The sequence below is a fragment of the Flavobacterium sp. CHNK8 genome (assembly GCF_019774515.1).
Taxonomy (GTDB): Bacteria; Bacteroidota; Bacteroidia; order Flavobacteriales; family Flavobacteriaceae; genus Flavobacterium; species Flavobacterium tiangeerense.
This window is the reverse complement of the sequence record NZ_CP081492.1, coordinates 1,557,128-1,614,798: the sequence shown is the minus strand read 5'-3', so window position 1 is coordinate 1,614,798 and position 57,671 is coordinate 1,557,128. Positions and strand designations below refer to the sequence as shown.

The window sequence follows — 57,671 nt, the reverse complement described above, 5'->3', positions numbered from 1 at the left end:
TGGAATCGTTTTGGCTGGTACTGAGATTAAATCAATTCGTTTAGGCAAAGCCAATATTACAGAAAGTTTTTGTGAATTCAGTAATCTAGAATTGTTTGCCATAAACACCTACATTGAGGAATACTCTTTTGGGAATCAATTCAACCACAAAGCCCGTAGCGAACGTAAATTACTCTTAAATAAAAAAGAACTTAAAAGCTTATCTAAAAGTGTTCAGGCTAAAGGCTTAACAATAGTTCCTCTTAAATTATTTACAAATGAAAAAGGAATGGCCAAACTTCAAATAGGCCTTTGTAAAGGAAAGAAAACTTATGACAAACGAGAATCTTTAAAAGAACAGGATACAAAACGAGACTTAGAACGCATAAAAAAATCATTTTAAATTAAAATGATTTTTTTTGTTTTAGAGTAAAGCTATTTTGATGAAAAATTACGATAGCTAACCAGAGTAAAATATCTTATTTTTATTCCAAATAATTTAAGAAAATTCATTTTTGGGCTAAGCCAAAAAAAATCATCTACAACTCTTTTTTCATAAAGCGCTGAAGATGATTTTTTTTTTTAATTTTTATCTTCTAATAAAGGAACAAATCTAAATTCTCCAAATTCGTGCTTTTCAAATTGAGTTTCATTAATTCGAATCAGCAAGGTCATAATTTGCACGTCTTCACCAAGTGGAATTACTAGCCTTCCTCCTATTTTTAATTGCGCCATCAACGGTTTAGGAATAATTGGCGCACCAGCCGTAACAATAATGCTGTCAAATGGTGCGTAATTAGGCAACCCTTTGTATCCATCACCAAAAGAAGTATGTTTAGGACGAATATTAAGTTTAGGAAATAAGTTTGTGGTTTTTTTAAACAATTCATTTTGGCGTTCTACACTATACACTTTAGCGCCCATGGTACATAAAACTGCCGTTTGGTATCCAGAACCAGTACCGATTTCTAATATTTTATCTTCCTTTTTTACTTCTAATAATTGGGATTGAAAAGCAACGGTGTACGGTTGTGAAATAGTTTGCCCAGCACCAATAGGAAAAGCCTTATCTTGATAAGCATAATTTTCAAAGCTTGAATCCAAAAATAGGTGACGTGGTATCTTTTTTATGGCTTCCAAAACATTTTTATCCGTAATCCCTTTTTGCTCTAAAACGCTTACTAATTGATTCCGAAGTCCTTGATGTTTGGCTGTATCTTTCAAAATTTATTTTTTTATTTCTGTAAAAATAGAAAAGAAAAACTGAAATCAAATATTGGTTTTTAAATAATAATTTAGCGCACAATTTGTCTTAATTCAACAATAGATTAATCATTTAATTGCTATTTTTGTAAAAAATACACCCTTATGCTAAAAATTGGAGTATTAGGTGCTGGTCACCTAGGAAAAATACATTTGCGTTTATTACAACAATCTGACAAATATGAATTGGTAGGGTTTTATGACCCAAATCAAGAGAATGCTGAAAAGATATCAAAAGAGTTTGGATACAAACATTTTAGTACTATTGCAACTCTTATTCATGCTGTTGATGTAATTGATATTGTTACCCCAACACTTTCACATTACAAATGTGCAAAAGTAGCTATCAAATCAGGGAAACATGTTTTTATTGAAAAACCGATTTCAAACACAGTGGAGGAAGCTGAAGAAATCATCGCTCTTGCCAATGAATATAATGTTAAAGGGCAAGTAGGTCACGTTGAACGATTTAATCCTGCTTTCATAGCAACAAAAAACATGATTGAAAATCCCATGTTTATTGAAGCACACCGTTTGGCTGAATTTAATCCGCGTGGAACTGATGTCCCAGTGGTTCTAGATTTAATGATTCATGACATTGATGCTATTTTAAGTGTGGTTAGATCAAAAGTGAAGAATATTAGCGCCAGCGGCGTTTCGGTGATAAGTGACACCCCTGATATTGCAAATGCTAGAATTGAATTCGAAAATGGTTGTGTTGCCAACTTGACAGCAAGCCGAATTTCGATGAAAAATATGCGGAAATCTCGTTTCTTTCAAAAGGACGCTTACATCTCTGTTGATTTCTTAGAGAAAAAATGTGAAGTGGTAAAAATGAAAGACGCTCCAGAGGTTCCAGGTGATTTTGATATGATTTTACAAAATGCCGAGGGTATCAAAAAACAAATCTACTTCTCCAATCCAGATGTTGAACAAAACAACGCCATTCTGGATGAGTTAGAATCGTTTGCAGATTCAATCAACAACAATACAACTCCAGTAGTGACTTTAGACCAAGCAACTGAAGCATTACGAGTTGCCTATCAAATTATTGATTGTTTTAAGAAATAAATAAAATTACTTTAAAGTTTAAGGTTTTCAGTTACTCAAAATAACTTTAAGCTTTAAACTTTTAAACTTTAAACTCAAAATATGAAAACAATAGCCGTAATCGGAGCAGGAACAATGGGTAATGGAATAGCTCATACCTTTGCACAAAGTGGTTTTACCGTAAAATTAATAGATGTTTCAGAACAATCTCTGGATAAAGGAATGGCAACTATTGCCGCTAATTTAGACCGAATGATTGCTAAAGGTACTATTAACGAAGAAGATAAAACAAAAACAATAACTAACATTATTACTTATAATGATATCGAAGATGGTGTTGTAGGTGTTGATTTAGTTGTTGAAGCTGCCACCGAAAATGTAGCTCTAAAATTGAGCATTTTTGAAAAATTGAACAAACTTTGTTCTCACGATACCATCTTGGCTACCAATACATCGTCAATTTCTATCACTCAAATAGGTGCGGTTGTTACACACCCAGAGCGTGTCATAGGCATGCACTTTATGAATCCGGTGCCTATTATGAAATTAGTAGAGATTATCCGCGGTTACAACACCTCAGATGAAGTTACAAAAACCATCATGAGTCTTTCTGAAAAACTAGGAAAAACACCTGTTGAAGTGAATGATTATCCAGGTTTTGTAGCCAACAGAATTTTAATGCCAATGATTAATGAAGCTATTGAGACTTTGTACAATAAAGTTGCTGGTGTATACGAAATTGACACGGTGATGAAATTAGGAATGGGCCAACCCATGGGACCACTGCAACTTGCTGATTTTATTGGTCTTGATGTGTGTTTGGCTATACTAAATGTAATGTATGATGGTTTCAAAAATCCGAAATATGCTCCTTGTCCTTTATTAGTAAATATGGTTCGAGCAGGAAAAATGGGAGTAAAATCTGGTGAAGGTTTCTACGATTATTCCGAAAGTAAAAAAGCAGAAAAGATTTCTAAACAATTTATTTAATGTCATAAAGTTTGAAAGTCAAAAGTCTTAAAGTCTTCCTCTTTAAACTTTTGACTTTTGACTCTTGACTTTTGACTTTTGACTTAATTATGGCTAAAATAGTTCCTTTTAAAGCAGTAAGACCTACCCGAGACAAAGTATGTCTTGTAACCTGTAGATCTTATGAAGAATATGTAAATGCTGAACTTGCAGCTCAACTGGATTTTAATCCTTTGTCTTTTTTGCACATATTAAAACCCGCTTATACCAATCAAGAAACTGTTTCATTTGAAAAAAGATACAAGCAAGTTCATCAAAAATACGAAGAGTTCAAAAACGAAATCATTCTTGTAAAAGATAAAAAACCAGCAATTTATATTCATAAAATTGTTACTAAAACACAATCGTTTATTGGGATCATCGCGGGTACAAGTGTTGCTGATTATTGTAATGAAATCATCAAAAAACACGAAGATATCATAGCATTTAGAGTTCGGTTACTCAAAGAATACATGAAATATTCTGAGTTTAATACAGAACCCGTTTTGATGACTTATCCTGACAACAAAACCATAGAAGACTGGATTTTTAATTGCACTCAAAAATTAGCCGATTTTGAATTTTCGACTACAAAAAAAGAAATTCATTATTTATGGAAGATAGAAGATCCCCTTGAAATCAATTGGATTCAAAATATTTTTGAAAAAACAGAGAGCCTTTATATCGCAGATGGACATCATCGTACCGAAGCTTTAAAATTATTATCTGAGGAAAATACCGATGCTCAAAACACCTCAAAGAATCATATATTAAGCTACTTAATATCTGAAAATAACGTTAAAATTTATGAATTTAATCGTCTTGTAAAAGATTTAAATGGCTTGACAAAGGAAGAGTTTATGATTGCGTTGCAAAAGAATTTCAGTATTGAAAATAAATTACAACAACCTTTTCAACCCTCTCAAAAACATCACTTTGGAATGTATCTTGATAATGAATTTTATAGTTTAGTACTTCGTAAAGAAAAGGAAGTATTCCATTCTGCTTTAGACAGTTTAGATACTCAAATTTTATACAAAGAAGTTTTATTACCCATTTTAGGTATTGAAGATTTACGAAATGACGAACGAATTGAATACCTTTCTGGAAAACAATCCGTATTAGAAGTAAAAAATAAAATAGATCAAGGCGAATTTGAAATCGGATTTATATTATTTCCTTCAAACATAGGGGAAATTAAAGCATTGGCCGATGCTAATTTAATCATGCCTCCAAAAAGTACGTACATAGAACCTAAATTCAGAAGTGGATTAGTAGTTTATGAACTTTAATATATATAAATCAGGAATTCAACATGTCAATAGCTACAAATTTACTTGGAATTAAAACGTCATTACCTGAGCATGTAACTTTAGTTGCAGTTTCAAAAACCAAACCGGTTTCGGATTTGATGGAAGCTTATGAAGCTGGACAACGCATTTTTGGAGAAAACAAAATCCAAGAAATGGCCGATAAATGGGAACAAATGCCCAAAGACATTCAGTGGCACATGATAGGTCATGTTCAAACGAATAAAGTAAAGTTTATGGCACCTTTTGTAAGTTTGATTCATGGTGTAGACAGTCTTAAACTATTACAAGAAATCAACAAACAAGCGTTGAAAAACAACCGTATTATTGATTGTTTATTACAAATTTACATTGCCGAGGAAGAAACAAAATTTGGTCTTGATCAGGATGAACTTGCTTCCCTCCTAGCATCAAATGAGTTTGAAGAATTGAAAAACATTCAAATCGTTGGATTAATGGGAATGGCTACTTTCACTGATAATAAAGATCAAATCAAGAAAGAATTCACGCAATTGAAAACAATTTTTGAAAAAACAAAAAAACTGAAAAGTGAAAACTGCCAAATCGACATCCTCTCAATGGGAATGTCCGGTGACTATCAACTCGCAATTGAATGTGGCAGTACTATGGTTAGAATAGGAAGTAGTATCTTTGGGGGAAGAAATTAATTTCAATTTCAAAGTCGATAAAAATGCTTGTAAACGAACCTAATTTAGAAAAAATATACAATTTTGAAGACCGTTTAGTTAGATTTGCGGGAGAATGTATTTTCTTTGTTAGAAAACTAGAAAAATCTTATGAAATTGATTATTATAAAAATCAACTCATACGCTCCTCTGGAAGTGCAGCATTAAATTATGGTGAAGCTCAAGGGACTATTACAAACAAAGATTTTATTTTTAAAGTTTCTCTTTCTGTTAAGGAACTTAAAGAGTCGAGAAATTCATTAAAAGTTTTACATTACATAAAAGCAGGAGAGTTAGAAGAAAGAAAATGGCTTTTGACAGAAGTTGAAGAATTAATCGCTATAGCTTCTAAAATGATAAACAACAAAAAATAATTCAATAACAATTACAATGTGTTTTCAATGGCAATAGAAATGGGAATTACAATTTTCAATTTTTAAGAATTTCCATTGATTTAAGATATTTATTTAGAAATTGCTATTGATTTTTGAAATTGATATTGAAAATGTACGCAATACTCGACATAGAAACCACAGGAGGACAATTTAACGAAGAAGGAATCACTGAAATTGCCATCTATAAATTTGATGGACATGAAATAGTAGATCAATTCATCAGCTTGGTAAATCCTGAAATTCCCATTCAGCCGTTTGTAGTAAAACTTACCGGTATCAATAATGCCATGCTGACATCAGCTCCCAAATTTTTTGAGGTTGCTAAACGCATCATTGAAATTACGGAAGGTTGCGTGATTGTGGCGCACAATGCATCTTTTGATTACAGAATCTTGAGAACTGAGTTTCGCAGATTAGGCTATGATTTTGAAGCTAAAACACTTTGTACAGTTGCCCTTTCACAGAAATTATTACCAGAACAACCATCACATAGTTTAGGGAAATTAGTGCGTGCACTTGGTATTCCTATGGCCGACAGGCATCGTGCCAGCGGAGACGCATTGGCTACCGTTAAACTGTTTAAAATCCTTTTAGAAAAAGATTTAGAAAAAGAAATTGTTAAAGATTTCATCAAACTAGAAGTACAAAAAGGTATTGCTCCTAAACTCTTAGACATTGTTTCAAGTTTACCATCAAAAACCGGTGTTTACTACATTCATAATGAGAAAGGAAATCTTATTTACATAGGTAAAAGCCGAAACATAAAAAAAAGAATCAACCAGCATTTTACAGGTACTACCAATAAATGCAAAAAAATTCAAGCCGAAGTTTATACCGTAACTTATGATGAAACGGGTAGTGAACTAATCGCTCTGTTAAAAGAAAGCGAAGAAATCAAAATCAACAAACCCATATACAACAGGGCACAACGCAAAAGTATTTTTCAACTCGCTTTGTATGCAGAAAAAGATGAAAAAGGATATTTGAACTTAAAACTTCAAAAAGCCGATGGTCGTAAAAAGGAAATCACATCCTTCACTTCTATCCAAGAAGGAAAAAATGCTTTGTTCAGAATCACATCTCATTACAATTTATGCCAAAAACTAACGGGCTTGTACGCTAGTAAAACAAACTGCTTTCAATACACCATAAAAGAATGTGATGGCGCTTGCGTAGGAGAAGTGTCGCCAGAGGATTACAACTCAAGAGTACAAGCTTTTATTGACAAGAACAGTTTTGACAATCAAAACATGATTTTAATTGATAAAGGCCGAACAATTAGCGAACGCTCAGCGGTATTAATTGAAAACGGAATTTACAAAGGATATGCTTTTTATGATTTAAATTATCAAATAACCAATGTTGAAATCCTAAGAAACATCATTATCCCAATGCAGAATAATCGCGATGTGAAGAATATTATTCAAGGACACATCCGAAAAAACAAAACGTTAAAAATAGTTCATCTATAGGCTGAATATTAATTGTGATCCTATAAATCAATTATCTTAAACTAGATTTATGAAACTAATAATCAAATTTAATTTCACATAGTGTTTTGATCATGAATCCGAATCTTAATTTATTAACCTTGAAGCCAATCCAGCTGTACACTTCAACTCCTCGTGACTTCAGTTGTTTTTCTAAGGCATAAAAGGAGCTTCCTGCGGTCGCTCTTTTACACCAAGAAAAACAAACTTCAATCACTGCGGGGTTTACGTTGCCATCTGGGCTAAAAAATATGAAATACTTAATCACTATCGTCGGTCCTACAGCTATAGGGAAAACTTCCTTGAGCATTGTTTTGGCAAACCACTTCAATTGCGAAATTGTTTCATGTGATAGCCGACAATTTTTTAAAGAGATGACCATTGGCACCGCCGTTCCCAGCCTAGCTGAATTGGCAGCAGCCAAACACCATTTTATTCAAAATAAGTCTATTTTTGAAAATTATACCGTCGGCGATTTTGAAAAAGAGGCTATTTCTAAACTTAACGAACTATTTCAAGATAATGACTCCGCCATTCTAGTTGGCGGTTCTGGTTTATATGTTGATGCCATTCTAAAAGGCTTTGATGAATTTCCTGAAATTGATTCAAAAGTTCGTCAAGAAATAACTGCCAATTATGAAAAACTTGGAATTGGATATTTGCAACAAAAACTAGAAGTTTTAGATCCGGCTTATTACAAAACAGTAACCGCAGAAAATCCCCAAACCTTGCAAAACCCGCAGCGCATGATGCGTTTTGTAGAAGTATGTTTGGGAACTGGAAAACCGTATTCCTCTTTCTTGAACCAGAAAAAAAACAATCGTGACTTCACTCCTATTTTAATCGGTTTGGAAGCTGATCGAAAAATAATCTATAACAGAATCAACCAACGTGTAGATATCATGATGAATGAAGGTTTACTAAAAGAAGCCAAAACTTTATATCCAAACAAAGAATTAAACGCTTTACAAACGGTAGGATATAGAGAATTATTTAGTTTTTTTGACAAAGAATTTTCATTAGAATTTGCCATCGAAGAAATAAAGAAAAATACAAGACGTTTTTCTAAACGTCAATTGACCTGGTTTAAAAGAAATGAAAAGACCAAATGGTTTGATTTCGAAACTCCATACACCACTATAATAGAATACATTAAGCACTATAAATAATACTTTAAATCATAATTCATACTTAAATACATGCCTATATCCCCTAAATTTACCTCTATTTTAAGCAAAGATTGGGAAATCAATTTTACGCAATGTGCGCCCAACGGATATTTAAAATACACTGATTTATGTAATATTTTGCAATTAACTGCTGCGGCTCATTCTGAAGTAGGTGGTATCAGTTTTACTGACATGCAAGAGTTTAATCAAGCATGGGTATTGAGCCGGATGCGTGTTGAAATAAGCAAATTACCAAAATGGGGCGATACAGTAACCGTAAAAACATGGATCAATTCATTAGAAAACTCTCGATCAGTACGAGCTCTTGAAATGTATATTAATGGAGAAAAAATAGTAGGATCTGAAACTTTTTGGGCCGTTTTTAATACCGAAAAACGACGTCCAGAAGCCTTAGCTCTTCCATACGAACACTTTGAGTTATACCCAGAGAAAAAGCCAACAATTGAACGATTTTCTAAAATAAATTTCACTAATGAGAAAGAAATAGTGTTTGAAAAAACCGTTTTTTTATCAGATTTGGATATTGTAAATCATGTAAACAATGTCAAATATCTAGAATGGTGTCTAGATGTTGTTGACGAAAAATTGTTATTAAAACAAAAGGTAGCCAGCATAGAAATGAATTTTTTAAAGGAATTATCATTAAAGGATACGGTTCAAATTCATGAAAGTATTCAGAAAGATGAAACCATATTTAGCATTACGAAAGATGATAAAACATGCTTTGCCTTGCAATTAAACTGGAAATGACATAAAAAAAGCCTCAAAAATTAATTTGAGGCTTTTTGTATTTATGCAACTTTGTTTTTTATAACTAATCTAAATCCTTCTCCATGGATGTTTAATATTTCTACATCCTCATCTGGTTTTAAATATTTTCTCAATTTAGCAATATAAACGTCCATACTTCTTGAGGTAAAGTAATTATCATCTCTCCATATTTTTGTCAAGGCTAATTCTCTTGGCATTAAATCATTTTCATGCAGAATTAGCATTTTCAACAATTCATTTTCTTTTGGTGACAACTTTATTGGCTCCTCTTCTTTAAAAGTTAAGAAACGTAATTTAGAATTCAAATGAAATTTACCAATATTAAATTCAAATTGCACATGCTCAGCCTTAGTATCTGAAGCTTTTCTTTGAATAATTGCCTTAATTTTCATTAATAAAACTTCAGAGTCAAATGGTTTATTCAAATAATCATCTGCTCCAGCTTTATATCCTTTTAAAACATCCTCTTTCATAGATTTTGCTGTTAAAAAGATAATTGGCACTTCATTATTTTTTTCTCTAATCTCTTTGGCTAGTGTATATCCATCTTTGTATGGCATCATCACATCAAGGATGCACAAATCGTAGGTATCTTTTTTAAATTTTTCAAAACCTTCCATACCATTTTTAGCTAAAGTCACATCAAAGTCATTTAACATTAAATAGTCTTTAAGGACTGCTCCAAAATTAAGATCATCTTCAACTAATAGTATTTTTTTATTTGTATTTTCCATATTTTAATTTATTAATGGTAATTTTATTATGAAGGTACTTCCTTTTCCCTTTTCACTTTCTACATAAACGTGACCGTTATGATCATCTACAATTCTCTTTACATACGCCAGACCTAAACCATGACCTTTTACGTTGTGTATATCTCCCGTGTGCTCACGGTAAAACTTTTCAAAAATTCTTTTTTGAGCAATTTTGCTCATTCCTAATCCTTTGTCTTTTACTTTTATAATCACCATATCCTTGATATTTTCGGTGAAAATTTCAATTTCTGGAGTGTTAGGTGAATATTTAACTGCATTTTCAAGTATGTTTACAATTACATTTGTAAAATGAACATCATTGATTAATACTGTAGTTCTTACAGCTTTAAAATCACACTTTATTGTACCTTGTCTATCTTCAATTATTAAATTAACATGATCTATAGCGTCTTCAATTATTTCGTGAATATTATTAGAATCTTTTGAAATATCTAACTCTTTCTTTTCTAATTTCGATATTCTCAATACATTTTCAACCTGCGCATGCATCCGCTTATTCTCATCCTTAATCATTTGTAGGTATCTCAAAACCTTTTCTTTATCATCAATAATTTTAGGATTCCTAATAGCATCAAGAGCTAAATTTATGGTCGCAATAGGAGTTTTAAACTCATGCGTCATATTATTTATAAAATCATTTTTGATTTCAGATATCTGACGTTGTCTTATTAATTGATTCAACGCACTTGAATAAGCAATAATTATAATAAGAGTAAACACTATTGAAAGTATCGTAATACTAACCAACTCTGATAATAAAAATTTCTTTTTATGAGGAAACGTCACTAACAATTGATACTTACTATTCCCCTCATTATCTGTAAAAATTGGAATAGAATATGTAGCTTCTTTATTATACTTAAAATCTCCAGACTTCACATTAGTTGCTAGATTATTATTGTACACACTGAACTCAAATTTAGTATCTACTCCAGATTCCATCAATTCTTTGCGAATCATTTTATTTAAGGTCTCCTTAGTAACGCGCTCTTGTATTGGTAATACCGATGCGAAATCTTTATAAAATATTTCAAAAGATGCATTATCAAGAACATTCAAATTTCCTGATTTCTCAATTTTTATATCTGGAATCAAACTTTGATTTCCACCAATTTTATCAATAGATTTATCGCTATAAACTTCTGTAACTCTCTTAGCGCTAAAAGTTTTAAATTTTTCGCTATCAAATTTTTTATCAAAGAACGTAGGTGAAATATTATAATCTTCTGAAATTATACTATTTGAATAAATAATAGTTTTATTCGTTTTTGGATTTTTTTGAACGTAATAAAATTCTAATAAATCATCTTTTTTCGGAATTTTTCCAGTACTGTCTTTAATACGATTAATTTTATCATAAAAATTGTACGCTTCTTGCTTTTGAATTTTTTCTGAAACGTTACCTAGCACTTGGTTTACATGAAATTTGAATTGCTCATCGTTATTTTCAAACGATGTATTAAACCAATATACTTGCACCAAAATTATCCCGATAAGAGACAAACTCATCAGTAAGACTAGTAATCTAAAAAAAAGTTTATTCATCAATACAAATTTAGTATTTTAACAATATATTAAACGATAGATTAACCAAACATTAACACCTAGGCTTGTTTTTGTTTAATCTTTAAAATTTTAAGAATTTTATCAACTTCCTGCTTTGATGATTCTAAACTGATATTTTCAATCACAAAATCACTTTTTTCTACACGCTGTGCATCAGTCCATTGTGCATTTATACGTTTCAAAACAAGATCTCTCGTTGTAGCATCACGCTCAAGAACCCTATTAATCCTAGTTTCTAGTGGCGCTACAACCGATACTATTACATCACAATCTTTGTACTTATTACTTTCAAACAAAATAGCAGCCTCATAAATCACGTATTGGGCTTTATCATTTTGCTTTAACCATAACTCAAAATCTTGTTTGATGGCAGGATGAACAATTTTGTTCAATATTTGCAACTTTTCTGGATCACTAAATACAATTTTGGCAAGTTCGGCTCTATCAAGCATTCCATCGTTAAAGACTATATTACCAAAAACCTCTTTTATACTGTTCAAAACCAATGCGTCTTGCATTACTTTTTTTCCAGCATCATCTGCAATATAAATAGGAATTCCTGCTGCCTTAAAAAAACCAGCAATTGTTGTTTTTCCGCTGCCTATACCTCCTGTTAACCCAATAATTTTTGTCATATTACACTTTGAAAAACATTTCAGGAAATGCTGTTTGAGGATCTTTTTTCAAAACAATAATCTGAATATACGATTTTAAAAAACCTGTTCCGTACCCATAAAACTGTTTCCAGACAGCTATCAGGGACAAATACCCAATTTTTATACTTTTATTTTTAATTGACGCTACAATAAAGAGTATAGCAAAATATAAGAAATAGAGCTGCAAAAGGATATCAAAATTAAAGAACAAGACCGCTAAAAAAGCAACAAGTATTCCGAAAATAAAAACCGTAGGAAAGAAAAAAGTAAGTTTATTGTGTTTAGGATACCAACTGTTTAAAATAGGTCTTGCTTTTCCAAATTTATGAACTTGAACTGAAAATTTTTCCCAATCAATACGTCTCTTATGATATACGTATGCTTTTGGAAAAAGTTTTGTTTCAAAACCTAAATTCCACAAACGAATGGATAAATCAGGATCTTCACCAGGATGAATGTTTCCAAAACCCTTAGATGCCATAAAAGCTTTTCTAGACAATCCCATATTAAAACTTCGGGGTTGAAATTTATCTATTTTTTCTGAGCCTCCTCTTATTCCTCCTGTGGTAAGAAATGAAGTCATGGCAAAGTTAATTGCTTTTTGAATATCAGTAAAACTATCTAATGCGCTATCAGGACCCCCAAAACAGTCCACATAATTCTTTTGCAAAGCCAATTCGACTTCAGATAAATAATTTTCTGGAATTATACAATCTGAATCAAATATGATAAAATAATCTCCTCTAGCTTTACTCATACCATAATTTCTAGAATCACCAGGACCCGAGTTTTCTTTGTAATAATAAGCTATATCTAATCTATTACCATATTTACTAGCAACATCTTGACACCGAACAGTAGAACCATCTTCTATTAACACAATTTCAAAAATTTCTTTGTATGTTGTACGTGATAAACTTTCTAAAAGTTCATCAACCTCGTCTGGCCTATTGTATACGGGAATAATTAAGGAAAACATCATCTTATTAAAAGTGGTATTTAGGGTATTTTTTATAAATCAAAAATTTTAACAAAGATAATCTTTATCCATAAAAAAACCATCAACTATTAATTGATGGTTTTAAAATATTATTTAAGGAAAGCTTACTACATTATACTTTCAATAGCTACAACTTCATTAGCATCTGCTGCATAATCAACTCCAGCTACATCAAATCCAAATAAGTTATAAAAATCTTTTCTATATCCTTCTAAATCTGATATTTCCTGTAAATTTTCAGTAACTGCTTCGTTCCATAAAAAAGCAACTTTCTCTTGAACGTCAGATCTCATTTCAAGATCGTCAATTCTAATCCTCCCTTTTTCATCTACCGGAATTTCACCTCCAGTGTACAAACGCTCTTGGTACAAACGCTGAATTTGCTCTATACACCCTTCATGAATTCCTTCTTCTTTCATGATTTTGTACAACAACGAGATATACAATGGAATAACCGGAATTGCAGAACTAGCTTGTGTCACCAATGCTTTATTAACCGATACAAATGCTTTTCCATCGATGCTTTTTAATGCATCTGTAATAGCAAATGCGGTTGCTTCAAGATGATCTTTTGCACGACCAATTGTTCCTTTTCTGTATACAGCCTCTGTTAATGATGGACCAATATAAGAATAAGCAACAGTAGCAACTCCTGGTGCCAATAGATTTTCAGCTTTTAAAGCATCTATCCACATAGCCCAATCTTCACCACCCATAACCGCTACAGTATTTTCAATATCGTCACCACTGCAAGGAGCTATCGAAATTTCAGAAACTTTACCTGAGTGAAAATCAACAGTTTTATTTGTAAATACATCACCGATAGGCTTTAATACTGATCTGTGTAAAACACCTGTAACAGGATGCATACGCACTGGCGAAGCTAAACTGTAAATTATAAGATCAATTTGTCCTAAATCAGCTTTGATAAGATCAATAGTTTGTTGTTTTATTTCGTTCGAAAAAGCATCACCGTTGATACTTTTAGCATATAAACCAGCTTTATGTGCTTCATTTTCAAAGGCTGCTGAATTATACCAACCCGGTGAGGCTGTTTTTCCTTCACTAGGCGCTTTCTCAAAGAAAACACCAATAGTTGCAGCTTCAGAACCAAAGGCACTTGTAATACGAGAAGCTAAACCAAATCCTGTTGATGCGCCTATTACTAAAACTCTTTTGGCTCCATCAATAGTTTCTTTAGCTTTAACATATTCTATTTGATTTTTTACATTTTGCTCACATCCTACTGGGTGCGATGTCGTGCAAATAAATCCTCTCATTCTTGGTTCTATAATCATATTTTTGGGTATTATTTTTATAAATAAATGTTTTTAGTTTTAAGATTGTGATGAAAAACGAACAAATATAATAGAAAAAATTAGTTCAACAAGGCTTTAGCATGATTAAGGGCAGAGTCTGTAACGGCAGTTCCCGATAACATTTGGGCAATTTCAACTATTCTTTCATCAGTGGTTAACAACTTCAATTCTGATTGTGTATCATCGTCAATTGTAGATTTAAACACTTTAAAATGAGCATCTCCTTTGGCAGCAATTTGAGGTAAATGGGTAATAGCAAAAATTTGCATTGATTGACTCATTTGTTTCATGATTTCTCCCATTCGTATTGCAATTTCACCCGAAACTCCCGTATCAATTTCATCAAAAATTAAAGTTGGTAATTTTGAATATTGTGCTAAAATAGCCTTCACAGCCAGCATGATACGAGACATCTCTCCTCCCGATGCTACCTTTTTCAATATCCCAAAATCAGTTCCTTTATTAGCAGAAAACAAGAATTGAAGCTCGTCTTTACCATTTGCAAAAAATGATTCTGATGTTGATAAAACAATATTAAAACGCACATTAGGCATTCCTAACGTACTTAAAATTTGAATTAATTGTTCTGATAAAACAGGTATAGCAACAGATCTATTATTGCTTATATCTAATGCTAATTTGTTGAGATCATTCTTTTTTTGTTCTATGGAAACCGTTAAATTTCCAATTTCATCTTCCATACTGCCAAGTTCTAAAACAGAATTTTCAAGTTGAGATTGAATTACTAATAATTCTTCAACAGTTGCAACTTGGTGCTTTTTTTGAAGGTTAAAAATAAGTTGTAATTTTTGACTTATTAGGTTAAGTTGCTCGGGATCATTAATTAATCTATCCGAAAGACGAACCATCTCCTCTGTAACATCATCAAACTCTATCGTAATACTTGTAATTCGGTCAAGCAAAGATTGGTAATCAATTGAAAATGAGGCGATTTTTTGAACCGAATTTTTGATTTCGTTAAGATTGTATAATACGCCTATTTGTTCTTCATTGGCTATAGCCAAAGATTTACTCATAGATTCTTTAATAATCTCTACATTATTTAGCTTCTCAAAATCAGATTCTAAAATTTCTTGTTCACCAGATTTTAATTTAGCCTCAACAAGTTCATTCAGCAAAAAGGTATTATATTCTTGCTCTTTCTTAGCTTCACTTTGTTTTTTCAACAAAGCATTTAACTTTGATGTATCCGATTTGTACCCTTTTAAAAACAATTGATATTTAGTAATAATCTCCTTATTACCTGCTATTGCATCTATAATATCAAATTGAACATTCTCATCTGAAAGTTCTTGAGTTTGTTGTTGTGAATGTATATCGAGTAAAAAAACACTCAAATCTTGTAACTCCTGAAGATTTACTGGACTGTCATTTATAAAAGCTCTAGATTTCCCCGAAGGAAGTATTTCTCGTCTGATAATGGTATCGTTCTCAAAATCCAAGTCATTAGATTCAAAGAAAGAATTTAAATTGTATTTTGAAATATCAAAATGTACTTCAATTACACATTTTTCTTCTTTATTTTTTAATGAAGTTAAATCGGCTCTTTTTCCTAAAACAAGACCTAGAGCACCTAAAATTATAGATTTACCTGCTCCTGTTTCTCCTGTTATAATAGAAAAACCGCTAGAAAAATCAATAGTTAATTTCTCTATCAAAGCATAGTTTTTTATAGAAAGTGACGTTATCATGTAATTGTTATTTGGAAATAGGTGTACAAATATAGTAAACCCTAGAATTTAATAGAAGACCATTTACTTGAATTCAATGGTGACGTTTTGTTGAGACCATCAACTAAATCTGAAATAGGGATGCTAGGACCTCCTGAAAATATGGAAACAATTTCATCTGATTTGGCGTCAAAAAAGACGCGGGTTAAAAATGCATTTGGTCGTGACCCACTAAGTTTAGACAAACCAGCTAGTGCAAGTTTTACTTTTTCTTTTCCAAGTTTCAAATCCTGACTCATTATATCTAGACCCAAATGATAATCCAGCATTGTCTCTCTAATTTGTTTAAAAGGAGGTGCTAATAAATCGTTTATTAAAAAAAAGCGGTTTTGATTCCCATCAGCTTGACTCCAACCTCGAGCACCACTTTGTTGTGCTACGTTACAAATATTTTGAGCAATCTCTAAATTTGGATTACCTGATTCTAACACAAACGTATCTGCATCCAAACCTAAAATTAAATAGCTGTAAAAAGACACAACCGACACCAAGTTTGAATCAAATGAAGCTGGATTGAAAAATAGATTTTCAAACTCTATATATCTAAAATTAAAATCCTTATCGTTAAAATTGAAAACTGGTGACGCATATGTAGAATTAAAAGTAGGCCTAGAAGACTGGACTTGTATGCTTGCTGTAAACTGATCTGCACTATTAGAAAGAATAGTAATATACATAGAGCAGTTTATTTTTTCAACTTGCTTCATGGGTTGTCCTGTCCAATCAGTTTTGTTTACAAATTCATTTAATGAGGTTTGTAGTGTTTTGAAAACTTGTTGATTGGTGGCACTCAATCTTTGTGAATCAACCGTAACTGTACAGTTTAACTGTTGTGAATGAACAATTCCACAAATAAAAAATAACAAAAAAGGGATTATTTTATTCATCTTCAAATTTCTGTTATACGATTATGTTTTGATTAAATTGAATTGAAAAATAGAATTATATCTTTATTTCAAAATGTTGACATACTTTATCCATAATATCATCTGCAACTTTTTCTTTGGATTTTAAATCCATTGGAGATACTTGGAATGATTGATCTATAAAAGTTACTTTATTCGTTAGCTTTCCAAAACCTGCACCTTTATCTTGTAGCGAATTAAGAACAATCAAATCTAAGTTTTTTTTCTTGATTTTCAACTTTGCATTTTCAATTTCATTTTCAGTCTCTAATGCAAAACCTATTAAAAACTGATTTTTTTTCTTTTCTCCCATGGAAGCAAGAATATCTTTAGTTTTTTCTAGTTCAATTGTAAAGCTTTCTTCTGTTTTTTTAATTTTTTGTTCAGCAATATTTTTTGGTCTATAATCAGCAACTGCTGCGGCTGCAATGGCAACATCAACTGAATCATATATATTATGACAGGCCTGATACATATCCTCTGCAGATACTACTGGTATCACTTGTATCAAACTATTACTAACTTTAAAATGTGTAGGCCCTGTGACTAAGTAAACTGTTGCTCCTCTATTTGCAGCACTAATAGCAATATCAAAACCCATTTTACCAGATGAATGATTCCCAATAAAACGAACTGGATCTATCGCTTCATAAGTTGGACCCGCAGTAATTAAAATTCTTTTTCCCCGAAGTGGTAACTTACTATTTAAATCATTTTCAATAAACGCAATAATATTTTCAGGCTCAGCCATTCGTCCTTCACCAGATAATCCGCTAGCCAACTCACCTGTTTCAGCAGGGATTAAAATATTACCATAACGAATTAAGGATTCAAAACTTTGTAACGTAGAAGCATGTTTATACATGTCTAGATCCATTGCTGGTGCAAAGTATACCGGACATTTTGCTGATAGATAGGTAGCAATTACAAGATTATCACAGGTTCCATTAGTCATCTTAGACAATGTATTTGCAGTTGCCGGAGCAATTATCATTAAATCAGCCCAAAGTGCCAATTCAACATGATTGTTCCACTGCTCATTATCATTTTCTTGATCATAAAAATTAGAATGAACTGGATTTTTAGATAAAGTAGATAACGTAAGTGGAGTGACAAAATCCTTAGAAGCAGGTGTCATTATCACTTGGACATGTGCACCTGCTTTAATAAAAAGTCGTACTAATGTAGCTGTTTTATAGGCTGCAATTCCACCAGAAATTCCAAGTAGAATTTTCTTACCTTGTAAAACTGACATAGTACTAATTATTTATTTGAATCTCTATGATATATTTTACCATCTAACCATTCTTGAACTGCTAACGCATGTGGCTTAGGTAATTTTTCATAAAATTTAGAAACTTCAATTTGCTCTTTATTTTCAAAGACTTCTTCAAGACTATCATTATAAGTAGCAAACTCTTCTAATTTCTCTGTCAATTCTTTTTTAATTTCAGAGTTAATTTGATTTGCTCTTTTAGCCATAATCGTTATTGCTTCATATACGTTACCCGTTGGTTCTTCAATTACCGTTTTGTTGTAAGTAATTGTGTTTACAGGAGCATTCGTCTTTTTTAAATCCATGACTTTATTTATTTAGTAAAATTTTGTAACTCTTTTTCTATTCTCACTAACATGTCGTTAGCTTCTTTCTTGTATTTTGATTCTGGGTTAAATTTCACCAAGTTAGCTTGAGCAACTTTAGCAACATTCAACCTCTCTTGCATTTTTGAAGGAATACTATTAATAGCTAGTTGATAGGCTGAATCCAATTTATAATACAAAGCGTCTTCTTTGTATTTCGTACCTGGATAATCAACTATAAAGTTCTCAAGCGCAACTATTGCTGATTTAAAATCAGAAATGGTGTGATACCCCTTTGCGTTTTCATATACTTTTTTCTCGATTTTTTCACTCAAATCCTTTACTACTAAATTAGCATCCTTTGCATATTGAGAATTTGGATATGCATCTATAAAGTTTTGAAGCTTATCTAATGCCTTGTTAGTATCGGTTTGATCCAAACTATAAACAGGAGATAACATCGAATAACTTTTTGCTCCTAAATAAGCTGCTTCTTCCAGTTTTTCGCTTTTTGGATAACCAGAAACAAAACTATCAAACTGATATCCTGCTAAGTAATATTGTTTTGTTTTGTAATAGGACTGAGAAAACATAAAAAATAATTTTTCAGCTTGTGGTTTTCCTCTGTATGCAGGTGCAATTTGTTCAAAAATCTTTAAAGCTTTAGAGTATTTACCAGCATCATATAACTTGGTTCCCATTTCAAATTTCACAGCAACATCCTCAGATTTTAATGCTTTTTGATATTCATTACAAGAGCTGAGTAAGGCAACAGTTAAAACGAGATATATTATTTTTTTCATTTTCATATTTTATAATGATTTGCAAGCTAAAAAAACCTACCTATCATTCCGAAGTTTCGGTGGCAAATTTAGGTATTAATTCAGCGAATACAAAATATATTTTTTTTGTTAAAAAAATCGATTTCAAAAACCTATCCGTTGATTTTTTTTACAAATGTATCAATTCTTTTTTCTAGTGATTCATCCACGGTTACTAATGGTAATCTTACCGTATTAGAACCAATGCCTAAGGATTGAAAGATTTGCTTAATTCCTGCAGGATTTCCTTGTTCAAAAATCATATCAATACTATCAGCAAGTAGATATTGGGTTTTAAAAGCTTCGTCAACTTTACGTTCTAAACCAAGTCGAATCATATTTGAAAACTCCCTTGGAAAACCTTGACCAATCACAGATATTACACCTGCTCCTCCAGCCAAAACCATTGGTAAAGCAATCATATCATCTCCAGAAATTACTAAAAATTCCGATGGTTTATTCTGTATCAATTGCATGGCTTGCACTAAATCACCAGCTGCCTCTTTTATAGCTACTACATTTTTAAATTCATGTGCTAAACGCAGTACAGTGCTTGGTAACATATTACTTGCCGTTCTTCCTGGAACATTATATAAAATTACAGGTATCGGAGAAGCCTCTGCAACTGCTTTAAAATGCTGATAAATTCCTTCTTGAGTTGGTTTATTATAATATGGTGATACAGATAAAATTGCCGTAAATGCTGATAAATCTCTAGTCTCTAACTCTGCAACAACCTTAGCAGTATTGTTTCCTCCTACCCCTAAAACAAGTGGCAATGCACCATTATTTGCTTCAATGACAGTTGCAATAACTAGTTCTTTTTCCTCTTGTGATAAGGTAGCATTCTCTGCAGTAGTACCTAATACTACAAGATATTCTATTCCACCTTCAATGGAATAATTGACTATTCTTTTTAAAGCATCAACATCTATTGAAAAATCGCTTTTAAAAGGAGTTACAAGAGCAACACCTGTACCTATTAATGATTGCATATTGAATTATATTTTATTTAGTAATTTTAAAATTTTAAAAAACTCTTTTACAAAAACCACATGATTTTCAAGAAAAGTTTGGATGGTAAAATGATGTAATCGAGTATCAACTGATGCAAAACCTACTTTAAAACCAGCCTTTGTTGAATGTGTAAGTTGCATTAAAATTGCCTCTTCTAGATCATAATAACTTATTAACACATCATACTTTTTACTCAAAAACTCTTTTGGAGCAACACCACTAAATCCTCCGTTCCATTGTAAATGAGCGTGTTCCAAATTCGGAAACTCATCTTTAATTTGATTGACCGAATCTTTGTTAAACTGAAGTATGGCTATATTTTCAGGAAGAATTCCTCCCAACACAAGTTCATTAACCAAAAGTTTTGTTTTTGTAAAACCGATTCCATCAACTAGAACTCCAATAGTTTTTACCGATGAAGGTACCACCAAAAGAGATGAACTTTGTAATTTTTTATTTAATGTTTTTTTTACCCAAAAATTTTTAATGTGATTCAAAAACATATTACTTTTACCTGATTACAAAATTAATTAATAAAGTCGCATTTAAAATGGTAAATCTAAAAAAGTATAACGATGTTTCTAAACTTTTTGTTATATTCTTAACATTTTTTTTTATTGCATCCTGCAGTAAACAAAGTTACACTGTTACTAAAATTGAAGGAAAAAGAGTTACAGTAACTGATAAACAAGGAACAAACCTTGAAATAGAAAATTTTGTCAAACCTTATAGAGAACATATCAACAAAGATCTTGACAGTGTACTTGCCTATTGTACAGAAACATTAGATAAAAGCAACGGAAAATGGCAAACAAAAATTGGAAATCTTATGGCTGATGTGACTTTGTTACGCGGAAATATTGTTTTTCAAGCCAGAGAAAAAAAGAAAATTGATATTTGCATTTTAAATAGCGGCGGAATAAGGTCTATATTACCCAAAGGGAATGTGACAGCAAGAACTGCATTTGAAATCATGCCTTTTGAAAACAGTTTAGTTGTTATTGCCTTAAAAGGAGAACAAATACTTGAGATGGTTACTTTTTTTATTGCTGAAAAAAAACCACATCCATTAGCTGGAATAACTTTTACTATTGATGCTAATAACAATCCTAAAAACATAATGGTTCAAGGAAATCCTTTAGATGCAAACACCACTTATTATGTAGGAACCAATGATTATCTTGCTAATGGTGGTGATAACATGAACTTTTTTAAGAAAGGAATTCAAAAGTTTGATTTAGAATACAAACTTCGTAATATTCTAATTGATTATTTTAAAGAAGTAGATACCATACCTGTGATTGATGATGTTAGAATTACCGAAGAAAAGTAATATCTAATTTTATTAATGATTTTAAAATAGATAATAATATCTTTTAAAAAAAAACTCACCTGCGTTTACAGCAAAAAAAATAAAAAGAAATCCTAATTCATTTTCAAGAAAATCAATTAGAAAAAATATACACGATGAAAAGAAGAGAATTTATAGAAAAAACTGCTGCTGGATCAGCATTATTGAGTTTAGGTTTATCCCTAAGTAGTTTTGATACAACCACAGCAAAACAGCTTACCATTTTACATACTAATGATGTTCATAGTTATATAGATCCATTTCCTGCTGATCATCCGCGTAATGCAAACATGGGCGGAGTAGCACGAAGAGCTGCTCTTATTGAAAGCATTAGAAAAGAAAATCCGAATGTACTTCTACTAGATGCTGGTGATATTTTTCAAGGCACACCCTATTTCAATTACTACGGTGGTGAACTGGAATTTAAATTAATGAGTATGATGCAGTATGACGCCTCTACCATAGGTAATCATGATTTTGACAATGGCGTTGATGGACTGCGCGCTCAAATGCATCACGCAAAATTTGAATTTCTTTCGGCCAATTATGATTTTAAAAATACAGTTATGGATGGATTTGTAAAACCATTCAAAATTTTTAATAAAAACGGCATTAAAGTTGGAGTTTTTGGACTAGGAATTGAACTTGCAGGACTTGTAGATAAAGGCATGTATAAAGAAACTGTTTATAATGATCCTCTAGAAATAGCTCAAGACATGGTTCGAGTTTTAAAACAAGAAAACAAATGCGATATTGTGATTTGTTTGTCTCATTTAGGTTATAAATACAAAGACGAAACAAACAAAATTTGTGATTTGAAACTTGCCGAACTTACTCAAGATATTGACTTGATTATAGGCGGACACACCCATACATTTTTAGACAAACCTTCGGTGGTAAAAAACAAACTAGGAAAAGATGTATTAGTGAATCAAGTTGGATGCTACGGAATCAATTTAGGTAGAATTGATTTTTATGTAGACAATGACAAAATAAAAGCTTTTGAAGGAAAATCAATAATAGTTTAACTTTACTTTTAATTTCAAAAATGACTAACTATTGCACTCTATCTTTATGAATATTTTCTGTATCAATTACAAATCTGTAAAATGCATAATAACTACTAACATATAGTACCATTCCTAGCGGTCTAAAAAAAGTGGGTGGAAAAGTTGACAAAAAACATTTTTCAATAAAAACTGTGAAATACAATGCCGTAAAGAGGAGTCCATAAATATACAACCAAGGTGAATCGTTGTTATCATTCATAAAATAATTTGATATTACCAGCCCTGCCATAATTGATATTACAATGTTTTGAATCACTATTCCATAAAAACTTGATGTATTAATTTCATCTGCAATAGAAAGTAGGTAAGAAAAAATAAATAAAGTGGGGATAATTGCTATTACCACTGGGATAAAATCTTTCACTTTATTTATTTTTATAATGTAAGTAATGAGTAATGACCTATGTATAATATAACCCGCTAGCGCTGCAAGGGAAAAATAAGATGAATTAGGTATTAACAAAACACTCACAATAAATAAAAAAACACTAGCTAAAATAAAAAGTGTATTTCTAACTTTTGAAGTAATTAAATATAAGATTAAAATCAAAAGGGCTATCAAAGGTTTAAATGCAAAAAGTATCGGTTCAAATGAGGACAATTCTGCAATAACCTCAATTAATGCAATAACAAACATAAAAGCTATTAATGCCTTTTCGATCAAACTACTTTTAACATTATAAATTTTCATTTTATGGTTTTAAAAGGTTCAAAAAATCCTCTTCAGAAATAATAGAAACGTTTAACTTTGTGGCCTTATCCAGTTTTGCCGGGCCCATATTATCTCCCGCAACAACATAATCTGTTTTGGCTGAAATAGAACTACCTACTTTTCCTCCATTGTCTTCTATCGCTTTTTTTAATTCATCTCTTGAGAATTTTTCAAAAACACCCGAAACAACAAATATCTTTCCTGAGAAAATTGTGGTTGCATTTGGATTCACATTTTGAATCACTTCAAATTGAACACCAACATTTTTTAACTTATCTATTATAGCAATATTATTTTCATTTTCAAAAAAAGAAACAACACTTTGTGCAATACGCTCCCCGATTTCATCAACTTGTATTAAATCTGATATTGTTGCAATTTGCAAAGCCTCTATGTTCTTATAGTGAAGTGCTAATTTTTTGGCTACAGTTTCTCCGACATACCGTATCCCTAATGCATACAGAACTCGTTCAAAAGGTATGTTTTTTGAATTCAACACACCATTTACTAGATTTTCTGCAGATTTTTGAGCCATTCGCTCCAAGGGTACAATTTGTTCCACCTTTAGATCATAAAGATCAGCATAATTTTGAACCAAATTATTATTGAAAAGTAGCGCAACCGTCTCACCTCCTAACCCCTCAATATCCATTGCCTTTCTGGAAATAAAATGCTGTATTCTACCAATAATTTGAGGAGGACAACCATAAAAATTAGGACAGTAATGATTGGCTTCTCCTTCATTTTTTATTAACTCGGTTTTGCATTCAGGACAGTGCGTGATATAAATTGTTGGTATTGTATTTTCAGGTCTAAAACTCAAATCAACTGCAATAATCTTTGGAATAATCTCTCCACCCTTTTCAACAAATACGGTATCTCCAACTCGAATGTCTAATTTTTCCATTTGATCGGCATTGTGCAAGGAAGCTCTTTTAACCACTGTTCCTGCCAGTTGTACAGGAGACAAATTTGCAACTGGAGTTATAGATCCAGTTCTACCAACTTGGTACGAAATCGAGTTTAATTTAGTAGAAACCTGCTCTGATTTGAATTTATACGCCATTGCCCATCGCGGAGATTTGGCTGTATACCCTAATTCTTCTTGGAAATAAAATGAATTAACTTTTATAACAACGCCGTCAGTTTCATACGGTAAATCATGACGGTGTACGTCCCAATACGTTATAAAATCAAAAATCTCTTCTAGATTGTTTGCTAATTGAGCTTCTTTGGGCACTTTGAAACCCCAATCTCTTGCCACATTTAAACTATTAAATTGCGAATCGAAAGGCAAATCACTACCTATTATAAAATACAACAAACAATCTAAAGGACGTTTAGCAACTAGGGAGCTATCTTGCAATTTTAAACTCCCTGAGGCAGTATTTCTTGGGTTTGAATATGGAGTTTCTCCAATTTCAATCAAATCTTGGTTCATTTTTTCAAAACCAGCAAATGGCAAAATTATTTCTCCCCGAATGTCAAATTTTGCGGGATAATTACCTTTGAGTTGCAAAGGAATCGTTTTTATGGTTTTAATGTTTTGTGTTACATCATCCCCTTGAAATCCATCGCCACGAGTAACTGCTTTTTGTAATTTTCCATTTTCATACGTTATACTTATCGAAGCACCATCATATTTTAGCTCACAGGTATAAGAAATAGGAACATCGCCCAAAACTTTTTTTAATCGAGTTTCCCAACTGATAAGATCTTCTTTAGAATAAGAATTATCTAAAGAATACATGCGATGTTCATGTGCTACGGTTTGGAAATTTTTAGTTATTGTACCTCCTACTCTTTGTGTAGGCGAGTTTTTATCTTCAAATTCCGGATGCTTACTCTCAAGTTCTTGTAGCTGTTTTAATTTTAAATCAAATTCATAGTCAGTAATAACAGGATTATCTAAAACATAATAATTGTAATTATGCTGATGCAACTCTTCTCTTAGTTGTTGAATTGTATTTTGAATATTCATGGAAATAAAAATTGGCTATCTTAGTACGTGAAATAAGGTACTAAAATAACCAATTTAAAATTTAAACAATGAATTATCCCTCAATAATTGTATTTATTTGCTTGTATAATTGACCGTCACTTAAAAAAGAGCCTTGCTGAATCAACTCAAAAATTGAAGAGTTGCGTTCCTCAGTAAATTCTTTTTTACCTACTTTCATTTCAATGGTATCTGTAAACATATTGTCGCTAAGCCATTGCAATCCCTCACGAGTTAAAAAATCAACTTCCGGAACCAGAGATTTCAAAACAATAGATTGTACATGTGTATCAAAACAGTGAAAAAGAAAAATATGATTTTTAGAAAAATGTTCTAAATAAGTTGCTTTAGAAAGTACACCTTCCCAAATCAAATCTGAGAAAACATCCAATTCTTGTTCAGCCACTTCTGGTTTTTCAGCTTTAATTTTATCCCACTCTGCTTTATCAATAGCTTGAGTGGCTAAAAAATTTGTAAATTCTTGCGTCAGTTCTTCAAACTGCTCTTTGGTCAATCGAGAATATTTCATTGTATAATTGTTAATCTAAAATTATAATTCAAAAATGCTTTTTTGCGAATGCAAATTTAAAACTTAATCATAAAAAAAGCCTTCTTTTTCAAGAAGGCTTTCAATTAATTTCTAAATAGACTAGAAAATATATCTAATTCCAAACTGTGCTTGCCATCTTGATAATAAACTAGCATCGTAATTGAAGGTTTTAGTTTGCGTTCCATTAAAAGTATAAGTAGGAATTTTTGTGTTTTGATCAACAGTAACTCCTATTGGTTGTATACTTGTAGGCACCTGAACTAATCCCCAATCAGAATTTAATAAATTTCCAACATTTAAGATATCAATACTAAACTGAATAGTATTTGTTTTATCTGAACTGGCAGAAGGTTTAAAATTATAATCTTGGATTAATTTCATATCCCATTTTCCTCTCCATGGTGCTAATGCTCCATAACGCTCAGCATATTGACCTCTTCTTTCACTTAAATATTTATCTTGATTGATAAAAGCATCAAATGCTGCACCTTGTCCTGCTCCACTAAATGTCATAGCACCAATTTCAGCAGTCGTAGGTACATAAATTAAATCATTATTAACAGATCCGTCATTGTTAATATCACCTCCGTAAATATAATTAAAACGTCCTCGTTGAGCATACTCAAAAAATGTAGAAACTGTGGTAGCCCATTTGTCGTTTGTACCGTATTTCCATTTTTTAGATGCTACACCAATAAAACGGCGCGTATCTCATTAAAATTCATGTTAGTGTTTTTAAATATCAGTTTTTAGAACTATGCATTTTATAACAATCTAATTGATCTAACTCATAGCAAAAAAAAATCACTCCGAAGAGTGATTTTAATAATTCTTTAACAAAAAGTTAAGAAATTTTTATTTTTCTGCAACGATTTCATAGTCTAATTCAACTATAACATCTCTATGTAAACGAACACTTGCATTGTATTTACCAGTACGTTTTACGATACCGCTAGTGATAAATTTTCTATCAATTGTTTGACCACCTTTAGCTAATGCTTCAGCAATGTCAATATTAGTGATAGAACCAAATAATTTTTCACCACCTGCTTTAGCAAATATTTTAATTTCAATAGCTTTTAAAGCTTCACCTAAAGCTTTTGCATCAGCAACTACTTTAGCTTCTTTGTGAGCTCTTTGCTTTAAGTTTTCAGCTAATACTTTCTTTGCAGATGAAGTAGCTAATTGAGCAAATCCTTGTGGAATTAAAAAATTACGACCATAACCGTTTTTTACAGTTACTACATCATCTTTAAATCCTAAATTTTGAACATCTTGTTTTAAAATAAGTTCCATGTTGTTGTCCTTTATTATAGAAGTTAGGTTTCATGATTAGAAAACCAACAACTGAGTTTTAATATTATTTAAGTAAATCCGCCACGTAAGGCATCAAAGCAATGTGACGTGCTCTTTTCACAGCAACTGAAACTTTTCTTTGGTATTTTAATGAAGTTCCTGTTAAACGACGTGGTAAAATTTTACCTTGCTCATTAACGAATTTCAATAAGAAATCAGCATCTTTATAATCAATATACTTGATACCTGATTTTTTGAAACGACAATACTTTTTAGTTTTGTTAGTTTCTATGTTCAAAGGCGTTAAATATCTAATATCTCCGTCTTTTTTTCCTGAAGCCGATTGTTGTAATGTTGCCATAATAATTAAGCTTTTGTAGATTTTAATTTAGTTCTTCTTCTCTCAGCCCATGAAATAGCATGTTTATCAAGACTTACAGTCAAGAAACGCATTACTCTTTCGTCACGTCTAAATTCAGTTTCAAAAGCGATAAGAACCTCACCAGCTACTTTGAACTCGAATAAATGGTAAAACCCACTTTTCTTGTTTTGAATTTCGTAAGCCATTTTTTTAAGACCCCAGTCTTCTTTAGACACCATTTCAGCACCTCTACTAGTAAGAAAATCTTCAAATTTGCTTACTGTTTCCTTCACCTGAACTTCAGATAAAACGGGATTTAAAATGAAAACAGTTTCATAATGATTCATAAAAATATATTTATTGTTAATTTGGGTGCAAAAGTAATAAAAAATTTAAATAAAAAAATATTTTTGTTGTTTTTATCGACGTAAAGTAAAAAAATCCGATTAATTGAAACAACTTAAATTAAAAGTAGTATATTTACACAATCTAATAAATAAAACTTTATTATGAAATTAAATTGTGTAGTAGTTGATGATAGTTCTATACAAAGAATGATTATCGCAAAGTTAGTAAATAACCATCAAAATCTTAATCTTCTTGGAGATTTCTCTAATGCTATTGAGGCTAAAAATTATATGTCTATCCATGATGTTGACCTTATATTCTTAGACATTGAAATGCCTGTAATCAGTGGGTTTGATTTTTTAGATGGTTTAAAAACGAAACCACAAATCGTTTTCATTACATCAAAAGCAGAGTATGCCATGAAAGCATTTGATTATGATGCTACGGATTATCTTCAAAAACCAATTGCAATAGACCGTTTTAATGCAGCAGTTAAAAGAGCAATTGACAATTACCAATTAAAGAAAGAAAACAAGGAAGAAGAAGGAGAACATATATTCATAAAAAGTAATCTAAAAAAACTTAAAATTTTTACTTCTAAGATTAAATGGATCGAAGCCTTTGGAGATTATGTAAAAGTAGTTACAGAAGACGACAGTAATTTAGTTCTCTCTACTATGAAAGCTTTTGAAAACGATTTACCCAAAGATAAATTTGTTCGCGTACATAAATCATATATTATCAATATAGACAAAGTAGAACGATTTAACAGCAAGTTTGCTGAAATAGGATCAACTAAAATTCCATTAAGTCGTCATAAAAAAGAGGATTTAGTAAAAGCTTTATCTTTTACCTAAATCATTATACTATTAATAGTAGTCAACATTTAAAATTACTTTAATCGCTCTAAATTGCGCAACAGCCTCAAAACTATTCATTATTTTATGGATAGTTTTTTTTGTGTTTACTAGAGATGTAGTATTCGGAATTTTAATAAGTATCGTACGTATATATTCATTCCTAATTCTACTTATTGCAGGTTCCTCTGGCCCTAATACTGGCATATTCAAATTTTGACTTAATACCTGATACAACCAAGCTGAACCTTCGTTAACTTTGTCATAATTACGCTGTTTAAGTGTTATCTTGATTAACTTAAAATAAGGCGGGTATTTATAAATTTGACGGTCATACAGTTGTTCCTGATACATTCCGTTGTAATCATTATGAGTTACCTGTTGTATTGTATTATGATTGGGATTATAGGTTTGAATAATTACTTTACCTTGTTTTACAGATCGTCCCGCACGTCCTGCAACTTGAGTCATCATCTGGAAGCTTCTTTCAAATGCTCTAAAATCTGGGTGAAATAACATATTATCAGCGTTCAAAATCCCAACTAAAGTAACATTATCAAAATCCAACCCTTTGGCAAGCATTTGAGTACCAACTAAAATATCGATTTCTCTATTTTTAAAACTATCAATAATTTTTTCAAAACCAAATTTTCCTCTTGTAGTATCTTGATCCATCCTACCTATTTTTGAATTTGGAAACAAAACAGCTAATTCTTGTTCTATTTGCTCCGTTCCAAATCCTTTTGTAATCAAATCCAAACTTGAACAAGCATGACAATTTGTAGGCTTAGCCATACTATAGCCACAGTAATGACAGCGCAATTGATTCTTATTTTTATGAAATGTCAAACTTACATCACACTGCTGGCAATGAGGTACATGCCCACAAGTAATACACTCCATTACAGGAGAATAACCTCTCCTATTTTGAAACAAAATAACTTGCTCGCCTAAAACTAGTGCATCCGTAATAGATTGAATAAGATCATCACTAAAATGACCTTGCATTTTCTTTCTAAAATACTTATCTTTTAAATCAACTAATTCTATTTGCGGCATCATCACATTTCCATGACGCTGGCTAAGCTCTACCAGTCCAAACTTACCTGATTTAGCATTGAAATAAGTCTCTAAACTTGGAGTAGCAGATCCTAATAAAACCTTAGCTTTATGGGCTTGCGCCAAAACTATGGCTGCATCACGTGCGTGATAACGTGGCGCAGGATCAACTTGTTTGAAAGTTTGTTCATGTTCTTCATCAACAATTAGTAATCCTAAATTTTGAAAAGGTAAAAACAAAGCCGACCTGGCTCCTATTATTACCTGTGCTTTATCAGATTTTTGTAAAACTTGATTCCAAACCTCAATACGTTCATTATTATTATACTTTGAATGAAAAATAGCTACTTTATCACCAAAATAAGCTCTCAACCTGCCCACTAACTGCGTAGTCAAGGCTATCTCTGGAAGTAGATACAAAATTTGATTTCCTGATTTAAGGTATTCTTCTATGAGCTTTATGTAAATTTCGGTTTTACCGCTAGAAGTTACTCCATGCAATAAGCACACCTCCTTAGTAGAAAAATCAGCTTTAATTTCACTTAATGCAAGCTGCTGATACGTATTTAATTCTAGCAAATCCTCAGTCAATTTACCTTCAAAAAGCACTCTGTCTTGTTGCAAATAATAATCTTCAAAAATCTCTTTCTCAATTAATGCCTTAACAATTACAGAAGACGAATGGCTTACTTCAATTAATTTTTTTACAGTAATAGGTTTCTTTTCAGTTGCACTTATTTGAAAATAAGACATCACAACATCTCTTTGCTTTGCAGCATTTTTTAAAGTTTCTAACAATTTATTCAATCCCTGATTCGAATCAAATTTAGGATGCAATCGAACATAGCGAACCAACTTAGGTTTGTAATTTTCTTGAACTTCTTCATGAAGAACTAGAATATTTTTATCTACTAATTTTTGAATAACAGGAAAAATATTTTTTTTATTCAAGATGGAAATAATATCCTGAATTTTCAATGAACTTTGTTGCTGAAGTGCTTCGTAAACAAGGAACTCATCATCTGATAATTGATTAGGATCAACAAAAGAATTACTTTTTTGCGAGATAACTGTTTCACTCTCTAGAAGCAAAGCGCTTGGCAATGCTCCTCTGTATACATCCCCAATAACACACATATAGTAGGATGAGATCCATTGCCAATGCTGAATTTGAATTTCAGTTACTATAGGAGCTTCATCAAGAATTTGGTTTATGTCTTTAGCGTCGTATAGCGAAGGTTGATTTTGATGAATTTCTATAACAAGTGCCGTGTAAACTTTACTTTTCCCAAACGGAACGGCAACTCGCATTCCCTTTTTTAGAAAATGGAATTCAACTTCAGTTACAGCGTAAGTAAAGGTTTTAGCTAAGGAAAGCGGTAAGATTACTTCAACAAAATACATCAATTTTACAATTAAGAGTTATGAGTTTGAGTTATGTAATATAGTAAACTCATAACTCTTATTGTTTTTATTATCTAACTCTATTCCAGGTTTGTGTTCTTCCAAACAAAGATACACCAATGTAACCGCGAACATTTAGTTTGTCATTCCCTTCAAGAGCAATAAAACATTTATACTGCTTACCTGTAACCGGATCCAAGATTTTTCCTGAATTGTATTCTTTACCATCTTTTTTAAGACCTTTGATGATAACTAAACCCATAATAGGTTTATTTTTCTCTTCTCCTGTACATGCTGTACAAACACTTTTCTTCTTTTCTACATCAATAATATCAATGATTTTACCATAAATCATCCCTGATCGTTCGTAAATTTCTACAATAGATTTGGCTTTGCCGGTTTCATCATCAATAGTTTTCCATTTTCCTAAAACCGATTGATTTTGACCATAAAAACACACGGAAAAAAATAATGCAATAATTGTAATCGTATTTTTCATTTTCTTGATTTTTGCACCTTTTATTAGGCGACGCTGTCCAAAACAGCTTTTATAATTAAACACTTACTCACTCTTTAATTTCAACTTATTGATGGTTGCATTCAACTCAAATCCCAAAAGCAAAATCATGCAATTGATCCAGATGTAAAACATCAATATTAATAAGGTTCCTATTGAACCGTACAATTCATTGTATTTTGAAAACTTTACAACCCAAATACCAAATAGATATGAGTCTAAAATGATCAAAATTGTGGTAAAAACTGAACCAATTGATATGAAAGCCCTATTTTTATCATGTTTTGTTCCAAATTTAAACAAAATGGAAGTAGTCATTAAAATCATCAAAATAACGAAGGCATACCTTCCTAGAACTATCAATTGAATTTGATCACTAAAAACTGTCTTCTGCAAAAGCACTTCAAATACAACGATAGTTGCAACCGTTACGATTAACAAAAAAGACAACAACATTGACATTCCCAAAGCAACAATATATTGTCTAATAAAACCTCTTTTTACCAGTACATGCCTAGAAGTTTCAAAACCTCCTAAAATTCCATTTAATCCATTTGCCATTAAAAAAATAGACAAAATAAATCCAGATGACAATAAACCTGAGTCACTGTTATTTAAAATATCACTTATTATTTTATAAATGGCATCATACGTATTTGGCGGCACTCCATCTTTTACAAATAGCAAAAAATCTTCTTGAAAACCATCAATAGGTATGAACGGAATAAGATTTAATATAAACAACGCAAAAGGAAACAAAGCCATAAAAAAACTAAATGCAACAGCACTAGCATGATAGGTTACCGCACTTTCAATAATCCCTATAACGTACAGTTCAATTAAATAATAAAGAGACAAGCCTTGTAGCCATGGTAGTTTTATTTTTTTTAAACCAATAACTACATTCCTTATAAGAGGAATTTCAAGTAATCTGTCTTCCGTTTTTTTACTCATATTGCTTTTAAACTCAAATCCATGTTATAAACTGAATGTGTTAAAGCCCCTGATGAAATATAATTTACGCCACACTCTGCATAATTACGGATCGTTTCTTCATTAATATTGCCTGATGATTCTGTCAAACACTTAGATCCAATTAAAGCTACTGCTTTTTTAGTATCCTCAAAATTAAAATTATCAATCAATATTCTGTAAACTCCATCGTTTTCCAAAATTTCTTTAATTTCTTCTAAATTTCGAGCTTCTACTATAATCTTTAAATCTAGATTATTAACCTCTAGAAATGCTTTAGTTTTGGCTATAGCCAAAGAAATGCCACCTGCAAAATCATTGTGATTATCCTTAAGCATTATCATATCATACAAGGCAAAGCGATGATTTTCCCCTCCTCCAATTTTTACGGCCCATTTTTCACAAGCTCTAAAGCCTGGTGTTGTCTTTCTAGTATCTAGAATTTTTGTATTTGTACCTTCAAGCAAAGCAGCAAACTTCTTAGTTTTTGTTGCTATAGCTGACATGCGTTGCATGGCATTCAAAACAACGCGTTCTGATTTTAAAATGGATTGAGAACTACCCGATACATGAAACACAACATCTCCTTTAACTACAGCAGCACCATCTTCAATAAAGGTTTCAACAATCAAACGAGGATCAACATATTGAAAAACCATTTTTGCAAATGCTACTCCTGCAATTACTCCATCTTCTTTTACTAATAATTTAGCTTTACCGCTAGCCGTCTCAGGAATACAAGCTAAAGAGCTGTAATCACCAGGCCCAACATCTTCTCTAATGGCATTTTCGATAAGTAATTGTAACTCTTCTTGAAATTTTTCTTCGCTAATCATAGTAAAAAATTTAACTGCTAAAGTAAGATATTATTTCTCTAAAATAAAACATCTCAAGCGCCTTATTTTAAAAACTGTTGCTTAAAAGTGTAACCAATTGATATTTTGACTAATCCCCTTTTTCAATACGAATCAAATAAAAAAATGCAACCATCAATAAACTTGAAAATATTCATCAACAAGATTTGAAATTTAAGAAAGCCTCCTTGTGAAACTTTGTGAATTTTGTATCTTTGAAATGAATTTTTTGAACCTATCATGAAAAAAATATACGCTTTAGCACTCCTATCTAGCTTGTTAATTGTTTCTTGTAAAAAAGAAGCCGAAACAACTCCTAGTCTAAAAAAGAATGTAGTCCCATTTACTGAAGTGGGAAATCAAATGAAAAATGAAGCCGCAATTGCAAATCAGCCTCAACAAAAAGTATTAACAAACTCGGTGCCAAATTCTGCTCCTGTACAAAAAGGTATGAATCCTGCACACGGACAACCAGGTCATCGATGTGATATTCCTGTAGGTGCACCTTTAAAAAGCACTCCTGCTCCTAGCACTACAACACCTAGACCACAAACTGTAACTGCACCAGTAAACACAGTTACAACTGTTACAAAACCTGCAGAAAACACTGTTACTCCCGAAGGGATGAATCCTCCTCATGGTCAAGAAAACCATAGATGTGATATTGCTGTAGGAGCTCCATTACCTAAACAATAGTTGTTAGGACTTTAATTATTTATACACTTGTAGATGAAACCATTACTGCTATTTCATTTTGATCATAGTTGTGACTTGTCACAATGGAGAATTGTAAATGACTCTGTGATGGGTGGTATATCTAGTAGTTTCATTATCTGTAATACCGATGGGAAAGGCCTCTTTAATGGAACTGTTTCATTAGAAAATAACGGTGGTTTTTGTGCTGTAAAATACACTTTTGATTCGTTATCATTGCAAGATGCAAAGTCATTTTCTGTGAGATTAAAAGGTGATGGAAATGTATTTCAATTTAGGGTGAAAAATAAAATAAGCGAAGCTCATTCTTATGTTTTTGCATTTGAAACCACAACAGATTGGCAAACTATAAATGTTCCCATCAGTGAATTGAAACCTGCGTTTAGAGGACAAAAACTGAACTTACCTGCATATGATGGAAAACAACTTCAAGAAATTACTTTCTTAATTGGCAATAAAAAAAACGAGACTTTTGAGTTAGTAATAGAAAGCATTTCTATCATATAGGTATTACAATCGCCAAGAAAAAAAATCAGATGAATATCAAACTAATAGCCATTGGCAAAACAGATAATAAAGAATTGCAATCTTTAATTAATGATTATACCAAACGATTGTCCTTTTATATCAAATTTGATTTAGAAATTATTCCTGACATCAAAAATGTAAAGAATTTATCTGAAAGTCAGCAAAAAGAGAAAGAAGGCGAATTGATTTTAGCAAAAATAAATCCTACTGATCAACTTATTTTGCTAGATGAAAATGGGAAAAATTTTTCGAGTGTACGTTTTTCAGAAGAACTACAAAAGAAAATGAATTCAGGTGTAAAAACTCTAGTTTTTGTTATTGGCGGTCCTTATGGATTTTCAGATACTGTTTATGCTAAATCACAAGGGAAAATATCATTGTCTTTAATGACTTTCTCCCATCAAATGGTTCGGTTGTTTTTTATCGAGCAATTGTATCGCGGCTTCACGATTTTAAGAAACGAACCGTATCATCATCAATAATTATTTTGTTTAAAGTTTTCTTTGTTTGAAGCTTAGAGAAATCTCATTATTCTTATTGAAAAATATGATGGTTCCATTTGGTTTTTCCATTTTATAATACACATTTGTAAAAGGAATAAAAGCTAGATTTTTACCGATCGTATCTGCATAGGAATAGTAATTTTCGGCCTTTTCATTTTTGTGCGCTTTATCTTCTCGCTTTTTTTGTTGCAATTTTATTATTTCTGGGATTACGAGTCGTAACGGCAAGCGTTTGTCAATATTTAAAATCCAATTGGTCGAAATAATACTGTTTTTCCTATTCACTACCGCAAGTGTATCTTTACCTTTTGTCTCAAAAAAAATATAAATAGGTGATAAATCAGTTACATCCTTAACAATTGTCACATTAGACTTTGGTAACAAAACCTGCTCTTGTTTTCCGCATGAAAATAGCACAAATAATGCAAATACTGTAAAATATTTCATCTCTTAAGAATTAAGCTTGTTGTACAAAGTCACACATTCCATAGCTTCTTTAACATCGTGTACGCGTAGAATTTTGGCTCCCTTTGCTAATGCCAAAGTATTCATAACGGTTGTGCCATTGAGGGCATCCTGCGCCGTAATATTTAATGTTTTATAAATCATTGATTTTCTGGAAACTCCTACTAAAACAGGTACATTTAAACTAGAAAATAATTCTAATTTACTAAAAACTTCAAAGTTTTGAGTAGTTGTTTTTGCAAAGCCAAAGCCTGGGTCTACAATTATATCATTGATTCCTAATACTCTAGCTTGTGCTACTTTTTCAGAAAAATAAAATATTATTTCTTTTACAATATCATCATAATCAGTGAGCGACTGCATAGTTTGAGGATTTCCCCGCATATGCATCATTATATAAGGAACGTTATACTTAGCGATGGTTTCAAGCATTTTAGTGTCTAAATTCCCTGCGGCAATATCGTTTATTAGGGCTGCGCCACTCTCAAGTGTGGCCCGAGCAACTTCGCTTCTAAAGCTATCTATGGAAAGAATTGCATCTGGAAAATGTTTTAGAACCAAATCTACAACAGGCACAATTCTAGAAATCTCTTCCTTTTCCGAAACAAATTCAGCATTTGGCTTACTAGAATACGCCCCAATATCTATAAAAGTTGCACCTTCAATCCGCATCTTCTCGACTTGAGAAAGAATATCAGATTCATGTTTATATTTTCCTCCATCAAAAAAAGAATTAGGTGTTACATTTAAAACTCCCATTACTTTGGGCGTTGATAAGTCAATAAGTAATCCTTTACAATTAATAGTCATTATATGTTTTTCAGTGTTCGTTTGTAGGTAAAAGTTCAAATGCCAACATCATTTACATTCAAGCATGATAATCAAAGTATGGTTAAGCGTTTTTGTACTTTGTACTTCAATCTTAATTCTTTACTTTTGAAAAAATTTGAATACAAATATACATCAATAATGAAGAATACTTCAAAAGAATATGACGGGGTTATAACCATCTGTAGAACCCTATTTGTTAACAAAATGAAAGATTACGGTTGTGCTTGGCGCATACTTAGACTACCATCGTTAACAGATCAAATTTACATCAAAGCCCAAAGAATTAGAAGTTTACAAGAAAATGAAGTTCGTAAAATTGATGAAGATGAAACAGGTGAATTTATAGGAATTATAAACTACTCCATCATGGCTTTGATTCAACTAGAGCTTGGAGTGGTAGATCAACCCGATTTAGAAGTGACACACGCTACTCAATTATACGATGCTAAAATTGAATTGACTAAAAAACTCATGGAGGATAAAAATCATGATTACGGAGAGGCATGGCGTGAAATGCGCGTAAGTTCTCTTACTGATTTGATTTTACAAAAATTACTTCGCGTGAAGCAAATTGAAGACAATAAAGGAAAAACATTAGTCTCTGAAGGCATTGACGCTAATTATCAGGACATGATAAATTATGCTGTTTTTGCATTAATTTTAATGGGTTTTGGAAATAAATAAGAACTACTAAGTACTCAATATGAAAAATATAATAACTCAATTTTCAAGAATTTTTGTTGGAATCCTATTCATTATTTCAGGATTGATAAAACTCAACGATCCGATAGGCTTTTCATACAAACTAGCGGAATATTTTAGCGAGCCCGTGTTTAATATGCCTGTTTTTATACCGCTTTCATTATCACTAGCCTTATTCCTTGTGATTCTAGAGGTGGTTTTAGGGATCATGTTGCTCATTGGTTACAAATCTAAATTTACAATTTGGAGTTTACTCATCTTAATTGTTTTATTTACTTTCTTGACCTTTTACTCTGCTTATTTTAATGTGGTCAAAGATTGTGGTTGTTTTGGCGACGCTTTAAAACTAACACCTTGGCAATCCTTTACAAAGGATGTAGTATTACTGTTCTTTATACTTGTCTTATTTTTCAACAAAAAACTAGTGAAACCATTATTTCCTAGAATTCTTCAAAACGCTATTTTTATATTGAGCATCTTAGCTTGTTGCTTCTTGGGATATTGGGTATTAAATCATTTACCTGTCATTGATTTTAGACCTTACAAAGTGGGGAATAACATTCAAAAAGGAATGCGAATTCCTGATGGTGCTCAAAAATCAGTTGTTGAAATGATTTTCATTTACAAAGTGGGTGGTGTAGAAAAAGAATTTACCGAAAAAGATTTGATGTCAATTCCTGCAGGTGCTGTTTTTGTGGATCGTAAAGACAAAGTAATTTCTGAAGGGTACGTACCTCCTATTCATGATTTTACAATGGAAAAAGACGACACTGATTATAAGGATGAATTTCTTCAAGAACCAAAACTCATCATGATTACAGCGTATGACTTAGATTTAGCCGACGCAACTGGGATGCAAAAAGCAGAAAAGCTAAAACAAGAGGCTGTAGCCAAAGGATATAAAGTAATAGGTTTAACTGCCTCTGCTCCAGAAAAATTAGAGTCTGCCAAGAAAAAATTCAATTTTACATTTGACTTTTATTTTTGTGATGCCATTACGGTTAAAACCATTGAAAGAGCAAATCCAAGTATCATAATTCTAGATAGAGGAACTGTCATTCAAAAAGTTCATCATAATGATATTGATCAATTAAAATTATAATTTCATCCTATGTTTCAAGAAAAAAGTCTTAAAGTAAATACCCTTTAAGACTTTTTTGTTTTTGTAGCTTTTTGAAGAAATACTACATTATTATCAAGCATTTTTAATCTTTATAACTTTAAATAGAGTTACTATCAATTTTAATTGTAATTTTATTCTTTATTAATAAAAAAACAAAAACATGAGTAAAGGAGTAGTTAAATTCTTCAATGAAGCTAAAGGGTTTGGATTCATTACAGAAGAAGGTTCAGGAACAGATCATTTTGTACATATTTCTGGTATAGTAGATCAAATTCGCGAAGGTGATACAGTAGAATTTGAATTAGAAAATGGAAAAAAAGGATTAATTGCAGTCCAAGTTGTAGTAATCTAACATTAGGTACACTAAAAAATTAAAGCTCGTTGGTTTTTCCATCGAGTTTTTTTTTGCTTCAAGCTCTCATTCTGAAATAGCGATACATCAAAATAATTGTACGATCTTAAACTATATCGATATTGTAGTATTAATTTCGAAAAATGACATCAAATTCTATTTTTAGGACTACAGCTTTCAAATTCTTTGATTAACTTTGTTTAAAACAAATATAAAAATGAAAAAAATAATAGCTTTATTGGTAGTATTTGCAACCTTTTCTTGCACTACAAATGCTCAAAAAACTGAATTCACAAAGAAAGCATTGACCGAAACATTGTTAGCAACTAATGGCAGTCAAGTAGCATTCAAAAACATTCTAAAAAAACACAAAGGAAAAACACTTGTTATAGAAGTATGGGCTTCATGGTGTGGTGACTGTGTAAAAGCAATGCCTAAATTAAAAGAGCTTCAAGCAAATAATCCAGATGTGAGCTATTTATTTATATCAATGGATAAAACTGCAGATAAATGGAAAGAAGGTATTGAAAAACATCAACTTAAAGGAGATCATTACATGGCTAATGACCAAATGAAAGGTGTATTTGCTAAAGAAGTTGATGTTGACTGGATTCCGAGATACATTATAGTGGACAAAAATGGAAAAATTGTTTTGTACCGAGCTATAGAGACAGATTTTGAAAAAATAAATGAAACTTTAAAAAGTTTAAAAAAATAACAATCAAAATGCTTTTAGCATTATAAATTTATAAGAAAACCGAACCATGAGAAAAAAAATTGTAGCTGGAAATTGGAAAATGCATAAAAATGCAGAACAAACTGAGGATTTATTGAACGAGTTAATTGCAAAGTTACCAACTGAAACAAATGCACATGTTATGGTTGCACCTACATTTGTTAACCTAGCATCAGCAGTGGATCACTTAGAGTTTACCAATATTGAAGTTGCAGCTCAAAATCTTCATGCAGCAGAGGGCGGTGCATTTACTGGAGAAATTTCGGCAGATATGTTGAAAAGTGTAGGTGTTACAAATGTCATCTTGGGTCATTCAGAAAGAAGAGCTATGTTTCATGAAACTGACGCTGTAATTGCTGCAAAAGTGGATACTGCATTAAGACACGAAATGACTGTTTTATTCTGCTTTGGCGAAGAATTAAAAGACAGACAAACTGGAAACCATTTCAATGTAGTAGAAAATCAATTGCGTGATGGATTGTTTCACATTGAAGCAAAAAATTGGGACAAAATTGTTTTGGCTTATGAACCCGTTTGGGCAATTGGAACTGGAGAAACAGCATCTCCAGAACAAGCACAAGAAATGCATGAATTCATAAGAGAAACCGTAAGAAAATCTTTTGGAAATGATATTGCTGAAAATGTATCTATACTTTACGGTGGTAGCGTAAAACCAGACAATGCTGTTGAAATATTCTCAAAGCCAGATGTTGATGGAGGATTAATAGGAGGAGCAGCATTAAAAGCTGATGATTTTGTTGCAATTGTAAATGCAATATAAATCCATATAATCTTAAACTAAAAGCGGTACATTCTAAATGCACCGCTTTTTTTATATCCCAATTTCTATTTGAAAGCGCAAAAACCAATTGTTTCTTTTGTCACCATTATAATAATTAAGTGCATCAAAAGTGAGTTCACTTTGTACTTTAAAAGCATGTTCCCAAATATACTTGGTCACACCGATACTGTATTGTTTGGAATTTGGAGATAAAGTTTTAATATCATCACCCACTTTTTGATTGGAGAAACGACCTATTAATTCATAATTTGATGGAAAATTATAACTCAATTGATAATCAAATCCTTCACCAACAAAAGCATAACTCACCTGAGAAATATCTAATGGATTGATAGTAATTGCATTTTTTGATGTTGAACGTGACATATAACTCGACATTGCAGCCCACCCATTGTACTTGAACATGGCATCAATCAAAACTGATTTCATAGTTCTTTCTTGGAATAAATCATTTCCAAGTTGACCTTGTGTACGTTTTGCATTATTATTTTGCTGAAAAGCACCAGACAACATAAATTTAGGTTTCTTTTCGCGAACAATATCTCCCTCAAAATAAGTCCCATCTCTTGAAAAAGCTCCAAACGGCAATAGCTCTACTTTTGTGGTTACTGCAATACCTGCATCAGCATTTCCGGTTATATTACGTCCTTCTCCAGTTGATAACGCTCCTTTGAAATTATAAGAAAAATCATTTTGAAATTCATTGATATTGTGCACCTGAAAACCAAAATCCCTATCAATTGTAAACTTAGAATTATTAATTGATCTGTCTGTAAGTTGCAATCCTCCCGAGGAATTTACACGTTGCCTATTGCCGGGAAGTTTTGTTTGACCAAAACTTAAATTCCAATTTTTGTTCGGTCTATAAAAAACAACTGCGTCCCTAATTATATTTAGATTTTCACCATCTTTGATTTCGCCTACATCACCCGGAGCAAATGAAAGTTGAATAGCATATAAAAACTTTGGCGAACCCACATATCCATCAAAACGCAATCTCAACCTGCGTATTTGACCGTCAAAACCAGCTGCTTCATCATCATTATTAATGTAAGATACTCTGTTTTGTAAACGGAATCGAATATTCATTTGAAATAAACTATCTGGAGATGTAATTCCAATACCTTTTCCAAAACTATAATAAGGCAAAGCTGATAATTTTAAATCATTATCCTGCTTGTTTTGTTGTATTGAAACCTGAGCAAAGACAACTACTCCAGTCATAAGGAATAGCAGTAAAATAAGTTTTTTCATTATAAAACACTGTTTGATGCACAAATGTAAAATAAATTTTAAATTACAAATGCCAATTAGTGCGTGATTCTTACCTTTGCAAAAAAACTATCATGTCAAACATATATATTGGGTATCATTTTACAATAAACCCAAAAGAAATCGGATCTGAAATATTAATAGCTGAATTAGGCGAAAAAGCATTTGAAAGCTTTACCGAAACTGAAAATGGAATTTCCGCTTTTGTTCAAAAGGATTTGTGGGACGAAATGATTTTGGATGACATTCAAATATTGCAATCTGAGGAGTTTACAATTGATTACACTTTTGAAGAAATTGAGCAAGTAAACTGGAATGAAGAATGGGAAAAAAACTTTGATCCTATTGATGTCGATGGAAAATGCCACGTTCGAGCGCCTTTTCATCCAAAAACCGATGCAGAATATGATATCATTATAGAACCGAAAATGAGTTTTGGAACGGGTCACCATGAAACTACACACATGATGATTCAGCATTTATTAGAAATAGATGTTACCGGAATGAAAACACTTGACATGGGTTGTGGTACCGCCATTCTTGCCATTCTTGCCGAAATGAAAGGAGCTCAACCGATTGATGCTATTGATATAGACAACTGGTGTTATCTTAACTCAATAGAAAATGCAGAACGCAATAATTGTACTCATATTACCGTTTATGAAGGTGAAGCTGCATTACTTGAAGGTAAAAATTACGATTTAATAATTGCAAATATCAACCGTAACATTTTACTTAATGACATGAGTGCGTATGTAAAGAGTTTAAACACAAACGGAACCTTGCTCCTAAGCGGCTTTTATGAAGAAGACATCCCTTTTATTGATGCTTCTTGTCAAGAAAACGGTTTGAAATATGTCAAAAAATTTCAAAGAAACAATTGGGTCTCTTTAAAATATGTAAATGAGTAGTATTATTTTTTTATTAATTACGAAAGTATAAAAACCTACAAAATGAGTATTAAAGAAAAAGTAAGAGAAAGAGTAAGTTTAAAAGAATTAATTAGTTTAGACAATGAAATAGTAGTTTACAACGATGATGTAAATACTTTTGAGCATGTAATTGAAACTTTAATCCGAGTTTGTAATCATACTCCCGAACAAGCAGAACAGTGTTCATTAATTGTACACTATAATGGGAAATGTACCGTAAAAACAGGCCCATACGATAAATTAAAACCACAATGTACTCAATTATTAGAAGCAGGGTTAAATGCGGAGATAATTTAAGAATAATAAAACTTCACTTTATGAAATAAAATACTGTGAATAATTCATAAACATTCTCTTTTATTCTATATTTGAATAAAAAAAAGTGTTTTTATGGAAGAATACGGTAAAATTTTAGTTTTTGTAATGCCTGTCTTTTTGATATTGATTATTATCGAGAAAGTTTATGGGCATTACAAAGGGGAAGACACTTCACCTAACATGGATTCTGTTTCAAGCGTAAGTTCTGGAATGGTTAACTCCTTAAAAGATGTTTTGGGGCTTAGCATAACCCTAGTTTCATACGATTGGATTGTATCTAAAATTGCTTTATTCAATCTTGAAGCTACGTTTTTAACCTATTTTATTGGATTTGTAGCTATTGATTTTTATGGCTATTGGAGCCATCGTTTGTCGCATCAAATTAATTTTCTATGGAACAAACATGCTATTCACCACAGTAGTGAGGAATTCAATTTGGCTTGTGCTCTACGCCAACCTGTTTCCAGTTTCGTCAATTTGTTTACCTTTTTATTAATTCCAGCAGCGCTTTTAGGAGTTCCCTCCAAAGTGATTGCAATTACACTACCGATTCATTTATTTTTACAATTTTGGTACCATACCAAACACATTAAAAAGATTGGTTTTCTAGAAAACATACTGGTTTCTCCCTCCCATCATAGGGTACATCATGCTATCAACCCTGAATATATGGACAAAAACCATTCACAAATATTCATCATTTGGGATAAATTGTTTGGTACTTTTCAAGCGGAATTAGAAAGTGTTCCGCCTGTTTTTGGTATTACGAGACCAGCTAGAACATGGAATCCAATACGGATTAATTTTCAGCATCTATGGTTACTAATTACCGATGCTTGGCGCGCCGAAAACTGGAAAGATAAGTTTACCATTTGGTTTAAACCAACTGGCTGGCGTCCAGAAAATTTTGAAGAAAAATATCCTGTTACCAAAATTACCAATGTCTACGATTTTGAAAAATACGGCGTTCAACATTCTAAAAAACTGATGTACTGGTCGTTGTTTCAAGCTATTATTACATTACTACTTATTAGTTATATGTATAATTCGATCGCAATAATAGGTTTGCCAAATGTATTTATTTATGGAGCATTCATCTTCCTTACCGTTTACAGTTATACGGAACTTATGGACACGCGTAAAGCTTCTGTGTTTTGGGAAGGTATCCGTTTTATATTTGGAATTGGACTGATTTTCTATTTTGGAGATTGGTTCGGTATGGATCAACTCTTTCCTTTTGCGAGTTATATTATTGGCGGTTACCTCTTATTATCCTTGGCTGTAACAGTATATTTTGTCAGCATAAATTTTGAAAAAGAAACAATGATTGTAGCTCAATCTTAAAACAAAACAATGAAAAGCACCATAATACTAAAAAGTTTCATTGGATTTAGTCTAGTTTACCTTTTGATAATTCTTTTTGAAAAAGAAGAAATCGCCTGGTTTTTGAAGCCATTTTTATTGCCTTTTCTAATTCTGGCAGTTTATATACATGAAAGATTTAGTACCAAAAATATTCTTTTAGCCTCTTTAACTTTGTCGTGGATTGGTGATATAATTTTGATGTTTGCTGACAAAGGAGAATTGTATTTTATTGCAGGATTGATTGCTTTTTTACTTTCGCATATTTCTTATATTATACTTTTTAGTAAACAATTAAGGATCTATATAAAGAAAAGCAAAATCATTTACTGGATAGGAGTTACAGCAATTGCCTTATATTTAATTGTAATGATGTTGATTTTGCTACCAAGTCTAGGAGACTTAAAAGCTCCTGTTTTTGTTTATGCACTAACAATTTCCATTATGTTGTTATTTGCTCTTAAAGGATTTTTAAACTGGCAAAAACCTGCCAGTATATATATTTTAATAGGCGCTATCATTTTTGTCGCTTCAGATAGTATTTTGGCCTTTGATAAATTCTATGCACCGTTAAAATGCAGTTCCTTCTTGATTATGGTAACTTATTTAATTGCACAATATTTAATTGTTACTGGCATTTTGAAACTAAACAAAAAAAAGTAGCATTTCCATAGGAAAATGCTACTTTGGTATTAAATATTTTTCAATTAATGAGGTAATTTATTTTTCAATAAACCATATAAAGAAGTTCCCAAAAGAGCCCCAAAAAGAACTATAAGAACGGTCCAAAAACCAGCACCAAGCAATATGAATATAGGCCCTGGACAAGAACCTACTAATGCCCAACCCAAACCAAAAAACAATCCGCCAATCCAGTAGCGAGCAGATCCTTTTTCTTTATCGGGAATTTCTATAGATTCTCCTTTGATGTCTTTGATATTATTTCTTTTTATGATTTGAATCCCAATAATTCCTGTCAATATAGCCACCGAAATAATTCCGTACATGTGAAAAGATTGAAACTGAAACATTTCATAAATTCTATACCAAGAAACAGCTTCGGATTTTGTTAAAACAATTCCGAAAATGAAACCAACCGCTAAAAATTTTATACTATTTTTCATTTATATATGAGAATTAATTTAGGATTAAAGGAAGTAAAAAATGAGCCATAATAAGACCCCCAATAAAAAAACCGATAACCGCTTTTAATGAAGGGAGTTGTAAATTACTCAAGCCTGAAATGGCATGTCCTGAGGTACATCCACCGGCATAACGGGAACCAAAACCAATCAAAATACCACCAATAAGCAGTATACAAATACTTTTTGGGGATTCTAAAATAGCTGTTCCAAAAAGTGCATCCGGCATTAATTTTCCGTGTGGAGCATCGATCCCAAGTTGTGCTAATTGTGCAATTGTTTTAGGATTAATGTCCACATTTGAAGCATCACTCATGAAATGAACGGCGACAAATCCACCTAACATAGCTCCAAGAACGACAACTAAATTCCAGCGTTGTGCTTTCCAATCAAAATCAAAAAACGATACTCGCTTGCCTAAACCTGCCATAGAACAAATCGAACGCAAATTTGATGACATTCCGAAAGACTTCCCAAAATAAATAAGTGCTAACATAATAAATCCTATCAGTAAACCAGAAACATACCAAGGCCATGTTTGAAAAACTATATCCATATTCTATTTATTTAATTTCTGCAAATATAATAAGCATTGATACACACTTGGAAATAAAAATTGGCTAAAGCTCTAACATAATAATTTACGACAACAAAAACCGTTATAATAAGGGTTCTGATTATATTTGTATTATCAAATCAAGATTAAACACAGAAAAATTTAAGCTATGAAAAATACACTAGTTATATTTATCCTCTTCATTACTTTATCGGGGTGTACGAGTACAAAATCTACATTACAAAACATCGATGACAATGCACCCAACTTGCAACTCACGCAGGAAAACACATTTATTATAACTGAATATAGCACGGATAAAAAATACGGTTACAATAAAGATTATCCTGTCAATATTTTTTTTAATAACACCAACAACGAAACCATTAATCAAGATCGTTTTATAAATGCACTTGCAGGACCTAAAGGAGAAAAAATCACCTTTACCAAACTAGAAAGTTGTTGCCCTTTTCCAACTAAGCGAAGTGACATGGGTGCAGGTCTCCTTGATGTTTATGAATTAAAATGGGATGGACAAAAAAAACCTATACTATTATATCTAAATATTTATGAAAAAGGAGTCATCAAAGTTCCTGTAGGTCTTACTTTAAAAAAATAATGAATTTCTGTTACTTTACTATTTAGAATTACGTTTTATAAAAAAGAATTAGCATAGTAATTTTATTAAAATCCTTTTAAAAACTTTATGATTTCATCAATTTAAAATAAATCATAACTACATTTGCAAACTGAAAACACACACTATGAATATTCAAAATATCCCACAAATCAAACATACTGACAGCGGTAATTTCTTTTTACTTGCGGGTCCTTGCGCTATTGAAGGCGAGACAATGGCTTTACAAATTGCTGAAAAACTAGTAGGAATTACTAATGATTTAAAAATACCTTTTGTTTTTAAAGGATCCTTTAAAAAAGCAAATCGCTCTAGAATTGATAGCTTTTCTGGAATTGGAGATGAAAAAGCTTTAAAAATATTGAGAAAAGTTTCAGAAACATTTAATGTCCCAACTGTAACGGATATTCATACCAATGAAGATGCTGCAATGGCGGCACAATATGTTGATGTGCTACAAATTCCAGCTTTCTTGGTAAGACAAACTGACCTTGTAGTAGCTGCGGCTAATACTGGTAAAGTTGTAAACTTAAAAAAAGGACAATTTATGAGTCCAGAAAGCATGAAACATGCTGTTCAAAAAGTATTGGATTGCCAAAACAAAAATGTAATGGTGACAGATCGAGGTACTATGTTTGGATATCAAGATATGATTGTAGATTTTAGAGGTATACCTACTATGCAACAATATGCGTCTACGGTTCTAGATGTTACGCATTCTTTACAACAACCAAATCAAACTGCAGGTGTCACAGGTGGCCGACCAGACATGATAGAAACTATTGCGAAAGCCGGAATTGCTGTAGGAGTTGATGGAATTTTCATTGAAACCCATTTTGATCCTGCCAATGCAAAAAGTGATGGTGCAAATATGTTGCATTTAGATTATTTTGAATCGCTAATGGTTAAACTTGTTGCCATAAGACAAACCATTAATAACTTTTAATTTAGAAAATTTCAATCATTGAAAAAAATAGCATTATACATCGCAATCGTAGCATTTTCAAGTATACAAATTGTAAATGCACAGCAAGACGAAAAGATTCAAGAAAGGTATACCGCTCATAATAAGGGTAAATTTTTTGTTTCATGGGGAGGTAATAGAGATAGCTATACCAAGTCTGATGTTACCTTTAAAGGAAAAGATTACAATTTCACATTAGATAATATTACTGCTGATGATAAACCGAAAGGTTGGCATATTGACTATTTGAATCCTACAAGAATGACTATCCCGCAAACTAACCTCAGGTTAGGTTATTTTATAAACGATCATTACAGCATTGCAATTGGAGTAGACCACATGAAATATGTCATGACACAAGGGCAAACTGCAAATATCTCGGGTACTATTTCAGCTGGCACTCCTTATGATGGTGTTTATAACAATAGTCCAATTGTTTTATCAAAAGATTTTTTAATGTACGAACATACAGATGGTTTAAATTATGTTAACACAGAATTTTCTCGACACGATGACATTTCTAAATTATTTAAAATTAAGAACACAGATAAAATTCAAGTTAATGTAACAGAAGGTTTAGGTCTTGGACTACTATATCCTAAAACCAATACTACATTATTAGGAAAAGAAAGACATGATGATTTTCATGTTTCAGGCTTCGGAACTTCACTTAAAGCAGGATTAAATGTTACTTTTTTTAAACATTTTTATATTCAAGGAGAATTAAAAGGAGGATATATTAATATGCCGGATATTAGAACAACAAAAAGCGCTGAAGATAGTGCATCACAGAATTTTTTCTTTTTTCAAAGAATCATTGCATTTGGAGGGATTTTTAAAGTTTAACATTACATTAACATCCAACACATAAGCTATCAAATTGATAGCTTTTTTTTTATACAAACAATTTTCAATTCAATACATAAATTTATGACCATTATTAAATTTTATTATTTAAATTTATAAATCGTTTTACTTTATAAAATTTAAGACAAATAAAATAAAAATCCTCAATGTACAAGGAAACAATCCATGAAGCTTCATCAAGAACAAATTATCATTTTGACAATTTTTTTAATATCTCAGCTGATTTCATATGCATTGCTGGTTTTGATGGATATTTCAAAAGAATTAATCCTGCAGTTTCAAAATTATTAGGTTTTACAGAAGAGGAGTTGTATGCCAGACCAATTAGTAGTTTTGTATACGCTCCCGACCTGCAAATTACTATAGAAACTAGAGAAGAAGTTTATAAAAACAACCCACTTTTAAATTTTGAAAACCGCTATTTAACTAAAAGTGGCGAAATAGTTTGGTTATCTTGGACATCAATGCCTGTTCAGTCGGAGAAATTAGTGTATGCCATCGCAAAAAATATCACTCATAAAAAAAAGGTTGAAGAAGAGCGCAATTTACTCCTTACTAATCTTACGCAAATTAATAAAGAACTAACTCTGTTGTCTCACAAAACATCGCATGATTTAAAATCTCCCATAAATAACATGCTCTCGGTTTTCAGTCTTATTGATGTCTCAAAAATAAATGATCCTGAAACATTAGAATTAATAAATATTCTAAAACAAACTAGTGAAAATTTAAAGCAAACTCTAAATGAGTCAATTGATGATTTAGTAGACAAAACAAATATTAATACAGCAATTGAAGAAATCAATTTAAAAGAATCCCTTACTGAAGTTCTTGAATCTATAAGTTCCTTAGTAAATGATTCCAAAGCAGCAATTCATATTGACTTTTCAGAATTTGAAAATGTAATATTTAATAAAGCATATATAAAAAGTATTTTTTTGAATTTAATAACTAATTCCATAAAGTATGCTAAGCCTAATCAATCGCCCGTAATAACTATTAATTCTAGAAAAATAAATGGAGTACACCAATTAATTTTTGCTGATAACGGAGTCGGTTTTGATATGGATAAAGTAAAAGATAAAATTTTTGGACTATATGAAAAGTTCCATAGTAATATTGATAGTAATGGAATAGGATTGTATTTGGTTTACAATCACATTACCAGTTTAGGCGGAAGAATTGCGGTAGAAAGTAAAATAAATGAAGGTGCCACATTTATTATTTCATTCAAATATTGAAAAAAATAATTGTGACACCTCCACAAACATTGAATTTATTTAGCTATTCCGTTTTGATCCATTAAGTATACTAATGAAGCCATAGCTGCAGCTCCTAGTTCTAGCTCTCTTTTATGAACTGCATCAAAAGTATCATTAGACGCATGATGATGATCAAAATAACGTTGTGAATCTGGCTGTAACCCCACTTTTACAATGTGTTTTGATTGCAATGGACCTATGTCAACACCAGAATGACCTTTGACAAACTTATGTATTAAAAAAGGTTCAAATAAAGATCCCCAACTTTTTATCTGATTAAAGTTAACCTCATCGGCATCAATTGAGAAACCTCTTGGAGAAAATCCACCCGAATCACTTTCTAAAGCAAAAATATGATTTTCCTTGTTTTTACTAGATTGAATTTCATATTCCTTACCGCCTTTTACACCGTTTTCTTCGTTCATAAATAAAACTACTCGCAAAGTATTTTTTGGCTTATACCCAATATTCTTGAAGATATTAAATACTTCCATACTTTGTACACAACCTGCACCATCGTCATGAGAACCGTCTCCTAGATCCCATGAATCAAGATGCCCACCCACAACCATAATTTGTTCTGGATGTTCAGTACCAGTCATCTCGCCTACCACATTATAGGACAGGACATCCTCAAAAGTTTCACAGGATTGTTTCAAATAAAAACTACCATTCGGATTGGCTTTTAAACTTTTACTTAAAAGTTCGGCTCCGTTTGTACTTATTGCGGCAGCAGGGATTCGTTGTTCCTTGGCAATATCTCCGTAATTAGTAGCGCCGGTATGCGGTAAATCGTCTAAACGCAAGTTCATAGATCTCACAATAACTGCTAAAGCCCCCAGTTTTCCTGCCTCTCTAGCACCAGATGATCTTTGGTCTACACAACCACTGTATGCTTTAAAAGTCTCTACAAACTCAGGATTCATGGGTCTATTAAAAAATATAATTTTTCCTTTTACTTTCTCTTCGCCAAGTGCTGCAAGTTCTTCTAAGCTTTTCACCTCAATAACGGTGGATTGCAATCCTTTTTTCGGAGTTGCTACTGAACCTCCCAAGGCACAGATAGGAAAACTTATTTTTTGTTTACCAAGTTGTAAATAGCCTGTTTCTTTCTCGCCTCTTACCCATTTTGGCACCATTACTTCTTGAAGGTACACTTTATCTAATCCTAATGTTTCTAATTGGGCTTTAGTATATAAAACGGCTTTCTCAGCTCCTGCAGAACCTGATAATCTAGAACCAATAGCATTTGATAAGTGGTCAAGCCAAGGATAACATTTGGCATTAGTTAAAGATGATTTGTATATATCTTTTAAGGTTTGTTCTTCTTTTGATTGAGCAAAGAAGCTACACGTAGCCATAAAAAGTGACGCAACAACAATTGATTTTTTCATAGTGAATTTAGACTTTCTAAGAATTCTTAATAATAATTTAGGTTTTGGTTTTCGTTGCAATTTCGTAATTCCAAACGAATAATGTAAGAGTAATTTAAAATTAAATTTTAAGTTGTTTCAGGATAATTTGTTTTGCAGCTGTTAAGGTCTTTATTAGTAATAATTTTATTTAAATAGTGTGGAAATACAATTTATGGCTGTTTATCGAACATTTATTTGAAATTTATAATTCGGATTTAAGAAAACCTCAGAAGATGATTATTTTAAATTCAATCGCTCAATTTTATTACCAATTGTAAATAATTTCATCTCATTTTCTAAAACACTAAACTGATCTTTCAAAACGCTTTGAATAATTCTTCCATTTTTTAAAAGCATTATTTCATCGCAAGTATCACTTAAAGTCGAGAAAATATGAGACGATATTATAATTGATTTCCCCATTTCTTTGAGTTTTTGGATTATTTCAATTATGATTATATTACTTTGAATATCAACGCCGTTAAAGGGTTCGTCTAAAATAATAACTTTATTTTCTTGCAATAGCAAAGCAGTTAATGCCAGTTTTTTTTTCATTCCTGTTGAATATTTTACAGCATATTCATCTAATGGTAAATCAAAAATATTTCTTTCACCCAAATCAGTACTCGAAATATTTCTAGCATTGCATAATAACTTGATATACTCATTACCGGTTATTTTTGGAAAAAAGTAAGGTTCTGTTTGTAAATATCCTAAATAATTTTTTAGCAATCCAAATTCATATTTTACTATTCCTTCATGTTTTTCTAATCCAGCAATACAGTTAAATAAGGTTGTTTTTCCTGCCCCATTTTCTCCGACTATTCCATAAACTTTTCCATTCAAAAAATTAAAATTTATGTTTTCTAAAACAATTTTAGATCCGTATGATTTTGACAAATTTTCAATACTAATCATTATAATATCTCTTTTAATTTTTTAATTGACTGCAAGTATAAATACGGAATAATAAACAATATCAATGGTGGAAGCCATAATGTTAGTCCAAATACAATTCCATATCTAATATTTAATTTATCAGGGAAAATGGAGTACTTTGCTAACATGGCTGTTAAGATAAACAGGTATCCTAAAAATTGAAAAACTAAAATTATTTCAATCTCAGAATAGAAGAACACTGACAAACCTATAATTATTGGCAAACATAAAATTGTTGCGTACAAGATTATGATCTTTAATTTGTATCTAATAAAATCTTTAGGAGACTTAGAAAAAATCCAGACATAAAATTTATCTTCAGTAGTTGTGTAATAGTTTAAACAGGATAACATAACCACAATGAGTGAAAAAATTCCTAAATTAAAATTATGCACACTAATAGACATAAATATCAAAAAATAAGCGAATATGTAGATGTAATAATTTGTTCTAAAACCAACAGCAAACTCAAATGGGTATTTGTAAAAAGGAGTTGGAAACGTAAAATTAGCTTTGGTTTTAAAACTCATTAGTGATAAAAAACAAACTGTAATAAGAAGAATAACCGCATTAAAATATTTTTCTTGATAACATAAAAAAATTATGAATGCACTAGAAATAATTAAGTTTTCGAGGATTCTTATTTTGAAACATTCAACTCTTGAAAAATGAAGCTTTAAAAATTCATTTTTACGTATTTCATTTAAACTTACTATAACACCTAAAGAAATTACCATGAAGATATAGTCAGCATATTGCGTTTTTTCAAATAATTTATTTGATGAAAATACAAATACACAAAAACCTACCACATAACCTATTATTGGTTCAATTCCCCACTCGGTTAACTGTCTGTTAAACATTCTAAAACGTAAAATAAAATAGTCTTTCATTGTAATAAATGGCAAGATTGCAATTATCTAGTAACTAATTTCATTATTTGATCGGATCTGATGCAACTATTTTTCTAATGGCTCAAAACTAACAGCTGTACCTCCGCCCGCTGCCAAGATTAATTTTAGTTTTGATTTATTAGTGACCGTCATTGTTTTTATTAGATAGGCAATTGGATTGTTTTTCCAGTCTGCATTTGCTGCATCGGCATATACAGTTGCTTTGTACTTTTTACTTGGAGTAAGAAAATCCAATTTCACTTCTGAAGTTCTTGCATTTTCATCCGTGATTGCTCCTAAAAACCAAGTTTCTTTTCCTTTTGTTTTTCGGGCAACTGTTACGTAATCTCCAGGTTCAGCTTCTAAATATTTACTTTCGTCCCAATCTGTTTCAACGTCTTTGATAAACTGAAAAGCATCCGGATATTTTTCGTAATTTTCTAATAAATCAGCAGCCATTTGTAACGGAGAATACATGGTTACATACAATGCTAATTGTTTGGCTAAAGTGGTATGAACCTGCTCTGTTTTGTTTTTGTCGTAATAACTCATTTTTATTTCAAAAATTCCTGGCGTATAATCCATAGGTCCACCTAATAGTCTGGTAAATGGCAAAATAGTTTCGTGCATAGGAGGATTTCCAACACTCCAAGCATTGAATTCATTTCCACGAGCCGCTTCGGCAGCAATATAGTTAGGATACGTTCTGCCCACACCAGTTGGTCTTGACGATTCATGAGAGTTTACCATAATCTTGTAATCAGCAGCGCGCTTTGCAACGAAATTAAAATGGTTTACCATGGATTGCCCGTCATGAAATTCACCACGCGGAATAATTTTACCCACATAACCCGATTTTACTGCGGGATAATCGTATTTTTTCATCAAATCAAAAGCTCTATCCAAGTGTCTTTCATAATTATTGACAGAACCTGATGTTTCATGATGCATGATCATTTTGACGTTTTTTTCTTTGGCGTAAGCCGAAAGTGCTGCAATATCAAAATCTGGATATGGCGTTGTAAAGTCAAAAACTTCCTCTTTCCAGTTGCCATTCCAATCTTCCCAACCTACATTCCAACCTTCAACTAGAACGCCATCAAAACCGTTTTTAGCAGCAAAATCAATGTATCGTTTGGTATTTTCGGTAGTAGCACCATGTTTTCCTGAGGCTTTTGGCGCATCCGCAAAATTAGTAGCATTTTGAGAACCTGCATAATCCCAAGTAGATTTCCCTACGTGCATTTCCCACCAAATTCCAACATATTTCATGGGTTTTATCCAAGAAGTATCCTCAATTTTTGAAGGTTCATTCAGGTTTAAAATCATCTTTGAACCAACAATATCTCTAGCATCATCGCTAATCATGATGGTTCTCCAAGGCGATACACAAGGCGTTTGCAAGTAGGCTTTGTCACCAATAGCATTTGGAACTAATTCGGCATTTAATTTATAATTGGTCACATCAGCATTCAAATGCATTACTGGATAATTGACCACAGCCGCTTCAAAAATATTGAGATACAATCCGGATGGTGCTTTCATCATCAAAGGTGTTTGAACCATATATTTCCCTGGAATGGATTTTACTCCAATACCGTTGTTCATATTGATTTTGGAATTATCAATTTCAGAAAATTTCGTTTCATTGTATTCGTATTCATTACTATCGAAATCACCTGGAATCCAAAAAACTTTATTGTTCTCAGTTAGATTAAATTGGGTAATCTCATCAGAAATAATGAAATAATTCAGCTCCGCTTGTTTTGGGAAATCATATCTAAAAGCTACCCCTTCATCGAAAACTCGGAAAATGATATTCATTTTTACCTTCGTTTCCGTGTTGATGAGCAAAAGAGTAAGTTCATTGTAGTGATTTTTAATACTCGATTGTTCCCCTAAAACGGGCTTCCAAGATTCATTGAAACTGGAAGTTTTTGAATCCAAAATTTCAAAATTAGCATCTAAAGCTGATTTATCCTTTAATTTGATCCCTAAAGCACTTTCTAAAACCGCCGGCTTATTTTTGTAATTTATAGAATAACTGGGTTGACCATTAGGAGCTAGCTTAAAATTTACGGCTATTTTTCCCGATGGGGATTGAATGCTTTGAGCGTAGCCAAAATGGAAAAAGAGTAGCAAAGTAATAATTATAATTTTTTTCATTTTTTGTTTTTTTAACTAGTCAGCAATTCAAATACTTGTTTCGCAATTTCTACTTCTTCATTTGTAGGAACCACTAAAATTTTTGTTGGTGAATCAGCAGTATTAATTTCTCGAATTTCTTTGGATCGAATTTCATTTTTGGATGCATCCAAAGCGATACCAAAATATTCCATATCCGTACACACTAACTTGCGGATGTATGAAGAATTTTCACCTATTCCTGCGGTAAAAACAATAGCATCTAATCCGTTTAAAACCGCTGCATAAGACCCAATATATTTCTTGATACGGTAGGCATTCATGGCCAAAGCCAATTGGCAATCAACATTTCCGTTTTCAGCATTGGCTTCAATATCCCTTAAATCACTGTAACCCGTAAGACCTAACATACCACTTTGTTTTTGCAGCATCGTATTTACAGAATCTAGTGAATAGCCTAAAGTGTTCACCAAATAAAAAATCACGGATTGATCCACATCTCCACTTCGGGTACCCATAATTAATCCGTTCATGGGACCAAAACCCAAAGTATGATCCATACTTTTTCCGTCTTTTATTGCTGTCATGCTGCAACCATTTCCTAAATGAATGGTTATAATTTTAGAACTAGAGGTAAGCGAATTTTGTTTTAAATATTGAATGGCGTTCTCCGAAACATATTTGTGGCTCGTGCCATGAAAACCGTATACCCTAATCTTATTTTCGGTCAAAAGATACTTTGGAATTGCATATTGATGCGCCACTACGGGGATACTTTGATGAAAAGCCGTGTCAAAAACAGCTACTTGTTGTGCTGCTGTAAAAATTTCTTCGGCAACAATTATTCCTTCAAGATTAGCAGGATTGTGTAAAGGAGCCAACTCAAATAGTTGTCTTATTTTATCTTTAACAGCATCATTAATAAGTACGGTATTCGAAAAATCATTCCCGCCATGTACCACACGATGTCCTACCGCTTTAACTTCATCAGTACTTTGAATAACACCAATAGTTGGATTCATTAATAGCTGAGCAATTTTCTCTAAGCCTATTTTATGATTGGGAATTGAAAGTGTCTCTTCTAATTTAGTGGTACTCGTTACGTATGTTAAATTAGAAGTTTCTAAGCCTATTCTATCAATCATCCCTGAGCAAATAATCTCGTTTGCTGGCATGTTAATCATTTGGTATTTTATCGATGAACTTCCTGAGTTTATGATAACTATTTTCATTTAAATTTTATTAAAAGATTAAAAAATTGAAATATTAACTGATTAATTTTTTAATCTTTTAATACTTCAATCTTTAAATTAAAACTACAATCCTTGTGCTTGAATTGCTGTAATTACAACTGTATTTATGATGTCATCAATGGTACAACCCCTACTTAAATCATTTACTGGTTTATTTAATCCTTGTAACATCGGACCAATGGCGAGCGCTCCTGTTTCTCTTTGAACTGCTTTGTAGGTGTTATTTCCTGTATTTAAATCAGGGAAAATGAGCACACTGGCTTGACCTGCTACTTCAGAATTTGGTAATTTACTTTTCCCAACGGTCATATCCACAGCGGCATCATATTGTATAGGTCCTTCAATTTTTAAATCAGGACGTTTTTGGCGAACAATTTCGGTAGCTGCTCGAACTTTATCCACTTCATCCCCTTTACCTGAAGATCCGGAAGAATAAGAAAGCATGGCAATTTTTGGTTCAATTCCAAAAGCCAAACTTGAATCGGCAGAAGAGATGGCTATTTCAGCGAGTTGCTCTGCAGTAGGATTAGGATTGATGGCACAATCCCCAAAAACGGAGACGCGATCCTCCAAACACATAAAAAATACTGAAGAAACCACGGAGGAATTCGGTTTTGTTTTAATAAACTGTAAGGCTGGCAAAATAGTATGTTGTGTAGTATGAGCAGCTCCAGAAACCATTCCGTCAGCATGACCTTTGTAAACCATCATGGTGCCAAAATACGAAACATCTTCCATCAAATCTTTAGCCATACCAAGTGTTACGTTTTTGGCTTTTCGCAACTCAAAATAGGTATTCACATAATCGTCATAATGTTTTGATTCAATGGGATTAATTATTTTAATTTTCGAAAAATCAAAATTCAAACCCAACTCAATAATTTTATTTTCAATTTGTTTTTTGTTTCCAATGATTGAAATATCAACTACATCCATTTCTAGTAATCGAGAAGCTGCGGCCAAGATTCTATCATCATTGCCTTCGGGCAATACAATATGTTTGCGGTGTTGTCTGGCTCTTTTTACCAAGTTATACTGAAACATTTTAGGAGTCATTCCATCAGCTTCAAACGT

Annotated in this window: 62 protein-coding genes and 1 pseudogene (2 of these 63 running past the window's edge); 28 read left to right on the top strand and 35 right to left on the bottom strand. The window is 32.0% G+C overall.

The genetic code is table 11. The features are described 5' to 3' along the window. Positions 1–382, top strand: the 3' portion of a protein-coding gene (gene smpB / locus K5V07_RS06790) for an SsrA-binding protein SmpB (RefSeq protein WP_086454511.1). The gene continues 71 nt to the left of window position 1, outside the view; the window shows 382 of its 453 coding nt (coding positions 72–453); its start codon lies beyond the left edge, outside the window; it ends in the stop codon at positions 380–382. Between the two features lie 179 nt (positions 383–561). On the opposite strand, the gene K5V07_RS06785 is transcribed toward smpB, so the two are convergent. Further along, the gene (locus K5V07_RS06785; RefSeq protein WP_144891796.1) at positions 562–1,203 is read right to left on the bottom strand and encodes a protein-L-isoaspartate(D-aspartate) O-methyltransferase; all 642 of its coding nucleotides are present in this window, start codon (positions 1,201–1,203) and stop codon (positions 562–564) included. A 144-nt stretch (positions 1,204–1,347) separates the two neighbouring features. Here K5V07_RS06785 and K5V07_RS06780 point away from each other — a divergent pair, with 144 nt between their 5' ends. From K5V07_RS06780 to K5V07_RS06745, 8 genes are all read left to right on the top strand, one after another. Further along, positions 1,348–2,313 (top strand): Gfo/Idh/MocA family protein, encoded by a 966-nt coding sequence (locus K5V07_RS06780; protein ID WP_158729952.1) that lies wholly within the window; start codon positions 1,348–1,350, stop codon positions 2,311–2,313. Between the two features lie 81 nt (positions 2,314–2,394). Then, positions 2,395–3,282 carry a 3-hydroxyacyl-CoA dehydrogenase family protein gene (locus K5V07_RS06775; RefSeq protein WP_221916886.1) on the top strand — a complete coding sequence of 296 codons (888 nt, stop codon included), beginning with the start codon at positions 2,395–2,397 and terminating at the stop codon, positions 3,280–3,282. Between the two features lie 89 nt (positions 3,283–3,371). After that, on the top strand, positions 3,372–4,592 hold the full coding sequence (locus tag K5V07_RS06770) for a DUF1015 domain-containing protein (RefSeq protein ID WP_221916885.1): 1,221 nt from the start codon (positions 3,372–3,374) through the stop codon (positions 4,590–4,592). Positions 4,593–4,615: 23 nt separating this feature from the next. Next, positions 4,616–5,278 carry a YggS family pyridoxal phosphate-dependent enzyme gene (locus K5V07_RS06765; RefSeq protein ID WP_221916884.1) on the top strand — a complete coding sequence of 221 codons (663 nt, stop codon included), beginning with the start codon at positions 4,616–4,618 and terminating at the stop codon, positions 5,276–5,278. Between the two features lie 23 nt (positions 5,279–5,301). Beyond that, the gene (locus tag K5V07_RS06760; RefSeq protein WP_144891809.1) at positions 5,302–5,670 is read left to right on the top strand and encodes a four helix bundle protein; all 369 of its coding nucleotides are present in this window, start codon (positions 5,302–5,304) and stop codon (positions 5,668–5,670) included. 131 nt (positions 5,671–5,801) lie between these two features. Continuing rightward, positions 5,802–7,163 (top strand): exonuclease domain-containing protein, encoded by a 1,362-nt coding sequence (locus K5V07_RS06755; RefSeq protein WP_221916883.1) that lies wholly within the window; start codon positions 5,802–5,804, stop codon positions 7,161–7,163. A gap of 269 nt (positions 7,164–7,432) precedes the next feature. Further along, on the top strand, positions 7,433–8,350 hold the full coding sequence (miaA, locus tag K5V07_RS06750; protein WP_221916882.1) for a tRNA (adenosine(37)-N6)-dimethylallyltransferase MiaA: 918 nt from the start codon (positions 7,433–7,435) through the stop codon (positions 8,348–8,350). 30 nt (positions 8,351–8,380) lie between these two features. After that, complete coding sequence (locus K5V07_RS06745; RefSeq protein ID WP_221916881.1) at positions 8,381–9,121, top strand: acyl-[acyl-carrier-protein] thioesterase; 741 nt, start codon at positions 8,381–8,383, stop codon at positions 9,119–9,121. Between the two features lie 41 nt (positions 9,122–9,162). On the opposite strand, the gene K5V07_RS06740 is transcribed toward K5V07_RS06745, so the two are convergent. The 12 genes from K5V07_RS06740 to K5V07_RS06685 form a co-directional block, all read right to left on the bottom strand. Then, positions 9,163–9,876, bottom strand: a complete 714-nt coding sequence (locus K5V07_RS06740) for a response regulator transcription factor (protein ID WP_144891817.1) — start codon at positions 9,874–9,876, stop codon at positions 9,163–9,165. Between the two features lie 3 nt (positions 9,877–9,879). Next, positions 9,880–11,463, bottom strand: coding sequence for a sensor histidine kinase KdpD (locus K5V07_RS06735; protein WP_144891819.1), 1,584 nt, complete (start codon positions 11,461–11,463; stop codon positions 9,880–9,882). Between the two features lie 59 nt (positions 11,464–11,522). After that, positions 11,523–12,119 (bottom strand): dephospho-CoA kinase, encoded by a 597-nt coding sequence (coaE, locus tag K5V07_RS06730; protein WP_221916880.1) that lies wholly within the window; start codon positions 12,117–12,119, stop codon positions 11,523–11,525. 1 nt (position 12,120) lies between these two features. Continuing rightward, positions 12,121–13,122: a glycosyltransferase family 2 protein gene (locus K5V07_RS06725; protein ID WP_221916879.1), complete on the bottom strand. Its 1,002-nt coding sequence runs from the start codon at positions 13,120–13,122 to the stop codon at positions 12,121–12,123. Between the two features lie 125 nt (positions 13,123–13,247). Further along, entirely contained in the window at positions 13,248–14,438 is a 1,191-nt protein-coding gene (fabV, locus tag K5V07_RS06720) for an enoyl-ACP reductase FabV (protein WP_221916878.1), read from the bottom strand. Positions 14,439–14,518: 80 nt separating this feature from the next. Continuing rightward, a complete protein-coding gene (gene recN, locus K5V07_RS06715) occupies positions 14,519–16,171 on the bottom strand; it encodes a DNA repair protein RecN (protein WP_221916877.1) in 1,653 nt (550 codons plus the stop codon). A gap of 41 nt (positions 16,172–16,212) precedes the next feature. After that, on the bottom strand, positions 16,213–17,097 hold the full coding sequence (locus tag K5V07_RS06710) for a DUF4835 family protein (RefSeq protein ID WP_144891829.1): 885 nt from the start codon (positions 17,095–17,097) through the stop codon (positions 16,213–16,215). Positions 17,098–17,152: 55 nt separating this feature from the next. Next, entirely contained in the window at positions 17,153–18,370 is a 1,218-nt protein-coding gene (gene coaBC, locus K5V07_RS06705; RefSeq protein WP_221916876.1) for a bifunctional phosphopantothenoylcysteine decarboxylase/phosphopantothenate--cysteine ligase CoaBC, read from the bottom strand. A gap of 8 nt (positions 18,371–18,378) precedes the next feature. Beyond that, positions 18,379–18,696, bottom strand: coding sequence for a DNA-directed RNA polymerase subunit omega (locus tag K5V07_RS06700; RefSeq protein WP_026709525.1), 318 nt, complete (start codon positions 18,694–18,696; stop codon positions 18,379–18,381). Positions 18,697–18,704: 8 nt separating this feature from the next. Beyond that, entirely contained in the window at positions 18,705–19,499 is a 795-nt protein-coding gene (locus K5V07_RS06695) for an outer membrane protein assembly factor BamD (RefSeq protein ID WP_221916875.1), read from the bottom strand. 131 nt (positions 19,500–19,630) lie between these two features. Then, a complete protein-coding gene (gene dapA, locus K5V07_RS06690; RefSeq protein WP_221916874.1) occupies positions 19,631–20,512 on the bottom strand; it encodes a 4-hydroxy-tetrahydrodipicolinate synthase in 882 nt (293 codons plus the stop codon). 6 nt (positions 20,513–20,518) lie between these two features. Next, on the bottom strand, positions 20,519–21,031 hold the full coding sequence (locus tag K5V07_RS06685) for a hypothetical protein (RefSeq protein WP_221916873.1): 513 nt from the start codon (positions 21,029–21,031) through the stop codon (positions 20,519–20,521). Positions 21,032–21,084: 53 nt separating this feature from the next. Between K5V07_RS06685 and K5V07_RS06680 the strand changes: the two genes are divergently transcribed. Then, on the top strand, positions 21,085–21,867 hold the full coding sequence (locus K5V07_RS06680; protein ID WP_221916872.1) for a 5'-nucleotidase C-terminal domain-containing protein: 783 nt from the start codon (positions 21,085–21,087) through the stop codon (positions 21,865–21,867). Positions 21,868–22,001: 134 nt separating this feature from the next. Further along, positions 22,002–22,913, top strand: a complete 912-nt coding sequence (locus tag K5V07_RS06675; protein WP_221916871.1) for a bifunctional UDP-sugar hydrolase/5'-nucleotidase — start codon at positions 22,002–22,004, stop codon at positions 22,911–22,913. Positions 22,914–22,941: 28 nt separating this feature from the next. On the opposite strand, the gene K5V07_RS06670 is transcribed toward K5V07_RS06675, so the two are convergent. The 7 genes and pseudogenes from K5V07_RS06670 to rpsF all read right to left on the bottom strand — a co-directional run bounded on the left by K5V07_RS06670 (position 22,942) and on the right by rpsF (position 28,220). Beyond that, positions 22,942–23,646: a hypothetical protein gene (locus tag K5V07_RS06670; protein ID WP_221916870.1), complete on the bottom strand. Its 705-nt coding sequence runs from the start codon at positions 23,644–23,646 to the stop codon at positions 22,942–22,944. Position 23,647: 1 nt separating this feature from the next. Further along, positions 23,648–25,648, bottom strand: a complete 2,001-nt coding sequence (gene ligA, locus K5V07_RS06665) for an NAD-dependent DNA ligase LigA (protein ID WP_221916869.1) — start codon at positions 25,646–25,648, stop codon at positions 23,648–23,650. 73 nt (positions 25,649–25,721) lie between these two features. Beyond that, positions 25,722–26,195, bottom strand: a complete 474-nt coding sequence (locus K5V07_RS06660; protein ID WP_221916868.1) for a DUF6495 family protein — start codon at positions 26,193–26,195, stop codon at positions 25,722–25,724. A 120-nt stretch (positions 26,196–26,315) separates the two neighbouring features. Further along, positions 26,316–26,927: pseudogene (locus tag K5V07_RS06655) on the bottom strand (TonB-dependent receptor); the annotation flags it as partial. A gap of 144 nt (positions 26,928–27,071) precedes the next feature. After that, positions 27,072–27,512: a 50S ribosomal protein L9 gene (gene rplI / locus K5V07_RS06650; RefSeq protein WP_144891850.1), complete on the bottom strand. Its 441-nt coding sequence runs from the start codon at positions 27,510–27,512 to the stop codon at positions 27,072–27,074. A gap of 64 nt (positions 27,513–27,576) precedes the next feature. Next, positions 27,577–27,873, bottom strand: a complete 297-nt coding sequence (gene rpsR / locus K5V07_RS06645) for a 30S ribosomal protein S18 (protein WP_086454224.1) — start codon at positions 27,871–27,873, stop codon at positions 27,577–27,579. A 5-nt stretch (positions 27,874–27,878) separates the two neighbouring features. Then, positions 27,879–28,220: a 30S ribosomal protein S6 gene (rpsF, locus tag K5V07_RS06640; RefSeq protein WP_035671622.1), complete on the bottom strand. Its 342-nt coding sequence runs from the start codon at positions 28,218–28,220 to the stop codon at positions 27,879–27,881. Positions 28,221–28,382: 162 nt separating this feature from the next. Between rpsF and K5V07_RS06635 the strand changes: the two genes are divergently transcribed. Then, positions 28,383–29,078: a LytTR family DNA-binding domain-containing protein gene (locus tag K5V07_RS06635; RefSeq protein WP_086454225.1), complete on the top strand. Its 696-nt coding sequence runs from the start codon at positions 28,383–28,385 to the stop codon at positions 29,076–29,078. A gap of 12 nt (positions 29,079–29,090) precedes the next feature. On the opposite strand, the gene priA is transcribed toward K5V07_RS06635, so the two are convergent. The 4 genes from priA to nadC form a co-directional block, all read right to left on the bottom strand. Further along, positions 29,091–31,541, bottom strand: a complete 2,451-nt coding sequence (gene priA / locus K5V07_RS06630; RefSeq protein ID WP_221916867.1) for a primosomal protein N' — start codon at positions 31,539–31,541, stop codon at positions 29,091–29,093. Between the two features lie 70 nt (positions 31,542–31,611). Beyond that, positions 31,612–32,040, bottom strand: a complete 429-nt coding sequence (locus tag K5V07_RS06625; RefSeq protein ID WP_182648306.1) for a DUF2147 domain-containing protein — start codon at positions 32,038–32,040, stop codon at positions 31,612–31,614. Between the two features lie 63 nt (positions 32,041–32,103). After that, complete coding sequence (locus tag K5V07_RS06620; protein ID WP_144891857.1) at positions 32,104–33,012, bottom strand: YihY/virulence factor BrkB family protein; 909 nt, start codon at positions 33,010–33,012, stop codon at positions 32,104–32,106. Beyond that, positions 33,009–33,866: a carboxylating nicotinate-nucleotide diphosphorylase gene (gene nadC / locus K5V07_RS06615; protein ID WP_221916866.1), complete on the bottom strand. Its 858-nt coding sequence runs from the start codon at positions 33,864–33,866 to the stop codon at positions 33,009–33,011. Before nadC ends, K5V07_RS06620 begins: the two co-directional genes overlap by 4 nt. 258 nt (positions 33,867–34,124) lie before the next feature. On the opposite strand from nadC, the gene K5V07_RS06610 reads away from it, so the two are divergent. From K5V07_RS06610 to rlmH, 3 genes are read left to right on the top strand one after another with little or no spacing between them, the layout of a single operon-like run. Continuing rightward, positions 34,125–34,580, top strand: coding sequence for a hypothetical protein (locus tag K5V07_RS06610; protein ID WP_221916865.1), 456 nt, complete (start codon positions 34,125–34,127; stop codon positions 34,578–34,580). 33 nt (positions 34,581–34,613) lie between these two features. Further along, positions 34,614–35,105, top strand: coding sequence for a CIA30 family protein (locus tag K5V07_RS06605; RefSeq protein ID WP_221916864.1), 492 nt, complete (start codon positions 34,614–34,616; stop codon positions 35,103–35,105). Positions 35,106–35,134: 29 nt separating this feature from the next. Continuing rightward, positions 35,135–35,608, top strand: coding sequence for a 23S rRNA (pseudouridine(1915)-N(3))-methyltransferase RlmH (gene rlmH, locus K5V07_RS06600; protein WP_221916863.1), 474 nt, complete (start codon positions 35,135–35,137; stop codon positions 35,606–35,608). A 9-nt stretch (positions 35,609–35,617) separates the two neighbouring features. On the opposite strand, the gene K5V07_RS06595 is transcribed toward rlmH, so the two are convergent. Then, a complete protein-coding gene (locus tag K5V07_RS06595) occupies positions 35,618–36,076 on the bottom strand; it encodes a hypothetical protein (protein ID WP_255577764.1) in 459 nt (152 codons plus the stop codon). 3 nt (positions 36,077–36,079) lie between these two features. Continuing rightward, on the bottom strand, positions 36,080–36,904 hold the full coding sequence (gene folP, locus K5V07_RS06590) for a dihydropteroate synthase (protein WP_221916862.1): 825 nt from the start codon (positions 36,902–36,904) through the stop codon (positions 36,080–36,082). 159 nt (positions 36,905–37,063) lie between these two features. Between folP and K5V07_RS06585 the strand changes: the two genes are divergently transcribed. The 5 genes from K5V07_RS06585 (at position 37,064) to tpiA (ending at position 40,619) form a co-directional block, all read left to right on the top strand. Further along, positions 37,064–37,609 (top strand): DUF1599 domain-containing protein, encoded by a 546-nt coding sequence (locus K5V07_RS06585; RefSeq protein WP_086454826.1) that lies wholly within the window; start codon positions 37,064–37,066, stop codon positions 37,607–37,609. A gap of 19 nt (positions 37,610–37,628) precedes the next feature. Then, the gene (locus K5V07_RS06580; RefSeq protein ID WP_221916861.1) at positions 37,629–38,729 is read left to right on the top strand and encodes a BT_3928 family protein; all 1,101 of its coding nucleotides are present in this window, start codon (positions 37,629–37,631) and stop codon (positions 38,727–38,729) included. 181 nt (positions 38,730–38,910) lie between these two features. After that, positions 38,911–39,102, top strand: coding sequence for a cold-shock protein (locus K5V07_RS06575; RefSeq protein WP_144891873.1), 192 nt, complete (start codon positions 38,911–38,913; stop codon positions 39,100–39,102). A gap of 217 nt (positions 39,103–39,319) precedes the next feature. Next, positions 39,320–39,820 carry a TlpA disulfide reductase family protein gene (locus tag K5V07_RS06570; protein ID WP_221916860.1) on the top strand — a complete coding sequence of 167 codons (501 nt, stop codon included), beginning with the start codon at positions 39,320–39,322 and terminating at the stop codon, positions 39,818–39,820. 46 nt (positions 39,821–39,866) lie between these two features. Then, positions 39,867–40,619, top strand: a complete 753-nt coding sequence (tpiA, locus tag K5V07_RS06565) for a triose-phosphate isomerase (RefSeq protein ID WP_221916858.1) — start codon at positions 39,867–39,869, stop codon at positions 40,617–40,619. Positions 40,620–40,670: 51 nt separating this feature from the next. On the opposite strand, the gene K5V07_RS06560 is transcribed toward tpiA, so the two are convergent. Beyond that, complete coding sequence (locus K5V07_RS06560) at positions 40,671–41,894, bottom strand: porin (RefSeq protein WP_221916857.1); 1,224 nt, start codon at positions 41,892–41,894, stop codon at positions 40,671–40,673. Positions 41,895–41,986: 92 nt separating this feature from the next. On the opposite strand from K5V07_RS06560, the gene prmA reads away from it, so the two are divergent. The 4 genes from prmA to K5V07_RS06540 all read left to right on the top strand — a co-directional run bounded on the left by prmA (position 41,987) and on the right by K5V07_RS06540 (position 45,187). Beyond that, positions 41,987–42,823 carry a 50S ribosomal protein L11 methyltransferase gene (gene prmA / locus K5V07_RS06555; protein ID WP_221916855.1) on the top strand — a complete coding sequence of 279 codons (837 nt, stop codon included), beginning with the start codon at positions 41,987–41,989 and terminating at the stop codon, positions 42,821–42,823. 42 nt (positions 42,824–42,865) lie between these two features. Then, the gene (locus K5V07_RS06550; protein WP_182648279.1) at positions 42,866–43,141 is read left to right on the top strand and encodes an ATP-dependent Clp protease adaptor ClpS; all 276 of its coding nucleotides are present in this window, start codon (positions 42,866–42,868) and stop codon (positions 43,139–43,141) included. Positions 43,142–43,234: 93 nt separating this feature from the next. Then, positions 43,235–44,506, top strand: coding sequence for a sterol desaturase family protein (locus tag K5V07_RS06545; protein WP_221916853.1), 1,272 nt, complete (start codon positions 43,235–43,237; stop codon positions 44,504–44,506). Positions 44,507–44,515: 9 nt separating this feature from the next. After that, entirely contained in the window at positions 44,516–45,187 is a 672-nt protein-coding gene (locus tag K5V07_RS06540; protein ID WP_221916852.1) for a lysoplasmalogenase, read from the top strand. Positions 45,188–45,231: 44 nt separating this feature from the next. Here the strand turns inward: K5V07_RS06540 and K5V07_RS06535 are convergent, their stop codons facing one another. After that, on the bottom strand, positions 45,232–45,648 hold the full coding sequence (locus tag K5V07_RS06535; protein ID WP_221916850.1) for a DUF6691 family protein: 417 nt from the start codon (positions 45,646–45,648) through the stop codon (positions 45,232–45,234). A 13-nt stretch (positions 45,649–45,661) separates the two neighbouring features. Next, entirely contained in the window at positions 45,662–46,222 is a 561-nt protein-coding gene (locus K5V07_RS06530) for a YeeE/YedE family protein (protein ID WP_221916849.1), read from the bottom strand. 169 nt (positions 46,223–46,391) lie between these two features. On the opposite strand from K5V07_RS06530, the gene K5V07_RS06525 reads away from it, so the two are divergent. The 4 genes from K5V07_RS06525 to K5V07_RS06510 all read left to right on the top strand — a co-directional run bounded on the left by K5V07_RS06525 (position 46,392) and on the right by K5V07_RS06510 (position 49,931). Next, positions 46,392–46,841, top strand: coding sequence for a 2-dehydro-3-deoxyphosphooctonate aldolase (locus K5V07_RS06525; protein ID WP_221916848.1), 450 nt, complete (start codon positions 46,392–46,394; stop codon positions 46,839–46,841). A 145-nt stretch (positions 46,842–46,986) separates the two neighbouring features. Further along, the gene (gene kdsA, locus K5V07_RS06520; protein WP_221916847.1) at positions 46,987–47,805 is read left to right on the top strand and encodes a 3-deoxy-8-phosphooctulonate synthase; all 819 of its coding nucleotides are present in this window, start codon (positions 46,987–46,989) and stop codon (positions 47,803–47,805) included. 63 nt (positions 47,806–47,868) lie between these two features. Then, entirely contained in the window at positions 47,869–48,669 is an 801-nt protein-coding gene (locus tag K5V07_RS06515) for a hypothetical protein (RefSeq protein ID WP_221918151.1), read from the top strand. A gap of 167 nt (positions 48,670–48,836) precedes the next feature. Then, the gene (locus K5V07_RS06510) at positions 48,837–49,931 is read left to right on the top strand and encodes a PAS domain-containing sensor histidine kinase (RefSeq protein WP_144891898.1); all 1,095 of its coding nucleotides are present in this window, start codon (positions 48,837–48,839) and stop codon (positions 49,929–49,931) included. Positions 49,932–49,966: 35 nt separating this feature from the next. On the opposite strand, the gene K5V07_RS06505 is transcribed toward K5V07_RS06510, so the two are convergent. The 6 genes from K5V07_RS06505 to pta form a co-directional block, all read right to left on the bottom strand. Continuing rightward, a complete protein-coding gene (locus K5V07_RS06505) occupies positions 49,967–51,346 on the bottom strand; it encodes a M28 family peptidase (RefSeq protein ID WP_221916846.1) in 1,380 nt (459 codons plus the stop codon). A 258-nt stretch (positions 51,347–51,604) separates the two neighbouring features. Then, positions 51,605–52,285, bottom strand: a complete 681-nt coding sequence (locus tag K5V07_RS06500) for an ATP-binding cassette domain-containing protein (RefSeq protein WP_221916845.1) — start codon at positions 52,283–52,285, stop codon at positions 51,605–51,607. Then, positions 52,285–53,199 (bottom strand): ABC transporter permease, encoded by a 915-nt coding sequence (locus tag K5V07_RS06495; protein WP_221916844.1) that lies wholly within the window; start codon positions 53,197–53,199, stop codon positions 52,285–52,287. Before K5V07_RS06495 ends, K5V07_RS06500 begins: the two co-directional genes overlap by 1 nt. A 66-nt stretch (positions 53,200–53,265) precedes the next feature. Beyond that, on the bottom strand, positions 53,266–55,365 hold the full coding sequence (locus tag K5V07_RS06490) for a glycoside hydrolase family 97 protein (protein ID WP_221916843.1): 2,100 nt from the start codon (positions 55,363–55,365) through the stop codon (positions 53,266–53,268). 11 nt (positions 55,366–55,376) lie between these two features. Next, a complete protein-coding gene (locus K5V07_RS06485; RefSeq protein ID WP_221916842.1) occupies positions 55,377–56,576 on the bottom strand; it encodes an acetate/propionate family kinase in 1,200 nt (399 codons plus the stop codon). An 84-nt stretch (positions 56,577–56,660) separates the two neighbouring features. Next, positions 56,661–57,671 carry the end of a phosphate acetyltransferase gene (gene pta / locus K5V07_RS06480; RefSeq protein ID WP_221916841.1) on the bottom strand. The gene runs 1,083 nt beyond the window's last position, so only the last 1,011 of its 2,094 coding nucleotides appear in the window; the start codon falls outside the window, past its right edge; it ends in the stop codon at positions 56,661–56,663.

Coding starts and splice junctions, on each gene's coding strand:
- K5V07_RS06780 (WP_158729952.1), top strand. CDS start 1,348: ATGCTAAAAATTGGAGTATTAGGTGCTGGTCACCTAGGAAAAATACAT.
- K5V07_RS06775 (WP_221916886.1), top strand. CDS start 2,395: ATGAAAACAATAGCCGTAATCGGAGCAGGAACAATGGGTAATGGAATA.
- K5V07_RS06770 (WP_221916885.1), top strand. CDS start 3,372: ATGGCTAAAATAGTTCCTTTTAAAGCAGTAAGACCTACCCGAGACAAA.
- K5V07_RS06765 (WP_221916884.1), top strand. CDS start 4,616: ATGTCAATAGCTACAAATTTACTTGGAATTAAAACGTCATTACCTGAG.
- K5V07_RS06760 (WP_144891809.1), top strand. CDS start 5,302: ATGCTTGTAAACGAACCTAATTTAGAAAAAATATACAATTTTGAAGAC.
- K5V07_RS06755 (WP_221916883.1), top strand. CDS start 5,802: ATGTACGCAATACTCGACATAGAAACCACAGGAGGACAATTTAACGAA.
- miaA (WP_221916882.1), top strand. CDS start 7,433: ATGAAATACTTAATCACTATCGTCGGTCCTACAGCTATAGGGAAAACT.
- K5V07_RS06745 (WP_221916881.1), top strand. CDS start 8,381: ATGCCTATATCCCCTAAATTTACCTCTATTTTAAGCAAAGATTGGGAA.
- K5V07_RS06740 (WP_144891817.1), bottom strand. CDS start 9,876: ATGGAAAATACAAATAAAAAAATACTATTAGTTGAAGATGATCTTAAT.
- K5V07_RS06735 (WP_144891819.1), bottom strand. CDS start 11,463: ATGAATAAACTTTTTTTTAGATTACTAGTCTTACTGATGAGTTTGTCT.
- coaE (WP_221916880.1), bottom strand. CDS start 12,119: ATGACAAAAATTATTGGGTTAACAGGAGGTATAGGCAGCGGAAAAACA.
- K5V07_RS06725 (WP_221916879.1), bottom strand. CDS start 13,122: ATGATGTTTTCCTTAATTATTCCCGTATACAATAGGCCAGACGAGGTT.
- fabV (WP_221916878.1), bottom strand. CDS start 14,438: ATGATTATAGAACCAAGAATGAGAGGATTTATTTGCACGACATCGCAC.
- recN (WP_221916877.1), bottom strand. CDS start 16,171: ATGATAACGTCACTTTCTATAAAAAACTATGCTTTGATAGAGAAATTA.
- K5V07_RS06710 (WP_144891829.1), bottom strand. CDS start 17,097: ATGAATAAAATAATCCCTTTTTTGTTATTTTTTATTTGTGGAATTGTT.
- coaBC (WP_221916876.1), bottom strand. CDS start 18,370: ATGTCAGTTTTACAAGGTAAGAAAATTCTACTTGGAATTTCTGGTGGA.
- K5V07_RS06700 (WP_026709525.1), bottom strand. CDS start 18,696: ATGGATTTAAAAAAGACGAATGCTCCTGTAAACACAATTACTTACAAC.
- K5V07_RS06695 (WP_221916875.1), bottom strand. CDS start 19,499: ATGAAAAAAATAATATATCTCGTTTTAACTGTTGCCTTACTCAGCTCT.
- dapA (WP_221916874.1), bottom strand. CDS start 20,512: ATGCAATCATTAATAGGTACAGGTGTTGCTCTTGTAACTCCTTTTAAA.
- K5V07_RS06680 (WP_221916872.1), top strand. CDS start 21,085: ATGGTAAATCTAAAAAAGTATAACGATGTTTCTAAACTTTTTGTTATA.
- K5V07_RS06675 (WP_221916871.1), top strand. CDS start 22,002: ATGAAAAGAAGAGAATTTATAGAAAAAACTGCTGCTGGATCAGCATTA.
- K5V07_RS06670 (WP_221916870.1), bottom strand. CDS start 23,646: ATGAAAATTTATAATGTTAAAAGTAGTTTGATCGAAAAGGCATTAATA.
- ligA (WP_221916869.1), bottom strand. CDS start 25,648: ATGAATATTCAAAATACAATTCAACAACTAAGAGAAGAGTTGCATCAG.
- K5V07_RS06660 (WP_221916868.1), bottom strand. CDS start 26,195: ATGAAATATTCTCGATTGACCAAAGAGCAGTTTGAAGAACTGACGCAA.
- rplI (WP_144891850.1), bottom strand. CDS start 27,512: ATGGAACTTATTTTAAAACAAGATGTTCAAAATTTAGGATTTAAAGAT.
- rpsR (WP_086454224.1), bottom strand. CDS start 27,873: ATGGCAACATTACAACAATCGGCTTCAGGAAAAAAAGACGGAGATATT.
- rpsF (WP_035671622.1), bottom strand. CDS start 28,220: ATGAATCATTATGAAACTGTTTTCATTTTAAATCCCGTTTTATCTGAA.
- K5V07_RS06635 (WP_086454225.1), top strand. CDS start 28,383: ATGAAATTAAATTGTGTAGTAGTTGATGATAGTTCTATACAAAGAATG.
- priA (WP_221916867.1), bottom strand. CDS start 31,541: ATGTATTTTGTTGAAGTAATCTTACCGCTTTCCTTAGCTAAAACCTTT.
- K5V07_RS06625 (WP_182648306.1), bottom strand. CDS start 32,040: ATGAAAAATACGATTACAATTATTGCATTATTTTTTTCCGTGTGTTTT.
- K5V07_RS06620 (WP_144891857.1), bottom strand. CDS start 33,012: ATGAGTAAAAAAACGGAAGACAGATTACTTGAAATTCCTCTTATAAGG.
- nadC (WP_221916866.1), bottom strand. CDS start 33,866: ATGATTAGCGAAGAAAAATTTCAAGAAGAGTTACAATTACTTATCGAA.
- K5V07_RS06610 (WP_221916865.1), top strand. CDS start 34,125: ATGAAAAAAATATACGCTTTAGCACTCCTATCTAGCTTGTTAATTGTT.
- K5V07_RS06605 (WP_221916864.1), top strand. CDS start 34,614: ATGAAACCATTACTGCTATTTCATTTTGATCATAGTTGTGACTTGTCA.
- rlmH (WP_221916863.1), top strand. CDS start 35,135: ATGAATATCAAACTAATAGCCATTGGCAAAACAGATAATAAAGAATTG.
- K5V07_RS06595 (WP_255577764.1), bottom strand. CDS start 36,076: ATGAAATATTTTACAGTATTTGCATTATTTGTGCTATTTTCATGCGGA.
- folP (WP_221916862.1), bottom strand. CDS start 36,904: ATGACTATTAATTGTAAAGGATTACTTATTGACTTATCAACGCCCAAA.
- K5V07_RS06585 (WP_086454826.1), top strand. CDS start 37,064: ATGAAGAATACTTCAAAAGAATATGACGGGGTTATAACCATCTGTAGA.
- K5V07_RS06580 (WP_221916861.1), top strand. CDS start 37,629: ATGAAAAATATAATAACTCAATTTTCAAGAATTTTTGTTGGAATCCTA.
- K5V07_RS06575 (WP_144891873.1), top strand. CDS start 38,911: ATGAGTAAAGGAGTAGTTAAATTCTTCAATGAAGCTAAAGGGTTTGGA.
- K5V07_RS06570 (WP_221916860.1), top strand. CDS start 39,320: ATGAAAAAAATAATAGCTTTATTGGTAGTATTTGCAACCTTTTCTTGC.
- tpiA (WP_221916858.1), top strand. CDS start 39,867: ATGAGAAAAAAAATTGTAGCTGGAAATTGGAAAATGCATAAAAATGCA.
- K5V07_RS06560 (WP_221916857.1), bottom strand. CDS start 41,894: ATGAAAAAACTTATTTTACTGCTATTCCTTATGACTGGAGTAGTTGTC.
- prmA (WP_221916855.1), top strand. CDS start 41,987: ATGTCAAACATATATATTGGGTATCATTTTACAATAAACCCAAAAGAA.
- K5V07_RS06550 (WP_182648279.1), top strand. CDS start 42,866: ATGAGTATTAAAGAAAAAGTAAGAGAAAGAGTAAGTTTAAAAGAATTA.
- K5V07_RS06545 (WP_221916853.1), top strand. CDS start 43,235: ATGGAAGAATACGGTAAAATTTTAGTTTTTGTAATGCCTGTCTTTTTG.
- K5V07_RS06540 (WP_221916852.1), top strand. CDS start 44,516: ATGAAAAGCACCATAATACTAAAAAGTTTCATTGGATTTAGTCTAGTT.
- K5V07_RS06535 (WP_221916850.1), bottom strand. CDS start 45,648: ATGAAAAATAGTATAAAATTTTTAGCGGTTGGTTTCATTTTCGGAATT.
- K5V07_RS06530 (WP_221916849.1), bottom strand. CDS start 46,222: ATGGATATAGTTTTTCAAACATGGCCTTGGTATGTTTCTGGTTTACTG.
- K5V07_RS06525 (WP_221916848.1), top strand. CDS start 46,392: ATGAAAAATACACTAGTTATATTTATCCTCTTCATTACTTTATCGGGG.
- kdsA (WP_221916847.1), top strand. CDS start 46,987: ATGAATATTCAAAATATCCCACAAATCAAACATACTGACAGCGGTAAT.
- K5V07_RS06510 (WP_144891898.1), top strand. CDS start 48,837: ATGTACAAGGAAACAATCCATGAAGCTTCATCAAGAACAAATTATCAT.
- K5V07_RS06505 (WP_221916846.1), bottom strand. CDS start 51,346: ATGAAAAAATCAATTGTTGTTGCGTCACTTTTTATGGCTACGTGTAGC.
- K5V07_RS06500 (WP_221916845.1), bottom strand. CDS start 52,285: ATGATTAGTATTGAAAATTTGTCAAAATCATACGGATCTAAAATTGTT.
- K5V07_RS06495 (WP_221916844.1), bottom strand. CDS start 53,199: ATGAAAGACTATTTTATTTTACGTTTTAGAATGTTTAACAGACAGTTA.
- K5V07_RS06490 (WP_221916843.1), bottom strand. CDS start 55,365: ATGAAAAAAATTATAATTATTACTTTGCTACTCTTTTTCCATTTTGGC.
- K5V07_RS06485 (WP_221916842.1), bottom strand. CDS start 56,576: ATGAAAATAGTTATCATAAACTCAGGAAGTTCATCGATAAAATACCAA.